General features: G+C 71.8%; 42 protein-coding genes (2 of these 42 cut by a window edge). 17 read left to right on the forward strand and 25 right to left on the reverse strand.

All coding sequences use genetic code 11. The features are described from left to right. A protein-coding gene (locus HOO61_RS11310; RefSeq protein WP_172258762.1) for a putative Ig domain-containing protein crosses the window boundary here: on the reverse strand, positions 1–9,063 show its 5' portion. It extends 2,211 nt beyond the left edge of the window; the window shows 9,063 of its 11,274 coding nt (coding positions 1–9,063); it begins with the start codon at positions 9,061–9,063; its stop codon lies off the left edge, out of view. A 236-nt stretch (positions 9,064–9,299) separates the two neighbouring features. Between HOO61_RS11310 and HOO61_RS11315 the strand changes: the two genes are divergently transcribed. From HOO61_RS11315 to HOO61_RS11335, 5 genes are read left to right on the forward strand one after another with little or no spacing between them, the layout of a single operon-like run. Then, the gene (locus HOO61_RS11315) at positions 9,300–11,345 is read left to right on the forward strand and encodes a protein meaA (protein WP_172258763.1); all 2,046 of its coding nucleotides are present in this window, start codon (positions 9,300–9,302) and stop codon (positions 11,343–11,345) included. 31 nt (positions 11,346–11,376) lie between these two features. Then, entirely contained in the window at positions 11,377–11,604 is a 228-nt protein-coding gene (locus HOO61_RS11320) for a hypothetical protein (RefSeq protein WP_253942369.1), read from the forward strand. 49 nt (positions 11,605–11,653) lie between these two features. Further along, a complete protein-coding gene (locus HOO61_RS11325) occupies positions 11,654–12,184 on the forward strand; it encodes a ferritin (RefSeq protein ID WP_367650128.1) in 531 nt (176 codons plus the stop codon). Positions 12,185–12,196: 12 nt separating this feature from the next. Continuing rightward, the gene (locus tag HOO61_RS11330) at positions 12,197–13,102 is read left to right on the forward strand and encodes an FAD-dependent oxidoreductase (protein WP_172258765.1); all 906 of its coding nucleotides are present in this window, start codon (positions 12,197–12,199) and stop codon (positions 13,100–13,102) included. Then, the gene (locus tag HOO61_RS11335; protein ID WP_172258766.1) at positions 13,095–13,709 is read left to right on the forward strand and encodes a histidine phosphatase family protein; all 615 of its coding nucleotides are present in this window, start codon (positions 13,095–13,097) and stop codon (positions 13,707–13,709) included. Before HOO61_RS11330 ends, HOO61_RS11335 begins: the two co-directional genes overlap by 8 nt. Here the strand turns inward: HOO61_RS11335 and HOO61_RS11340 are convergent. Both HOO61_RS11340 and nucS read right to left on the reverse strand, forming a co-directional pair. Further along, positions 13,699–14,151: a DUF952 domain-containing protein gene (locus tag HOO61_RS11340; protein WP_216658791.1), complete on the reverse strand. Its 453-nt coding sequence runs from the start codon at positions 14,149–14,151 to the stop codon at positions 13,699–13,701. The genes HOO61_RS11335 and HOO61_RS11340 overlap by 11 nt on opposite strands. A 636-nt stretch (positions 14,152–14,787) precedes the next feature. Further along, positions 14,788–15,474 carry an endonuclease NucS gene (gene nucS / locus HOO61_RS11345; protein WP_172258767.1) on the reverse strand — a complete coding sequence of 229 codons (687 nt, stop codon included), beginning with the start codon at positions 15,472–15,474 and terminating at the stop codon, positions 14,788–14,790. A 24-nt stretch (positions 15,475–15,498) separates the two neighbouring features. Between nucS and HOO61_RS23720 the strand changes: the two genes are divergently transcribed. Together HOO61_RS23720 and HOO61_RS11360 are read left to right on the forward strand one after the other, a co-directional pair. Then, complete coding sequence (locus tag HOO61_RS23720) at positions 15,499–16,593, forward strand: GNAT family N-acetyltransferase (RefSeq protein ID WP_216658792.1); 1,095 nt, start codon at positions 15,499–15,501, stop codon at positions 16,591–16,593. A gap of 46 nt (positions 16,594–16,639) precedes the next feature. Then, positions 16,640–18,433, forward strand: coding sequence for a 3-hydroxyacyl-CoA dehydrogenase family protein (locus HOO61_RS11360; protein ID WP_172258768.1), 1,794 nt, complete (start codon positions 16,640–16,642; stop codon positions 18,431–18,433). Between the two features lie 8 nt (positions 18,434–18,441). On the opposite strand, the gene HOO61_RS11365 is transcribed toward HOO61_RS11360, so the two are convergent. Then, entirely contained in the window at positions 18,442–18,903 is a 462-nt protein-coding gene (locus tag HOO61_RS11365) for a VOC family protein (RefSeq protein WP_172258769.1), read from the reverse strand. A 65-nt stretch (positions 18,904–18,968) separates the two neighbouring features. Further along, positions 18,969–21,386 carry a helix-turn-helix transcriptional regulator gene (locus tag HOO61_RS11370; RefSeq protein WP_172258770.1) on the reverse strand — a complete coding sequence of 806 codons (2,418 nt, stop codon included), beginning with the start codon at positions 21,384–21,386 and terminating at the stop codon, positions 18,969–18,971. A gap of 248 nt (positions 21,387–21,634) precedes the next feature. Between HOO61_RS11370 and HOO61_RS11375 the strand changes: the two genes are divergently transcribed. Both HOO61_RS11375 and HOO61_RS11380 read left to right on the forward strand, forming a co-directional pair. Further along, the gene (locus HOO61_RS11375) at positions 21,635–22,405 is read left to right on the forward strand and encodes a hypothetical protein (RefSeq protein WP_172258771.1); all 771 of its coding nucleotides are present in this window, start codon (positions 21,635–21,637) and stop codon (positions 22,403–22,405) included. Positions 22,406–22,469: 64 nt separating this feature from the next. Further along, positions 22,470–23,237 carry an alpha/beta fold hydrolase gene (locus tag HOO61_RS11380; RefSeq protein ID WP_172258772.1) on the forward strand — a complete coding sequence of 256 codons (768 nt, stop codon included), beginning with the start codon at positions 22,470–22,472 and terminating at the stop codon, positions 23,235–23,237. A gap of 15 nt (positions 23,238–23,252) precedes the next feature. Here HOO61_RS11380 and HOO61_RS11385 read toward each other — a convergent pair whose 3' ends face one another. Continuing rightward, positions 23,253–23,789 carry a CGNR zinc finger domain-containing protein gene (locus HOO61_RS11385; protein ID WP_172258773.1) on the reverse strand — a complete coding sequence of 179 codons (537 nt, stop codon included), beginning with the start codon at positions 23,787–23,789 and terminating at the stop codon, positions 23,253–23,255. Positions 23,790–23,827: 38 nt separating this feature from the next. On the opposite strand from HOO61_RS11385, the gene HOO61_RS11390 reads away from it, so the two are divergent. After that, the gene (locus HOO61_RS11390) at positions 23,828–24,832 is read left to right on the forward strand and encodes a DMT family transporter (RefSeq protein WP_367650129.1); all 1,005 of its coding nucleotides are present in this window, start codon (positions 23,828–23,830) and stop codon (positions 24,830–24,832) included. On the opposite strand, the gene HOO61_RS11395 is transcribed toward HOO61_RS11390, so the two are convergent. The 5 genes from HOO61_RS11395 to HOO61_RS11415 all read right to left on the reverse strand — a co-directional run bounded on the left by HOO61_RS11395 (position 24,810) and on the right by HOO61_RS11415 (position 30,413). Further along, positions 24,810–26,156: an AI-2E family transporter gene (locus HOO61_RS11395; protein WP_172258876.1), complete on the reverse strand. Its 1,347-nt coding sequence runs from the start codon at positions 26,154–26,156 to the stop codon at positions 24,810–24,812. The two genes, HOO61_RS11390 and HOO61_RS11395, sit on opposite strands and share 23 nt — an antisense overlap. Next, a complete protein-coding gene (locus HOO61_RS11400; protein WP_172258775.1) occupies positions 26,153–27,511 on the reverse strand; it encodes a hypothetical protein in 1,359 nt (452 codons plus the stop codon). Before HOO61_RS11400 ends, HOO61_RS11395 begins: the two co-directional genes overlap by 4 nt. 150 nt (positions 27,512–27,661) lie before the next feature. Then, on the reverse strand, positions 27,662–29,002 hold the full coding sequence (ccrA, locus tag HOO61_RS11405; protein ID WP_367650130.1) for a crotonyl-CoA carboxylase/reductase: 1,341 nt from the start codon (positions 29,000–29,002) through the stop codon (positions 27,662–27,664). Positions 29,003–29,117: 115 nt separating this feature from the next. After that, positions 29,118–29,567: a methylmalonyl-CoA epimerase gene (gene mce, locus HOO61_RS11410; protein ID WP_172258777.1), complete on the reverse strand. Its 450-nt coding sequence runs from the start codon at positions 29,565–29,567 to the stop codon at positions 29,118–29,120. Positions 29,568–29,654: 87 nt separating this feature from the next. Beyond that, positions 29,655–30,413, reverse strand: coding sequence for a LamG domain-containing protein (locus tag HOO61_RS11415; protein WP_172258778.1), 759 nt, complete (start codon positions 30,411–30,413; stop codon positions 29,655–29,657). A 261-nt stretch (positions 30,414–30,674) separates the two neighbouring features. Here HOO61_RS11415 and HOO61_RS11420 point away from each other — a divergent pair, with 261 nt between their 5' ends. Together HOO61_RS11420 and meaB are read left to right on the forward strand one after the other, a co-directional pair. Beyond that, positions 30,675–31,880 carry an acetyl-CoA C-acetyltransferase gene (locus tag HOO61_RS11420; protein WP_172258779.1) on the forward strand — a complete coding sequence of 402 codons (1,206 nt, stop codon included), beginning with the start codon at positions 30,675–30,677 and terminating at the stop codon, positions 31,878–31,880. Between the two features lie 19 nt (positions 31,881–31,899). After that, positions 31,900–32,868: a methylmalonyl Co-A mutase-associated GTPase MeaB gene (meaB, locus tag HOO61_RS11425; RefSeq protein ID WP_172258877.1), complete on the forward strand. Its 969-nt coding sequence runs from the start codon at positions 31,900–31,902 to the stop codon at positions 32,866–32,868. On the opposite strand, the gene HOO61_RS11430 is transcribed toward meaB, so the two are convergent. The 3 genes from HOO61_RS11430 to HOO61_RS11440 all read right to left on the reverse strand — a co-directional run bounded on the left by HOO61_RS11430 (position 32,865) and on the right by HOO61_RS11440 (position 34,903). After that, the gene (locus HOO61_RS11430) at positions 32,865–33,362 is read right to left on the reverse strand and encodes a hypothetical protein (RefSeq protein WP_172258780.1); all 498 of its coding nucleotides are present in this window, start codon (positions 33,360–33,362) and stop codon (positions 32,865–32,867) included. The two genes, meaB and HOO61_RS11430, sit on opposite strands and share 4 nt — an antisense overlap. Before the next feature lie 160 nt (positions 33,363–33,522). Next, positions 33,523–34,251: an SDR family oxidoreductase gene (locus HOO61_RS11435; RefSeq protein ID WP_172258781.1), complete on the reverse strand. Its 729-nt coding sequence runs from the start codon at positions 34,249–34,251 to the stop codon at positions 33,523–33,525. 76 nt (positions 34,252–34,327) lie between these two features. Further along, the gene (locus HOO61_RS11440; RefSeq protein ID WP_172258782.1) at positions 34,328–34,903 is read right to left on the reverse strand and encodes a GtrA family protein; all 576 of its coding nucleotides are present in this window, start codon (positions 34,901–34,903) and stop codon (positions 34,328–34,330) included. A 57-nt stretch (positions 34,904–34,960) separates the two neighbouring features. On the opposite strand from HOO61_RS11440, the gene HOO61_RS11445 reads away from it, so the two are divergent. Then, positions 34,961–35,914: a co-chaperone YbbN gene (locus tag HOO61_RS11445; protein ID WP_172258783.1), complete on the forward strand. Its 954-nt coding sequence runs from the start codon at positions 34,961–34,963 to the stop codon at positions 35,912–35,914. Here HOO61_RS11445 and ppdK read toward each other — a convergent pair whose 3' ends face one another. The 3 genes from ppdK to HOO61_RS11460 are packed head-to-tail and all read right to left on the reverse strand — an operon-like array spanning position 35,915 to position 41,527. Continuing rightward, positions 35,915–38,590, reverse strand: coding sequence for a pyruvate, phosphate dikinase (gene ppdK, locus HOO61_RS11450; RefSeq protein WP_172258784.1), 2,676 nt, complete (start codon positions 38,588–38,590; stop codon positions 35,915–35,917). A 14-nt stretch (positions 38,591–38,604) separates the two neighbouring features. Beyond that, positions 38,605–39,627: an NUDIX hydrolase gene (locus tag HOO61_RS11455; RefSeq protein ID WP_172258785.1), complete on the reverse strand. Its 1,023-nt coding sequence runs from the start codon at positions 39,625–39,627 to the stop codon at positions 38,605–38,607. Positions 39,628–39,679: 52 nt separating this feature from the next. Further along, a complete protein-coding gene (locus tag HOO61_RS11460; protein ID WP_172258786.1) occupies positions 39,680–41,527 on the reverse strand; it encodes a multicopper oxidase domain-containing protein in 1,848 nt (615 codons plus the stop codon). 165 nt (positions 41,528–41,692) lie between these two features. On the opposite strand from HOO61_RS11460, the gene HOO61_RS11465 reads away from it, so the two are divergent. Next, positions 41,693–42,565, forward strand: coding sequence for a hypothetical protein (locus tag HOO61_RS11465; RefSeq protein WP_172258787.1), 873 nt, complete (start codon positions 41,693–41,695; stop codon positions 42,563–42,565). Position 42,566: 1 nt separating this feature from the next. Here the strand turns inward: HOO61_RS11465 and glgB are convergent, their stop codons facing one another. The 5 genes from glgB to HOO61_RS11490 all read right to left on the reverse strand — a co-directional run bounded on the left by glgB (position 42,567) and on the right by HOO61_RS11490 (position 53,602). Then, positions 42,567–44,477: a 1,4-alpha-glucan branching protein GlgB gene (gene glgB / locus HOO61_RS11470; RefSeq protein WP_253942249.1), complete on the reverse strand. Its 1,911-nt coding sequence runs from the start codon at positions 44,475–44,477 to the stop codon at positions 42,567–42,569. After that, a complete protein-coding gene (locus HOO61_RS11475; RefSeq protein WP_172258789.1) occupies positions 44,474–45,877 on the reverse strand; it encodes a hypothetical protein in 1,404 nt (467 codons plus the stop codon). The genes glgB and HOO61_RS11475 overlap by 4 nt, the downstream gene beginning before the upstream one ends. After that, entirely contained in the window at positions 45,874–47,601 is a 1,728-nt protein-coding gene (gene treS, locus HOO61_RS11480; RefSeq protein WP_172258878.1) for a maltose alpha-D-glucosyltransferase, read from the reverse strand. The genes HOO61_RS11475 and treS overlap by 4 nt, the downstream gene beginning before the upstream one ends. 23 nt (positions 47,602–47,624) lie before the next feature. Beyond that, a complete protein-coding gene (locus HOO61_RS11485) occupies positions 47,625–49,604 on the reverse strand; it encodes an alpha-1,4-glucan--maltose-1-phosphate maltosyltransferase (RefSeq protein ID WP_172258790.1) in 1,980 nt (659 codons plus the stop codon). A 104-nt stretch (positions 49,605–49,708) separates the two neighbouring features. Continuing rightward, a complete protein-coding gene (locus HOO61_RS11490; RefSeq protein WP_216658793.1) occupies positions 49,709–53,602 on the reverse strand; it encodes a M36 family metallopeptidase in 3,894 nt (1,297 codons plus the stop codon). Between the two features lie 105 nt (positions 53,603–53,707). Here HOO61_RS11490 and glgP point away from each other — a divergent pair, with 105 nt between their 5' ends. Next, on the forward strand, positions 53,708–56,290 hold the full coding sequence (gene glgP / locus HOO61_RS11495) for an alpha-glucan family phosphorylase (RefSeq protein ID WP_172258791.1): 2,583 nt from the start codon (positions 53,708–53,710) through the stop codon (positions 56,288–56,290). A 19-nt stretch (positions 56,291–56,309) separates the two neighbouring features. On the opposite strand, the gene HOO61_RS11500 is transcribed toward glgP, so the two are convergent. Beyond that, positions 56,310–56,459, reverse strand: a complete 150-nt coding sequence (locus HOO61_RS11500; RefSeq protein WP_172258792.1) for a hypothetical protein — start codon at positions 56,457–56,459, stop codon at positions 56,310–56,312. Between the two features lie 131 nt (positions 56,460–56,590). On the opposite strand from HOO61_RS11500, the gene HOO61_RS11505 reads away from it, so the two are divergent. Further along, entirely contained in the window at positions 56,591–56,923 is a 333-nt protein-coding gene (locus tag HOO61_RS11505) for a hypothetical protein (protein ID WP_172258793.1), read from the forward strand. Between the two features lie 21 nt (positions 56,924–56,944). On the opposite strand, the gene HOO61_RS11510 is transcribed toward HOO61_RS11505, so the two are convergent. Then, the gene (locus tag HOO61_RS11510; protein ID WP_172258794.1) at positions 56,945–57,115 is read right to left on the reverse strand and encodes a hypothetical protein; all 171 of its coding nucleotides are present in this window, start codon (positions 57,113–57,115) and stop codon (positions 56,945–56,947) included. A gap of 95 nt (positions 57,116–57,210) precedes the next feature. Between HOO61_RS11510 and HOO61_RS11515 the strand changes: the two genes are divergently transcribed. Beyond that, a complete protein-coding gene (locus HOO61_RS11515) occupies positions 57,211–57,585 on the forward strand; it encodes a VOC family protein (RefSeq protein WP_172258795.1) in 375 nt (124 codons plus the stop codon). A 7-nt stretch (positions 57,586–57,592) separates the two neighbouring features. Here the strand turns inward: HOO61_RS11515 and HOO61_RS11520 are convergent, their stop codons facing one another. Next, positions 57,593–57,671, reverse strand: the final stretch of a protein-coding gene (locus tag HOO61_RS11520; RefSeq protein WP_172258796.1) for a hypothetical protein. The gene runs 290 nt beyond the window's last position; the window shows 79 of its 369 coding nt (coding positions 291–369); its start codon lies beyond the right edge, outside the window — the gene reads right to left on this strand; it ends in the stop codon at positions 57,593–57,595.

The following is a 57,671-nucleotide window of genomic DNA, read 5'->3' on the forward strand; positions in this document are numbered from 1 at the left end:
CTCGGCCGCGAGGCCGTGCGAGGAGTCGGCGTAGCCGGGGTCACCCACCGAGGCGGTGACGGTGTAGGTGCCGTCGGCGAGTGCGAGCTCCCACTCCCCGTCGACGACCCCGGCGACCTCGGTGTCGTCCACGATCATGAGCGTGCTCGTCAGTGGGTCCGGGTCTTGCGTGCGGACACGGGTGTCGGCGGTCTTGGCCGCCCCGCCCTCGGTGCGCACCCAGCCGTAGCCGCGCGCTTCGGTGAACAGCTCACCGGTGTCGGCCGACCATCCGGCCGGAGTCGGCGCGGAGGCGGGCTGGAAGCTCACCTGGGCGACCGTCTCCCCACCACCGCCGCTCGTGACGGGGGTGATCTCCAGGTAGTCGAGCTTGGTGTTGGTGCCGCCGACGGCGTCGACGGTGAGCTCGCCGTCGGCGACCTCGACGACCTGCGTGCCGGTCGCGTGGTGGCCCGCGCTCCCCGCCGGCCCGCTGGGAACGTGCGGGGCGGCGAGCAGCGGCACGCCCTCGATGCGCACCTGGTGGGCCTCGGGGTCGGCATTGGTGGCGGGGTCGCCCAGCGCGCCGGTCACCTGGTAGGTGCCGTCCGCCAGCGCGAGCTCCCACGTGCCGGTGTTGCAGTTGTTGGCCGTGCAGTTGGGTGCGCTCTGCTGCTGGTACTGCATGTGCATGAACGTGTCGAGGCGCTGGTCCGCGGCGAGGTTGCGGTCGCGGCCCGACGTCGTGCGCCCCTCGGGAGCCGATGTCGTGGCGTTGATCCAGCCGTAGGTCAGGCCGCCCTGGTCGGTGAGGGTCCTCGCCCCGTACGCCTGTCCGAAGTCACGCAGGTAGCCGGTCGGCACCGGCGCGGCCTCGCTCTGGAAGTTGACCCGGATGCCCTGGCCCGGGGGCTGGGTGCCACCGGCGGGCTCGACGTTGCGCACGATGAAGACCACGTCGTTGTAGTCGAAGCCGGAGGTGTGCTCCTCGGTCGCGACGACGTAGGCGTGCGGGACGCGCTGTGCACCCTCGACGAGCGGGTAGACGCGGACGTGGTTGCCGATCGCGCCGCTGAACGTGTTGAGCGAGTCCTGGCTGTGCACCAGGCGGTTGGCGAAGAAGGGCCAGCGCGAGACGAAACCGAACGTCGCCTGGCCGGGGTCGAACTGCAGCGCCCCGGTCGTGGTCGGCGTCAGAGTCTGCCCGTTGGAGGCGGGCGAGTTCGACACCGAGAACAGCGGTTGCCGGTCGGCGGGCGCGGCGTCGTCGTACCACGAGACCTCGGTCACCGGGTTGGTGTCGGTGGGTCCGAAGACCGAGATCGGCTCGACCGTGACGGGGCCGTCGGCGAAGCGGGTGAAGGTCTCCACGTCGATGCTGTCGCCGAGGGTGGGGGAGACGCGCTCGCTCGAGCTGGAGTGGATCTCGTTGGAGGTGTCGTTGTCGTCCCCGGTGTCGATGCCGAGCTCCCACGCGTCGAAGACGTACTGCAGGGAGGGCTCCGCCGAGCCGCCGAGGCCGTCGGTGCCGAGGCCGCGCAGCGAGACGGACGGCGCGCTGCCGGCGCTGAGGGACAAGCCCAGGGAGGCGGGTGCGACGCCCTCGCTGCTCGGGTCGAAGCCGATCTGGACGGTCATGGAGGCTCCCGGCGCGAGCGTGGCCGGCAGCGGAGTGCTGGTGGTCCGGGAGTACGCCGCCGCGCCGGCGCCGCTGACGTCGGCCGCGGTCACCGTGGTGGCCTCGCTCCCGTCGTTGGTCACCCTCACGGTCCCGAGGGTCCGCGAGCCGGCCGAGGTCACCTGGTTGCCCACCAGACGACGGGTGCTCAGCGAGACGTCCGCCCCGCCCTGGCCGTCGGGCACCCGCAGCAGGTAGAGCCGCGGCTGACCGCTGCTCTGGTCGTAGGAGTTGACGTAGAGGTTGCCGGTGTCGAGGTCCTCGACGATGTCCAGCGGGTCGTCGAAGCCGGAGAAGCCGCCGATCGTGGATCCGGCCTGGCCCCCCTCGACCTGGCCGTTGTCAGCGGCCTCGAGCGTGAAGACGTCGTCGAAGTTGGAGAACCGCACGACCATCAGACGACCCTTGAGTTTGCCCCCGAACGTGTTGGAGCGGTACTCGATGATGCCGTTGGGTGACTTGTTGAACTCGAAGTCGTAGGCCCACCCGCGGTAGTTGCGGTCGGGCGCCACCGAGGCGGCGTACTTCGAGCCGCCCGAGCCGGCGCCCTCGGGGTTTCCGCCGTTGTTGAGGACCCACTCGCAGCGCGAGGGGTTGGGGTGGCCGTAGTAGCCGCCGGCGTCGACGTCGAAGAGGAAGTCACGCTGGGTGTTGTGGTTGGTCACCGCCGGGACGCTCGGTGAGGTGTAGGGCGTTCCGTCGATGCGTCGCGTCGCGCACTCGGACGTGACGTCGCCTCCGGGGACCTGGCCGGTTCGGGTGAGGGTGCCGCCGCTGGCGGTGACGCCCGGGCTGTTGCCGCCGCTTGCGGTGCCGTTGGTCGGCACGTAGAGGCTGCCGTTGGAGGCGTGCACGAGGTCATAGGCGTTGCGGATGCCCGTGGCGTAGATCTTCAGCGGCGCACCATTGGCGAAGGGGTCGTAGGAGCCGCCCTTGTCGACGGTCTGGACGTCGACCGGTCCGGAGGCCTGCACCCGTTGCCAGGTGGCTGCCGGGTCGAAGGTGAGCATGGCTGCGGTCAGCAGCGTCTCGCCCCGGTTGCCCCATGCGCCGTCGGGATCTCCCGCGGCTTGGTTGGAGCCCTGGAGGAAGTAGAGCTGCCCGCCGGGGCCGTAGGAGATCGAGTTGGACAGGTGGTCCTTCTGCGAGCGGGGGAGGTTGACGAAGACGTCGGACACCACGGGGTTGGACACCCCGCCCGAGAAGTCGACGCGGCTGAGCTTGGATCCGAACGCCTGCGATTCGTTCCCGATGTTGGCCGTCGCGTGGGTCACCCACGCCACGCTGGGGTCGGTGCGGTCGAAGACGAGCCCGACCGCAGCGCGGCCCAGGAAGGCGTTGATCGGCTGCTCGGCACCGAGCGTCCCGTCCGCGTTGATCGGGTAGCGGAACATGCCCTGCCCGATGGTGGTGGCCCACAGGTGACCCTGGTGGACGACCAGCGAGGCGAAGTACTTGCCGTTCTTGCCGAGGTCGACCTTCTGGAAGTCCACGCCGGTGACCGGGTCGAAGGTGCCGTCGGGCGGCTCCACCTCACCGGTGCCCGTGGTGAAGAGGGACCGGAACGGGACGAACGTGCGACCGCGGGTGTCCTTCACCCCGTCGACGACGAAGCGGTAGGTCGTGCTGGGCTTGAGGTCGCCGGTCTGTTGGAAGTTGATCGAGTCCCCGCCACCGGTGGTGTTGCGGTTGCCCCCGACCTCGACGTCGGGCGCGCTGCCCGGGACGACCTCGAAGAGCCGCACGCTGTCCGCGGTGACCGTCGCCGGGTCGACCGGACCAGGCTCGGCGCTCGTGCCGACCAGGTGCACGTCGCTCGCGACACCCTCGCCCAGCGGCGCGCCGAGCGACCGGTTGGCCGGGCGTGCCTGCACGACGAACGGCAGGGGGTCGGCCGTGGTCGTGCTGGCCGAGCGGATCTCGACGTAGGCGAGCTTCGTGTTGGTGCCACCGGTGGCGTTGATCGTCAGCTCGCCGTCGACCACCCCGACGCGCGTGGTGGCGGTCTCGAACTCGGCGGAGGCAGTGCCGGTGAACCCCTCGACCAGCGCGGAGTTCTCGACGTTGACCGCGTGGAGACTGTCATAGCTCGTGGCCCCCGGCTGGTCGCCGACCGCGACCGTCACGTCGTACGTCCCGTTGTCGACCGCGAACTGCCAGTCACCGTCCTGGCACACGTTGGGCGGGCAAGCGGCGTTGGGCACGTCGGCGAACTGCATGTGGATGATGGAGTCGAGCCGCGGGTCCACGCCGGTCCGTCCGCGCACCCGGCCGTTCCCGACGAGCGAGAGCGCCTCCTCGCTGTTCTCCTTGACCCAGCCGAAGACGTGCTCGCCGCCACCCTGCTGGGCGCCGGTGCGCTGGCCGTAGGCCTGGCCGTAGTCCTTCAGGTAGCCGGCGACCGGCGTGCCGGCCTCGGAGGTGAAGTCGACCTTGACGTCGAGCGGGGTGAACGGCTCCACCACCCCACCGATGAGCTCGGCGGAGAAGTCGGCGAAGGACACCACGACCTGGTCGGTGGCTGCGGCTGCGCGCTTGGTGGCGTACAGGCCACCGAAGCTGACCGGTCCACCCGTCCCGGAGGGCAGGTCGGCACCGGCCAGGAACGCCTCTGGCACGGGCAGCTGGGTCGAGCCGTCGGTGTTGGCCGCGTCCGTCAGGACCGTCGGCTGGCCGTCACCCACGGCGTAGGAGCCGCGCACCACCGGCTGCGCGCCGGAGCCGTCGACCTGCAGGACCAGGCGCACGCGCTGACCGCTCGGGAAGGGGGTCGAGTTGAGCTCGTAGGTGGTGGCCGGCTGCGCGATCCCGCCGACCTCCTTGAGCAGCTGCACCTTGTTGGTCGTCGCTGTGATCCGCACCACGGCCAGCTTGACGTAGTTGTCCTCGTCGAGGCCGAACCACAGTCCGCCCTGCTGGCTCTGCGTGCTGGTCGTCGCTCCGGTGCTCGGGAAGGTCGGGTCGACCACGGTCGTCGCGAGCTCGTAGCCGGCGGTGCCGCCCGCGAGGCCGACACCCAGGGTGTTGAGCTGCGAGTTGGTGCCGGCGCTGTCGGCCGGACGCCGGTAGGCGATGCCCTTGGTCGCGGTGATCCGCAGGTTGCCGGCCGACTGCGCGAGCAGGCCGGGCTCGAAGCCGGGTACGTCGGGCGTGCTGGGCGTCGTCGGGGCGGGAGCCTGGTCCACGTTGCCGCGGGTCGACGGGTCGTCCACGATCGTGAAACCGGTGCCGGCCAGGCCGCTCTGCGAGCTGTCGAAGTCGAGCACGTATGGGGTGTCGACCCGCACCGTGGAGCAGGGCTCCGTGGTGATCGGGAGGCAGGGTGCGCCGGGCTCCGCGACGGTGATCCGGATGGTCCGGGTGCCGGTCGATCGACCGTCCGAGGCGGTCACGACAACGTCGTACGGGCTTGCGCTCGACGTGCCGACGGCCGGCGTGCCCGCCAGGGTGGCCGTGCCGTCACCGTTGTCGGTGAGGGCGAGGCCCTCGACGTCGAGGTCCGAGGTGATGGTCACCTCGTCACCCTCGGCGTCGGTCGCGGTGACGGTGACCGGGTCGAGAGCCACACCCTCGACGGCCGCGACGTCGCCGACCGGTGCGATCACCGGTGCCGTGTTGGGGACCTCGTGCGCCTGGGCCGAGAAGTCGCCGAACGTCACGGGCGTCACGTCGCCGACGGCGGCGTTGCGCTTGGTGGCGAACAACCCGGCGAAGGACTGGGCCGCATCGCCGCCGACCGCCGTGCCGTCCAGGAAGGACTGCGGCGCGGCGACCGCATCGGTGTCGACGGTGTTGGTCGGGTCGACGAGCAGCGTGCGCGTGCCGGCACCGACGGTGTAGAAGAGCTGGGCCTGCCCGCCGGAGCCCGCCGTGTCCACGACCTGCAGCTCGAGACGGACGTCCTGCCCGCTCGGGAACGCCGCGCTGTTCAGCTCGAACTCGGTGCCCGGGGTGGCGACACCGCCCACCTCGCGCAGCAGCTGGACCTTGTTGGTGGTCGCGGAGACCCGGGACACCACGGCTTTGACGTAGTCGTCCTCGCCGAGGCCGAACCACAGCCCGCCCTGCTGGGCGCCGTTCGTGCTCCCCGGGAAGGTCGGCGCCACGATCGTGGTGGTGAGGTCGTAGCCGGTCGCGGAGCCACGCACGCCGACGCCGAGGGCGTTCAGCTGCGCGTTGGGCGCGGTCGCCGCCGGGCTCTGCCCGGGCGCGCGGTACATGATGCCCTTGGTGGAGGTGATCGTGAGCTGCTCGTCGCCGGCCGTGAGCAGACCGGGCTCGAAGCCGGGGGCGTCGGCGTACGTCGGGGTGGCGGGGGCCGGCGCCTGGTCGACGCCCAAGCGCAGCGACGGCGGGTCGACCATCGTGAAACCGGTGTCGTCGAGACCGCCCTCGTCGCCGGTGAAGGCGAGCGAGAAGGGCAGGTCGACGGCGAGGTCGGCACACTCGAGTGTGGACCGCTTAGGGCACGGGGTGGCCGGTGCGGCCGCCACCACGACCTCGAAGGTGGCAGTGTCCTCGCCACCGTTGCCGTCGGTGACGCTCACGGTGACCGTGGACGTGCCCTCCTCGGTCGGCGTGCCGGTGAGTGCGACGCCGGTGGTGGTGCCGGTGCCGGTCATCCCGGCCGGCAGGCCTGTGACGGTGCGGGTGAGCTCGTCCCCCTCTTCGTCCGTGGCGGGCACGAGCACGATGGTGTCCACGGCTTCGCCCACGGTCGCCTCGACCCTGGCCGGGGTCGGGTCGCCGGCCACGGGAGCGTCGTTGACCTCCTCGACGGTGATGGCGAAGGTGTCGCTCGCCTCGGCGCCGTCGGAGTCCTCCGCGGTGACGGTCACCGAGAAGGTGCCGCCGACGGTGGGGGTGCCGCCGACGACACCGGCCTCGGCGTCGAAGGACAAGCCGGCGGGCAGGCCCTCGACGGTGACGACGGGCTCGCCGTCCTCCTCGTCGGTCGCGGTCACCGCGACCGGGTCGACCGCCTCGCCCTCGACCGCGGTCACGTCGTCGAGCGGCGCGAGCACCGGTGCGTCGTTGACGGGGGTGACGGTGATGGTGAGGGTCTCGGCCGAGGAGAGGCTGCCGTCGCTCGCGGTCACGGTGACCGGGAAGCTGCCGGACCGCTCCGGGGTGCCGACGACCCGGCTGCCGTCGAGGCGGACCCCGGCCGGCAGGCCGGAGGCGGTCAGCGTGACGGGGTCACCCTCAGGGTCGGTGGCCTCTACGGTGATCGGCTTGATCGCCTGGTCCTCGTCGGTGCTCACGTCGGGCAGCGCCGTGATGACCGGCGCCTCGTCGACGTCGGTCACCGTCACGGCCACGGTGGCCTCGTTGCTGAGCAGGCCCGCGCTGGCGCGCACCGTGAGGTCATAGGCCTTGACGTCCTCGAAGTCGACCGGGGCGGCCAGGGTGAGCTCCCCGGTGGCCGCGTCGAGCGTGAACCGGCCGGCGCCGTTGCCCGCCGTGATGGAGTAGGAGACGGTGTCGTCGTCGGGGTCAGTGGCCTCGACCGTGCCGACGATGGCGCCGGCGGCGGCCGACTCGGAGACCTCGAGCTGCTGGTCGTCGATCACGGGAGCGCGGTCGTCGCGCGGCGTCACGTTGACCGTGATGGTCGCGTCGACGCCGGTCCGGCCGGGGGCGTCCTTGACGGTGGCGGTGAAGGTCCTCACGCCCGCGGAGGCGGTCGCCGCGTCGCTCTTCACGGTCACGGTGCCGTCAGCAGCAACAGCGAAGTCAGCGTCTGCGCTGGAGAAGGCGAGCGTCGCCGTCTCCTCGTCGGAGGCCGTCAGCGTGCCGACGCGTCCTCCGACAGCCGTGCCCTGACCGACGGTGAGAGTCTGGTCCGGCATCACCGGCGCGTCGTCGACCTCGGTGGCGGTGACGGTGAACGTCGTCGCCGCCGGCGTCGAGGTGCCGTCGGTGGCCGACACCGTCACCGTGGCCTTGCCGGCGCGGGTCGGGGTTCCGGCGACCCGGCCGGCGTCGTACGTCAGGCCGCTGGGCAAACCGGTCACGGTGATCGTGACGTCCTCGCTTTCGGGGTCGGTGGCAGCGAGAGCGATCGGGCTGATCGGCTGGTCCTCGGGGGTCGTGACGTCCTCGACGCCGTCGATGACCGGGGACTCGTCGACGTCGGTGACGGCGATGGAGACGGTGGCTGTGTCGCTGAGCCGCCCGTCGCTCGCGCGGACGACCACGGTGCGGGTGGAGCCGGCCTCGTGGTCCAGCGGTGCCGTCGTGGTGACGACACCGGTCGCGGGGTCGATGGCGAAGCCGTCGCCTGCCACGCTCCACGTCAGTCGGTCCCCGTCCGGGTCGTCGCCGACGACCGTGCCGACGCGGGCGCCGGCCGGGCCCTCGGCGACCTGCATGGACGCGTCGTCCACGACGGGGGCCCGGTTGTCCGGCGCCGGCTCGCGAACGACGCCCAGGGCGAGCACCTCCCAAGCCGAGGTGTCGAGGCCGTCGTCGGTCCGGAAGCGGGGGGCGTAGGCGCCGACCGAGCCCGCGGGCGGCGTCCCGGAGACGACGCCGGTGGCGCGGTCGAGCTCGAGCCACGCAGGCAGGGTCGACGCGTCCGCGCGGTAGGAGACCGGCTCGGGCGCGCCGTCGGGGTCCGCGCCGACGAGCTGGACGCTCAGGGCGCTCCCAATGGTTGCGGCGCGCGCACCGGGGGCGGTGAGGGTGGGTGCCTGGTTGCGCACGGTGAGCCGGTAGGAGACCGAGGCGACGGCCAGGCCGTCGGAGACCTGGCTGGTGACCTGCCACCCCATCCCCACCGCGGAGGAGGGCACCGTCCCGGTGACGGCGCCGGTGGCGGGCGACGCTGCCAACCAGGCGGGGCTGCCCGCCGGCGTGCGCCCGGTGAGGGGGGCGAACGTGGTGACCCACGTGAGCTCGCGCGGGCCGCCGTCACGGTCGGTGGCCGACGGGGTGACGCGCACCGGGGCGCCGGCGGTCGCGACGACGTCGGCGACCGGAGCCACCACGGGAGCGCCGTTGCGCCGGACCCGGACGGTGAATCGCTCGCGGTCGGACCGGCGTCCGTCGGTGACGGTCAGCACGACGCGGTAGCGGCGCCCCTCGGCGGACTCGGGTGCGCGTCCCTTGAGGACGCCGGTGCGCTTGCTGAACCTGGCCCAACGCGGCTTGCCCGCGACCCTGAACCGCAGGCGCCGCTCCGGACCGTCGGGGTCGGTGGCGCGCGGCCGGACCACCAGGCGCTCCCCGATGACGAGGTTCGCGTTGCCGATGGAGGCCAGGCGCGGGGCCTTCGGACCCGACGGCGCTGCGGCGACCGGGCCGAGGCCGGTCAGGACCAGGACGGCCAAGAGCAGCGCCGTCAGCGCGGTGCGCTGGGTCCGGGTCGAGCAGGCACGGTTGGAACGGTTGTTCTGCGACACGACGAAATCCCCACGAGATCCCCCACGGAGGAGCCCCCTGCTCCTCACCGAGCCGTCATGTGACCACGATCGTCACGTCAGGCGACCCCTGACAACGTCGGAGACTTCCCGAAGATTTGACCGACCCGCACCCCTTCAGGCGGCGCACGGCAGCAGCCGGCCGGACCGCGGCCATGAGGCATCAGTCACACGCAGGGCCGGTGACTGGTGGGTAACCGTCGCCCTACTGTGTCGCCATGACGGAATCTCCGGCCACGCCCGCGGTCCACCAGAAGGACCGCCCCTGGGTGATGCGCACCTACGCCGGCCACTCCACGGCCGAGGCGTCCAACGCGCTCTACCGCACCAACCTGGCCAAGGGGCAGACCGGGCTCAGCGTGGCCTTCGACCTCCCGACGCAGACCGGCTACGACCCGGACAGCCCGCTCAGCCGCGGCGAGGTCGGCAAGGTCGGCGTACCCGTCCCGCACCTGGGCGAGATGCGCAAGCTCTTCGACGACATCCCGCTCACCGCGATGAACACATCGATGACCATCAACGCGACGGCCATGTGGCTGCTCGCGATGTACCAGGTCGTCGCGGAGGAGCAGAACCCCGACCTCTCGCCCGACGAGGTCGCCCACCTGCTGGCCGGCACGACGCAGAACGACATCATCAAGGAGTACCTGTCCCGGGGCACCTACGTCTTCGGGCCGGAGGCCTCTCTGCGCCTGATCGCCGACATGATCGCGTACACGGTCCACGAGATCCCGAAGTGGAACCCGATCAACATCTGCAGCTACCACCTGCAGGAGGCCGGCGCGACGCCCGTGCAGGAGCTGGCGTACGCCATGTGCACCGCGATCGCCGTCCTCGACCAGGTGCGGAGCTCGGGCCAGGTCTCCGAGGACGACTTCGAGAAGGTCGTCGGTCGCATCTCCTTCTTCGTCAACGCCGGCGTCCGGTTCGTCGAGGAGACCTGCAAGATGCGGGCCTTCGTGCAGCTGTGGGACGAGATCACGCGCGAGCGCTACGGCGTGCAGGACCCGAAGATGCGCCGCTTCCGCTACGGCGTGCAGGTCAACTCGCTCGGCCTCACCGAGGCCCAGCCGGAGAACAACGTCCAGCGCATCGTGCTCGAGATGCTCGGCGTGACGCTGTCCAAGGACGCCCGCGCCCGGGCGGTCCAGCTGCCGGCGTGGAACGAGGCGCTCGGGCTGCCGCGGCCGTGGGACCAGCAGTGGTCGCTGCGCTTCCAGCAGGTGCTCGCCTTCGAGTCCGACCTGCTCGAGTACGACGACATCTTCGCCGGCAGCCACGTCATCGAGGCCAAGGTCGCTGAGCTGGTCGAGGGCGCCCGGGCCGAGATCGACCGGGTCCAGGCGATGGGCGGGGCGATCGCGGCCGTGGAGTCGGGCTACATGAAGCAGAACCTCGTGTCCGCCCACGCCGCCCGCCGGGCCCGCATCGAGTCCGGCGAGGAGGTCATCGTCGGGGTCAACCGGTTCGAGACGACCGAGCCGTCCCCGCTGACCGCCGACCTCGACGCCGCGATCCAGGCCGCCGACCCCGAGGCCGAGCGCGCCGCGCTGGCCAGCCTCGAGGCGTGGAAGGCGCAGCGTGACGAGACCGAGGTCGCCGAGGCGCTGGCGGCGCTGGCCGAGGCGGCCAAGACCGACGCGAACCTGATGAAGCCCACGCTGGCCGCGGCCCGGGCGGGCGCCACGACGGGGGAGTGGGCCGGAACCTTGCGCGAGGTCTTCGGCGAGTTCCGCGCGCCCACGGGTGTCAGCGGCGCCGTCGGTGCGGTGTCGGACGCGGGGGCCGCCGGAGCCGAGCTCGCCGCCGTGCGGGAGCGGGTCCGGGCGACCGGCGAGGAGCTGGGCGGTCGACTGCGGGTGCTGGTGGGCAAGCCGGGGCTCGACGGTCACTCCAACGGCGCCGAGCAGGTCGCCGTACGAGCGCGCGACGCCGGCTTCGAGGTGATCTACCAGGGCATCCGGCTCACGCCCGAGCAGATCGTCGCCGCGGCCGTGGCCGAGGACGTCCACCTCGTCGGCCTCTCGATCCTCTCCGGCTCGCACATGGAGCTGGTCCCCGACGTGCTCGACGGGCTCGAGGCCGCGGGGCTCGGGGACGTCCCGGTCATCGTGGGCGGGATCATCCCGAGCTCGGACGCCCGGGCGCTGATCGAGCGCGGCGTCGCCGCGGTCTACACGCCCAAGGACTTCGGTCTGACCGAGATCATGGGCGGCTTCGTGGACGTGATCCGAGCTGCCCACGGCTTGGACGAGGACAGGTAAGGCTGGCCTAACCCTCTGCTACCCTCCCGGCGTGGGCAAGAAGGACAAGAAGCTGGGGGCCAAGGCGGGCGACCCCGTCCGGCTGACGCGCAAGCTCCCCAAGACCGAGTGCTGCGTGGCGAAGAAGCGCTGCCAGCGCTGCCCCCTGCGCATGCTGAAGGAAGGCACCCTTCCCGCCGGCTACACCGTGCACAAGCGCAAGCTGGTGCGGCTCGATGGCAAGAAGGTCACCAAGAAGAAGCTCGCCAAGGCCGCCTGACGTCCCGGCCGACGCGGCGACCGCCCCGTACCCCCACCGAGGAGCCCACGTGCCCGCCTCCCGCTTCGTCGAGCAGCTCAACGCCCAGATCGGCAACGAGCTCGCCGCCCACAACCAGTACCTCGCCTGCGCGATCTACTACGACGCCCTCACGATGCCCCGCATGGCGGCCTTCTTCTACGAGCAGGCGCTCGAGGAGCGCGGGCACGCGATGATGATGGTCCAGTACCTCGTCGACACCGACGCCGAGGTCGTCATCCCGGGCGTCGACGCGCCGACGTCGACGTTCGCGGACGTGGTGGCGCCGGTCGAGCTCGCCCTGGCCCAGGAGCGCCGGGTCACCGACCAGATCAACGGCCTGCTGCGCACCGCGCGCGAGGAGGGCGACTTCGCGTCCGAGCAGTTCATGCAGTGGTTCATCAAGGAGCAGGTCGAGGAGGTCGCCACGATGAGCGACCTGCTGGCCGTGGCCACCCGCAACCGTGACGACATCGAGGACATCGAGGAGTACGTCGCCCGCGAGCACGGCGACGAGGGGGAGGACCCCACGGCTCCGCGCCAGGCCGGCGCCGGGGGCTGACAGACTGCACCCATGGGGCGCGTCATCGTCGTGGGGGCCGGGGTCGTCGGACTGACCTGCGCCGTGCGGTTGCTCGAGGCGGGGCACCGCGTGGACGTCGTCGCGCGTGACCTGCCGCTCGAGACGACCTCCGCGGTGGCCGCGGCCCTCTGGTACCCCTACCGCGCCCTCCCGCAGGACCGCGTGACGGCGTGGGGGAGGACGTCGTACGACGTCTTCGCGATGCTCGCCGCCGACGAGCGGACGGGGGTGCGGATGCTCACCGGCACCGAGGTGCTGCGCGAGCACCAGCCCGACCCCTGGTGGCGCGGCGCGGTGCCGTCGCTCGACCGCGAGACGGCGCTGCCGCCGGGCTACGCCGACGGTTGGACGTTCGTCAGCCCGGTCGTCGACATGCCGGTCTTCCTGCGCTGGCTGGTCGCGCGCGTGGAGGAGCTCGGGGGCACCCTCACCCGGATGAACCTGTCCGCGCTGCCCGCGGACGGGAGGCTCGTGGTCAACGCCACCGGTCTCGGCTCCCGGCACTTCGGCGCGGACCCCGCCGTGTACCCCGTGCGCGGCCAGGTCGTGGTCGTCGAGCAGGTCGGCCTCGACCGCTGGACGCTCGACAGGTCCGGGCTCACCTACGTCGTCCCGCGCACCCACGAGGTCGTGCTCGGCGGCACGGAGGTCGAGGGGGAGTGGAGCCGCACCCCCGACCCGGCCGTCGCCGAGCAGGTGCTGCACCGCGCGACGGCGCTCGTCCCGGCCCTCGAGGGCGCCCGGGTGCTGCGGCACAAGGTCGGGCTGCGCCCGGCCCGCCCCGGGGTGCGTCTCGAGCGGGTGGGTGACGTCATCCACTGCTACGGCCACGGCGGCGCCGGCATGACGCTGTCGTGGGGCAGCGCCGACGAGGTGGCGGGCCTGGTCGATGGGTGACCTCCAGTGCGCCGCCCGGGTGATCGTGGCCCGGCACGGTGCGGCCGACTACGAGAGCGAGCTGCTGAGCGATGCCGGCGGCTGGCTGAGCCCGCTCGGACGCGTCCAGTCGCGCGAGCTGGGCGACCGCCTCGAGGGCGAGCGGATCGCCCGGGTCTGGACCAGCGACCTGTCGCGCGCGGTGCAGACCGGGGAGATCGTCGCCGCGCGGCTCGGCGTCGACGTCGCCGTACGCTCCGGTCTGCGCGAGTTCGGCGTCGGTGACGCGGCCGGGACCACCGGTGACCCAGATCCCTTCGCGGCCACGTTCGCCGCCTGGCTGGACGGCGACCTCTCCGCCCGCATCCCCGGGGGCGAGAGCGGGTTCGAGGTGGTGGAGCGCTATCGCGCCGTGCTCGACGAGGTCGCCGACGCGCACCGGGGCGAGTCGGTGCTGGTGGTCAGCCACGGCGGCGTGATGTGCATGGCCCTGCCCCTGCTGGCGCGCAACCTCGCGCCCGACCACACCCGCGACCTGCCGCTGCCCAACTGCGGCGTGGTCGCGCTCGAGGCCGACGCCGACGGCTGGGTGGCGCGGTCGTGGGCGGGGGAGCCGGTCAGCGGGTGACGCCGAGCGCCCACAGCAGGATCGCGACGCCGAGCATCACGACCAGCGCCAGCCCCATGCGTACGGCCATCCCCTTCACCCACAGCGACGTGAGCGTCTCGGGCCGGCCGCGCCGGTCGAGCGGCGTCACGTCGACGACGGCCCCGCGGTCGATGGGCCCGTAGACGTGGGGATAGGTGTCGTCGCCGACCGCCTCGACCCGAACCTCCGCCGCGGTCAGGCGCTCGGGGGCGATCGTGAGCAGCACGAGGTGCTCGCCCGCGCCGCGGTAGTAGCGGTCGAAGACGCCTGGCACCTGCTCACGCCGGCTGGCGTGGATGAAACCCTCTTCCTCGAGGGTGCGCCCGATCGTCGAGGTGGTGTAGGTCCCGGTCTCGAGCGTCCGTCGCCAGTCCGCGGCCGTGGCGATGTGGAAGATGCGCTCCGGCGGGCTGGCTGTCACCGTGCGAGGGTAGCGACAGGACTGGTCGGACAGCGCCGGTTGGGGCCGCACGATCCGGCTTATGTGCGACCAGTTCCCGCGTGTCGCGATCTGGACACCGGCGAGTCGTGGACGGGTGCTGGCCGAGTGGCCCCGCTCACCTGCGTCGACGGTCTCGCGGGCCGAACGACGGCGGTTCCTTGCTGTGGGCCACGGCCACTGCCTCGAAGACCTGCTGAACGACACTCATGAAGCGGTCGCAGTCGCGCTGACCCCGTGTTCGAGTGTCCTCTGGATCGTCCTGCTCGGAGCGGAGCATCGCTCTTCGAGAGCATGGCCCTCCTCGGTGGTCATGGTGGCGGACACCGGGACCGTCCCACCTCGCGCTCTTCCGAATTGGAGGCGCAGCAAGGCGCTGAAGAGCAAGGTCAATGGCTCGTCAAGGACCTCGATGCTCTCGAGCCGGGAAAGGTCACCATGTTCTCGCCGTGGCGTCAGGTTGCTGGATCGGGACATGCGTACCTCCTGGGGTGGGTTCCACAGGACGGTCCCACCCATGTCCGACAGCGGGGCCGTGGCTGCCCCGGGGGCTGTGGACAACCTCTAGGTGGTGACTCGCGCCGTCCGCGTGCCCTGGACCGGAGGCTCAGAGAGCCATCAGAAGAGCCGGTGCTCGGCGTCGTCCATCCCGCGGAGGGCGTCGTAGTCGACGAGCGCGCAGGCGATGCCCCGGTCGGTGGCGAGCACGCGGGCCTGGGGCTTGATCTCCTGGGCGGCGTAGATGCCGCGGACCGGCCCCTTGCTGGTGAGCAGCGGGTCGCGGTTGAGCAGCTCGAGGTAGCGGGTGAGCTGCTCGACGCCGTCGATCTCACCACGCCGCTTGATCTCCACGGCGACGGAGAGGCCGTCGGCGTCGCGGCACATCAGGTCGACCGGTCCGATGGCGGTCATGTACTCCCGACGGACCAGGGTGAGGCCCTCGGCGAGGCTCGCCGGGTGCTCCGCGAGGAGCTCCTGCAGGTGCTTCTCGACGCCGTCCTTCTGCAGGCCCGGATCCACACCCAGGTCATGGGAGGTGTCGTGCAGCACCTCGTCGATGAGGATCCGCAGGGTGTCGTCGGACTTCGTCGCCGTCACGAGCCACTCCGCCTGGCCGTCCTCCGAGACCCCCTCGCGCACGGTGCACGGCGGCGACATCCAGTTGAGCGGCTTGTAGGAGCCGCCGTCGGAGTGGATCAGCACTGATCCGTCCGACTTGAGCATCAGGACGCGGGTGGCGAGCGGCAGGTGGGCCGAGAGCCGTCCGGCGTAGTCCACCTGGCAGCGTGCGACGACGATCCTCACGACGGGCGAATCTACAGTGACCTCGTGACCGACCACGCATTACGCCCCGCGCGAGCGAGTGACCTCCCCCTGCTCGCGGCGATCGAGGACTCCGGTCTCGCGATGTTCGAGGACGCACTCGGTGACCTCACCGGCGACGCGCTCGCCTCCCCGGCCGTGAGCGGGCACGACCGGGCGGCCGAGCCGGGCTTCATCCTGGTGGCGGGGGACCCCGCGATCGGCTTCGCCCACGTCGTCGACCTCGAGTCGCACGCCCACCTCGACCAGATCTCGGTGCACCCCGACCATGCGCGACGCGGCGTCGGGACCGCGCTGCTGGAGGGCGTGGCGGAGCGGGCGACGCTCAAGGGGCACGGTGCGCTCACCCTGACGACGTACGCCGACATCGCGTGGAACGCACCCTTCTACGCCCGGCACGGCTTCACCGAGTTCGCCGACGACGACCCGCGCACGGCCTCCCAGCTCGCGATCTCGGCGAACGAGGAGCGGCTCGGGCTGTCGCGACACGGTAGGCGGATCTGGATGCGGCGGGTGCTCCGTCCGCACCGCACGACCGACGAGATCGCCGGTTTCCTGCCCACGGTCGATGCGAGCCCGCGAGACGTCGGCGTGCTGCGCGCGGTCGTACGCCGTCCCGGCCCGGGCGCGCGGGAGGTGCTCGGCGTCGGCCACCTCGACGTCACCGCGGGCCTCGTGGGGGACACGTGGGTCGAGCGGGGGAGCCGCCGGACCGCGGACGGCTCGCCGCACCCCGACATGCAGCTCAACCTGATGAACCACCGCCTCATCGAGTTCCTCGCCCAGGAGCCCGGGCGCGAGCAGCTGGCCGGTGACCAGATGTTCGTCGACCTCGACCTGTCGCACGACAACCTCCCGGCCTGGAGCGAGCTGCACATCGGCGGTCCCGACGGCGCGGTCATCGTCGTCACGGATCAGCCCCACAACGGGTGCGGCAAGTTCATCGCCCGGTTCGGCAAGGACGCCCTGGCCTTCGTCAACGGTCCGGAGGGCAGGCCACGCCGGCTGCGCGGGCTGTGCGCCAAGGTGGTGCGTCCCGGCCCGGTCCGACCGGGGGACGAGGTCCGGGTCGTCCGCCCTCAGGCGACCCCGGCGGAGTGACGCTTCCCACATCCGTGATGCCGGGACGGCATGGGAGCATGCGTCCATGACTGAGACGGCTACCCGCGAGTTCACCACCGTCGGCGTGATCGGCCTCGGCACCATGGGTGCCGGCATCGCCGAGGTCTTCGCCCGCAACGGCTACGCGGTCGTCGGCGTCGAGGTCAACGAGGCAGCCGTGCAGCGCGGGCGCGAGCACCTCGAGCACTCCACCGGGCGCGCGGTGAAGCGCGAGAAGATGACGCAGGAGCAGGCCGACGAGCTGCTCGGCCGGATCACGCTCACGACCGAGATGAAGGACCTCGCCGACGCCGACCTGGTGGTCGAGGCCGTCATCGAGTCGCTCGAGGTCAAGAAGTCGATCTTCCGCACGCTGGACGACATCGTCCGCCCCGACGCGATCCTGGCGACCAACACCTCCTCGCTGAGCGTCACCGAGATCTCGACCGCCAACGCCCGGCCCGGACGGGTCGTGGGCGTCCACTTCTTCAACCCCGCCCCCGTGCAGAACCTCGTCGAGATCATCCGCACCGTCGTCACCGAGCCCGACGTGCTCGCCGCCGTGCAGTCGCTGCTCGTCGACCTCGGCAAGAACCCCGTCGTGTGCGGCGACAAGGCCGGCTTCATCGCCAACACGCTGCTCTTCGGTTACCTCAACCACGCGGTCGCGATGTACGAGGGCAAGTACGCCTCCCGCGAGGACATCGACGCCGCCATGCGCTTCGGCTGCGGCTACCCGATGGGCCCGCTCGCCCTGCTCGACCTGATCGGTCTCGACACGGCGTACGAGATCCTCGACACGATGTACAAGCAGGGCCGCGACCGCCTGCACGCGCCGGCGCCGATCCTCAAGCAGTACGTCACCGCGGGCCTGCTCGGTCGCAAGTCGGGCCGCGGGTTCTACACCTACGAGGCGCCCGACAGCCCGGTCGTCGTCGCCGACGCCCACACCCCGAGTGCGGACGACAAGCCGCAGCTGCGCCACGACATCTCGCTCGTCGGCGTCGTCGGCACCGGCACGATGGCCTCGGGCATCGTCGAGGTGTTCGCCAAGGCGGGCTACGACGTGCTGTTCACCGGCCGGGGCCAGGACAAGGTCGACGGCGTGGTCGCCACGATCACGAAGAACTTCGACAAGCAGATCCAGCGCGGGCGCGCGACCGAGGAGCAGAAGCTCGAGGTGCTCGGCCGGGTCCGTGGCACCACGTCGCTCGACGACCTCAAGGACGTCGACCTCGTCGTCGAGGCCATCGCCGAGGACCTCGCCATCAAGACCACGCTGTTCGAGAACCTCGACGAGATCTGCAAGCCCGGCGCCATCCTCGCGACCACCACGTCGTCGCTGCCGATCATCTCCATGGCCAAGGTGACCAAGCGTCCGCAGGACGTGATCGGCATGCACTTCTTCAACCCGGCGGCCATCATGAAGCTGGTCGAGGTGGTGTCCACCGTCGCCACCGACGAGGCCGTCACCGAGACCGTGCTCGCGCTGTGCGAGAAGGTCGGCAAGGTCGCGGTACGGTGCGGCGACCGCTCCGGCTTCATCGTCAACGCGCTGCTCTTCCCCTACCTCAACGATGCGGTGAAGATGCTCGAGGCGCACTACGCCACCGCCGACGACATTGACACCGCCATGAAGCAGGGCTGTGCGCTGCCGATGGGGCCGTTCGAGCTGCTCGACGTGGTCGGCAACGACGTCTCGCTGGCCATCCAGCGCGAGCTCTACCTCGAGTTCCGTGAGCCGGGCTTCGCCCCGGCCCCGTTGCTGGAGCACCTGGTGACGGCCGGCTACCTCGGACGCAAGACCGGTCGCGGCTTCCGCGACTACAGCGCGCGCTGACGAGCTGGTCAATCGAGGCAGAACTCGTTGCCCTCGGGGTCCCGCATCACGAGGTGACCGGCCGTCATGGGCGGGGCGGGCTCGTGACGCTCCACCCGCGAGGCACCGAGGGCGACGAGGCGCTCGCACTCGGCCTCGAGGGCGGCCATCCGCTCCTCACCCCCGAGACCGGGGGCGGCGCGGAGGTCGAGGTGGACGCGGTTCTTGGCGGTCTTGCCCTCGGGCACCCGCTGGAAGAACAACCTCGGTCCGGCCCCGTCGGGATCCTCGGCCGCGGACCGGGAGTTCCACTCCGACTCGGGCACGCCGATCTCGCCGAGGAAGTCGTGCCACGCGTCGAAAGGGTCCTGCCCCGGCGCGAGCTCGCGCCCGGGCGGGCCCGGGTTGACGTAGCCCATCGCGTCGGCCCAGAAGCGGGACAGCGCCTCGGGGTCGTGGGCGTCGAAGGTCACCTGGATGGTCCGGCTCATACCGGCATCCTGCCGCGGACCACCGACAGCGGCACCCCCACGGAGGACGGGCAGGAAGTGCCCGGTCAGCGGTTGTCGACCACGAGCGCGGCGAGCCGGGCGCGCGTGTTGATGTCGAGCTTGCGGTAGATGTGGGTGAGGTGCGCGTCGACCGTGCGGGGCGAGACGTAGAGCTCCTCCGCGATCTGCCGGCTCGTCAGACCGTGCGCGACCCGTTCGGCGACCTGCCGCTCGGCGGCGGTGAGGGCGTCGAGCACCGACGGCCTCGCCGACGTGGTGCGGCTGAAGACGGTGGTGATCAGGGCGACGCCGTCGGTGGAGAGGTCGTCGCCGTCGAGCCATTCGTCGGGTGCCCGGTGGGCCGGCACCACGTCGTAGTCGGCGGAGTAGCCCCAGCGCACCGCCTTGCGCGGCGTCCGCAGGGCGAAGGCCGCCGCGGCGAGGTCGCGCGCCTCGGGGAGGTCGCGCGCCCGGGCGACCCCGGCGAGCCCGTCGAGCACGTCGGCGGCGCGCAGCGGCAGGCCCATGGTGCGGCAGTGGTCGAGGGCCGTGAGGTACGTCGTCGTGGCCTGGTCGAGGTCGCCGAGGTCCACCAGCGCGCGACCGAGCAGCAACCGCGCGTCGACGCCGTCGCGACCCAGGCGGGCGGAGTCGGCGAGCGCCACGACGTCGGCCGCCAGGCCCGCGGCCCGCTTGGCGTCGCCCCGGACCAGCAGGTCGCGACCGTCCTGGGCGAGCACCGGCAGGCGGACGGCCCACGGCAGCGTCTCGCGGACGACGTCGGTGGGCACCCAGGACGGGTCGAGGTTGCGCAGCAGCGTCTCGGCGAGCAGCCCCACCCGGTCCTCGGCGAGCTCGCGGGCCTCGACGACGACGGCGCGCGTGGCGGCGATCGCCTCGGCGATGCGTCCCTGCTCGAGCGCGATCCGGGCCAGCACGGTGCGCAGCGACAGGTCGATCCATCGCTCGTCGCCGGTGGTGCGGGCGGGCATCGCGGCGACGGCGGCCTCCGTGGCCTCGGCGAAACGGCCCTGCGAGGCATAGACGTCGGCCAGCGTGCGGGTGGCCTGGCGGGTGATCGAGCCGTCGGGGTCGAGGTCGATCGCGCGCCTGGCCTCGACCTCGGCACTGGCCAGGTCGCCGGCGTCGAGATGCATCTCGGCCCGGATGGAGGCGGTCTTGGACAGCTGCTCCTCGGGGATGGGCGCGGCCGAGGCGTGCTCGTCGGATCGCGCGAGCAGCCACAGCCCCTCGTAGGTGCCGCGCATCTCCGAGGCCGCGATCCCGGCCCGTCGGGCGATCTGGGCGCCCATGGCGGGCGGTCCGTCCCCGCTCGAGAGGGCGCCCTCGAGGATCTCGACGGCCTCCCGGGCCCGCATCGAGGTGTAGAGCGAGGAGAAGATGCGGTTCGCGACGGAGTAGCCGTCCGCGCGGGTGGCCGGGTCCGCGCACGCGGTGAGCACGGCGTGCCGCATCGCCGGCAGGTCGCCCAGCCACTCGGCGTCGGCCGCGCCGTAGTTGTCGTGCTCCGGGGCGTGGGCCTGTGCCCACGCGAGCAGCCCGGCGCGGACCGCCGCCTGGTCCTCGGGCGTGGCCAGCGCCCGGGCGCGACCGCGGATGGGCGAGAGCATGTCGAAGTGGCCCTGCGGGTCGAGCTCGAGCAGGCTGCGCCGCACGAGGTTGCCGGCGATCTCGGCGGCCTCCGGCACGGAGACGTCCAGCACGCGGGCGAGCACGCCGAGCCCGACCTGGAAGTCGAGCAGTCCGATGCGGCGCAGGGCCGTGGCGCTGGCCTCGTCGAGGAGGTCGTGGGCGGAGTCGACGGCCTGGTCGAGGCTGACCGCGGACATGGCGTTGCTCAGCCCGACGAGTGCGGACTGCACGGCCACCTGCTCGATGAGCAGCGGCAGCCCGCCGGTGGCGCGCAGCAGGCGGCGTACTTCGTGTGCCTGCTCCGCCAGGTCGACCTGCTGGCCGCCCGCGGTGCGGATGCGGCGCAGGAAGAGCTCGACCGCGGGTCCCTCGAGCGGGGAGCGCTGGGAGGGCACCGGCAGCGGTCCGACGCGTACGACGGACTCCGCCGGCTGGCTGGCCGTGGTCAGTGCCGTCACCACCACGCGGGCCTCGTGGGTGGCATCGAGCACCGACTGGAGCACCGGGCCGGCAGCGGTCGTGTCGAGGTCGAGCCCGTCGAGCACGAGGAGGCACTCGCGTCCGTCGACCGCCCGACCCAGGGCGCCCACCAGGGAGTCGCCGGGCGCGGTCTCGGCATCGAGGCTCTCCAGGGCCGCGACGAGCACGTCGTCGATGGTGTGCAGGTTGCGCGCGTCGACCCACGAGGCGGCCGCGGTCGCCGCGACGTGGCGCACCAGCAGCGTCTTGCCGCTGCCGGGCGGGCCGACGACTGTGACCCATCGCGACTCCTCCAGTGCTTCGTGCAGCGCGCGCTGGACGTCGTCACGACCGAGACAGGGGGACAGCACGAAAGGAATCTATCGCTCCTTGGCGCAGGAGTTACGTAGGACTACGGATGCCGGGACCGGGCGCTTCGCGGGAGTCTTCTCGTACGCCGAGGGCATCGAGGCCGCGCGAGGGGATGGCCCCGCTGCCCACCGGCCGCTTGTCGGAGCAGGTCGCACATCGTCGGGGGTCGATGGGCGGCCTGCTCTTGCAGGTCCGAGCCACCCGAGCCAGCCCGCGTGACCTTGCCGCCGCTGCGTACTCTGGGGCCATGGAACTCGTGCTCCTGCTGGTCGTCATCGGCGGCCTCGTCGCGGTCGCCGTCGGCGCGGGCAAGACGAGCAAGAAGCGAGAGCTGGCGCGTGTCGAGTCCGAGGTCGCACCGGTGAAGAAGCTCGCCGAGGAGGACGTCACCGCACTCGGCGTGGAGCTCCAGGACCTCGACATCGAGATGGCAGGGCAGCCGCTCGACGCGGGCGCCAACGCCGACTACCAGCGCGCCCTCGACTCCTACGAGTCGGCCAAGACGGCCGCTGCCGCGCTGACGCGCCCCGAGGACGTCAAGCACGTCACCGAGATCCTCGAGGACGGTCGCTATGCGATGGCGTGCGTGCGTGCGCGGGTGGCGGGGGAGCCGCTGCCGCAGCGCCGGCCGCCGTGCTTCTTCGACCCCCGCCACGGGCTGTCGGTCGCGGACGTGCCGTGGACCCCGCCGGGCGGCGCGCAGCGCGAGGTCCCCGCGTGCGCGCTCGACGTCGAGCGGGTGCGTGCCGGCGCCGAGCCCGACATCCGCAAGGTGATGGTCGGTTCGCGGCGCGTCCCCTATTGGCAGGGAGGGCGGGCCTACCAGCCCTACGCGCAGGGCTACTTCGGCGCCTTCTCGCCGATGGACTGGATGTTCATGGGCATGCTCTTCGGCGGCGGCTTCGACGGCCTCGGCGAGGGCATCGGAGCGATCGGCGAGGGCCTCGGCGACATGTTCGGCGGCATCGGCGACGGCATCGGCGGCATGTTCGACGGCTTCGACGGGTTCGACTTCTGAGTCCCCACCCTCACCGTCGAGGGTCGGTGGCCGTGGCCAGACGCCCCTGCGGGAGGATGGGCCGGTGAGCCTGCACCGCACCGAGCTCGGCGAGTCCGGGCCCCGCGTCGTCTTCTGCCACGGCCTCTTCGGGCAGGGCAAGAACTGGACGCAGGCGGCGAAGGCCCTCAGTGCCGACCACCGGGTCGTGCTCCTCGACATGCCCAACCACGGGCGCTCGCCCTGGACCGAGACCTTCGACTTCCTCGAGCTGGCCGACCTCGTCGCCGCCGACCTGGGCGACGAGCCGGTGGCCCTCGTCGGACACTCGATGGGCGGCAAGATCGCGATGTGCCTCGCCCTGCGGCACCCGGAGCTGGTCGAGCGGCTCGTCGTGGTCGACATCGCCCCGGCGGCGTACGAGAGCGGGCGGGAGTTCGTCGGCTACATCGAGACGATGCGTGAGCTCGACCTCGGCTCCCTGGGCAGCCGCGGCCAGGCGGAGGCGGCGCTCGAGGAGGCGGTGCCCAACCGGGTCGTGCGCAGCTTCCTGCTGCAGAACCTCCGACGCACCGACGACGGCTGGCACTGGCAGGTCAACCTCGACCTGCTCGGCGAGGAGATGGCATCGCTCGTCGGCTGGCCCGCGGAGGAGCTCGGTGACGCGTCGTACGACGGCCCGGTGCTGTGGGTGGGCGGCGCCAACTCCGACTACATCTCCGACGACTACGCGCCGGAGATGGACCGCCGCTTCCCGCGCAACCGGCGGGTGCTGGTCAAGGACGCCGGCCACTGGGTCCACTCCGAGCAGCCCGAGGTCTTCCTCGAGGTGCTGCGGCGCTTCCTGCCCTGAGCCAGGAGCCGCCCTTCAGGTGCGCTGGCGCGCCCGGTAGGCCGCGACGGCCTCGCGGTTGCCGCACGTGGTCGAGCAGTAGCGGCGCGACCGGTTGCGGGACAGGTCGAGCACGACGTCGTCGCAGTCGTCGGCCGCGCAGGTGTCGAGCCGGGACATCTCGTCGGCCCGGATGACGTCGACCATGGCCATCGCGGTCTCCACCACCACGCGCTCGTCGAGCGGCCGGTCGGGGTCGACGGCGTGGAGGTGCCAGTCCCAGTGGTGGTGGCGCTGCAGCTGGGGGAGCGCCTTGGCCCGCGCGAGCATGTCGTTGACGATGGCCGCCGCCTCGTCGCGGTCGGCGAGCAGCAGCGACCGCAGCGCGGGGCGGAGCCGGCGTACGGACTCGAGCTCGTCGGCGGTCGCGTCGTGCCGTCCCGTGTAGGGCCAGGAGGCGAGGAACGCCGACAGGTCGTCCACCGAGCCCAGCGGCTGGCCGGGCTCGTCGGTGGAGTTGACCAGCGCGACGGCTGCCTGCAGCGACGCGTCCGTGTCATCCGTGAAAAGCATGTTGACACATTACAGGAGTCGCGCCTACGGTCATGACCGTGACGGCTTTGACCCATGACACCCGATCGTCCCGGACCGCGGCCGGGCTGCTGCTCGCCGTGGCGTCCGCCGTGACCTTCGGCATGTCCGGGGCACTCGCGCGCGGACTGCTGGACACCGGCTGGAGCGCCGGCGCAGCGGTGACCCTGCGCACCTCGCTCGCGGCCCTCGTCCTCCTGGTGCCGGGCCTGCTGGCGCTGCGCGGACGGATGCACCTGCTGCGCGCCAACGCCGGGCTCGTCACCGTCTACGGCATCACCGCGGTCGCCGGGGCGCAGCTCTGCTACTTCTACGCGGTCACCTACATGCAGGTCAGCGTCGCGCTGCTGCTGGAGTACACCGCGCCTGTCGCGGTCGTCGTCTGGCTGTGGGTGCGCCACGGCCACCGCCCGTCCGGTCTGACGGTGCTGGGTGCCGTGCTGGCCGCGGGCGGGCTGGTGCTCGTGCTCGACGTGATCTCGGGTGCCGAGCTCAGCACCGTGGGAGTGCTGTGGGCGCTGGGAGCGATGGTCGGCGCAGCGAGCTACTTCATCATCTCCGCCGACGAGGGCAACGGCCTGCCGGGCATCAGCCTGGCCGCCGGCGGCCTCCTCGTCGGGAGCGTCGTGCTCGGGACGGCCGGTGCGATCGGCGTCCTGCCGTTCGACACCTCGTCCGCGGACGCGGCGTACGACGGCTTCACGCTCCCGTGGTGGGTCACGGTCGTGCTGCTCGGGCTGGTCACCGCTGCCTTCGCCTACGTCACCGGCATCCTGGCCGGACGTCGCCTCGGCAGCCGGCTGGCGTCCTTCGTCGCCCTCGGCGAGGTGCTCGCGGCCGTCATCTGGGCGTGGCTGCTCCTCGGCGAGCTGCCCCGCCCGATCCAGCTGGCCGGGGGCCTGCTGGTGCTGGCCGGCGTGGTCGTGGTCAAGCTGGGTGAGGGGCGGGCGCCGCTCCTGGTCGAGCCCCTGCCGGAGCCCGAGCCGGAGCCGGAGCACGACCTCAGCGGGCGTCCTGCCGCTTGAGGAACACCTCGCGGTGCAGGAGCAGGAGCGCCGCGGCGACCGGCACGGCCAGCAGGGCGCCGACGATGCCCAGCAGCGATCCGCCGACGAGGGCGGCCACCACGGTCACCGACCCCGGGATGTCGACGGACTTCTTCATGATCCGCGGGTAGATGAAGTAGGACTCCACCTGCTGGTAGGCGATGTAGTAGACCAGCGCCACCAGTGCGACGGTCGGGGAGACCGTCAGCGCCAGGAGCGTCATGAGCGCTCCTGACACGAACGCACCCACGACCGGGATGAGCGAGAAGAGTCCGACGACGAAGGCGAGCGCGAAGGCATAGTCGCCCAGCCCGACGACGAACGAGAAGATCAGCGTGCTCAGGCCCGCGCAGACCGCGACGAGGAAGGCGCCGGCGACGTAGGCGCCGGTGGAGCGGATGATCTTGTCGCCCAGCTCGCTGACCCGCGGACGCTTCGAGGCGGGCGCGAGGGAGTAGGCGGCGTGCTTGATGCTCGGCAGCGAGACGAGGAAGTAGATCATCAGCACGAGGACGATGAAGCTGTTGGCCACGGCGGAGAGCACGCGAAGGCCCACGCCGAGGGCGCCGCCGAAGACACGCTCTCCGAAGTCGCCGTTCTGGACGTACTCGCGCACCTTGGCGACGACGTCGAACCTGTCGTCGAGCCTCTGCACCTGGGCGTTGCTCTGCAGGTCGTCGAGCCAGCCCGGAGCGTTGCGGGTGATCGCCGCGATCTGCTCGCTGATCACCGGCGCGATGGCCACGACGAAGAGCGACAGGACGCTGATCACCACGACGAGCACCAGAAGCACCGACAGGCTGCGCCGCAGACCGCGACGCATGAAGAGCTCGACGGTCGGGTTGAGCCCGATCGCGAGGAACATCGACATCACCAGCAGCACCAGGACCGAGGAGATGCTGAGCAGCTGCTCGCTCAGGAAGACCGCGAGAAGCGCGCCGAGGGCGCCGAAGAACCCGATGTTGAAGGGGGAGTGCCGCAGCAGCAGCGGAGCCGGGGCCGGCTCGGCCGGGACGTACGGCGCCGGCGTGTCCTCGTCGACGACCAGGTCGGTGGCGTCGTCGATCTTCTCGGCGATGACGGAGGCGGAGCGGGCCGACTCCTCGGCCGCGTCTGCTGCTGCCTCGGCGCGGTCGGCGTCGTCGTTGACCTGGTCGACGACCTCCTCGAGCGCCTGGGGGAGCTCGGCGGGGTCGTCAGATGCCCGGCGCAGCGCGACCGTCGCGTCCGAGGCAGGGCGTGGGTCGTCCGAGCTGCCGGGGTCGGAGGTGATGCGCTCCCGGAGTCGCTCGCGCCAGCTCAGGACTCGTCCTCGCCGAAGCCCGCGACCACGTCGCGCAGGGCACCGAGCTGGGCGGTGATGGCGTCGCGACGCTTCGCGGCGCGGTCGACCTCGGCCTGGATGTTGGCCAGCTCCCGCTCGGCCTCGGCCACCCTGGTCGCCCCGATCGAGTCGGCCTGGGTGCGGGCCGAGGCGACGATCTGCTCGGCCTCGCGCCGGGCCCGGGTGAGCAGGCCCTCGGACTCCGTCTGGGCCTGCTGGCGGTGGGCGTTGGCCTGGGCCGTGGCCTCGCGCGCCCGCTGCTCGGCGGCGTTGGCGCGGGCTTCCGCCTCGGCGACGAGGCGCTGCGTCTCCGCGGTGGCGTTGCTGTGGTGCTCGGCGGCCTCACGGGTGAGCCGCTCCTTCTCCACGGCGAGGGTGCGACGCGCCTCCTGGACCTCGCGGTCGGCGGCGGCCCGCGCCTGCTCGGCCTCGCGGGTCGCGGTCACGCGCATCTCGTTGGTCTCCTGCTGGGCGGCGAGGCGGACCTGGTCGGACTCGCGGCGGGCGGAGGCGAGCAGGTCCTCGGCCTCGGCCTTGGCGAGACCGCGCTCGGTCTCCGCGTCGGCGGTGAGCCGCGAACGCATCTCGTCGAGCTCCTTGAGCTGGACCATGCGCATGTCGTCGGCCTCGCGGGCGGCGTCGGCGCGGATGCTGTGGGCGTCGCGCTCGGCCTGGGCGCGGATCTCGTCGGCCTCACGACGCGCGGCGGTGCGCACGTCGGCCGCCTCGTCCTCGGCCATCTTGAGCATGGAGGTGGCGCGGCCACCGAGCCCGGCGTAGGTCGGGTTCGTGTTCTCCGCGACCTCCCGGCGCAGCCCCTCGAGCTCGGCCTCGAGCTCGATGACGCGCTCCTCGCTGCTGGCGAGGCTGGTGGCCAGTCCGGACTTCTCGCTCAGCAGCTGGTGGACGCGCTGGTCCACCGCCGACTTGTCGTAGCCACCGCGGCGTACGACGGGGAGGGGAGCGGCGGTCGTGGTGGGCACCGCGGGGCGCGGCGCGGCCGGGGGGACCACCGGTGAGCGCCGGGTCGCCTCGGTCTCGGACGGTGCTGCCGAGGTCGGGGCGCTCGCGGCTGCCGGGGCATCCGGGGTCGGAGCCGGCGCAGGGGCGGCGGGGGCGGACGGGGACGTCGGCCGCGCGGGTGCCGCGGTCGGCTGGGGAGCCGGCTTGGCGGGGGTGGTCCTCGGCTCGGCCCGAGGTTCGTCCCTGGGCGTGACGGGCAGCACCTGGGTCTCCTCGCCGGCGGTCGCACCCGCGGCGGGACTACTCGAGGTGGCCTTGCCGTCGGCGGACTCCGGCTCGTCGAAGATGGACAGGCCCTGGTCGGAAGCCATGGTGAGGCACCCTCTCTCACGTCGTACGGACTGCGTCGGTGCCAGTCTCTCCGATGCCCCTCAAAAGACACACCCCGGCTCGCGGGCGACTTCGATCGAGTCGCGCGAACCGGGGTGTGAAAGGTCTCAGGCCCGAGACCCCACGCGGGATCAGACCCCGCGGAACCTGTTGATGGCGCTCTCGTGCTGGGCCCGCATCTCGTGGTCGAGCACTCCCAGACCCTCCTCAGGGGCGAGGCAGAGGACGCCGACCTTGCCCTGGTGGGCGTTCTGGTGGACGTCGAGCGAGGCCTGGCCGACCTCGTCGAGCGTGTAGGTCTTCGACAGGGTGGGGTGGATCTTGCCCTTGGCGATGAGGCGGTTGGCCTCCCACGACTCGCGGTAGTTGGCGAAGTGGCTGGAGATGATCCGCTTGAGGTTCATCCAGAGGTAGCGGTTGTCGTACTCGTGCATGTAGCCGGAGGTCGACGCGCAGGTGGTGATGGTGCCGCCCTTGCGGGTGACGAACACGCTCGCACCGAAGGTCTCGCGCCCCGGGTGCTCGAAGACGATGTCGATGTCCTCACCGCCGGTGAGCTCACGGATGCGGGCGCCGAAGCGCTTCCACTCCTTCGGGTCCTGCTGCGTGCCCTCGTCGTTCCAGAACTTGTAGCCCTCCTCCGAGCGGTTGATGATCAGCTCGGCACCCATGCTGCGGGCGATCTTCGCCTTCTCCTCGTTGGAGACCACGCACACCGGCGTCGCGCCGCCGTTGAGGGCGTACTGCGTGGCGAAGCCGCCGAGGCCGCCGGAGGCGCCCCAGATGAGGACGTTGTCGCCCTGCTTCATGTCGCCGCCGTTCTTGCTGACGAGCTGGCGGTAGGCCGTGCAGTTGACGAGGCCGGGGGAGGCGGCCTCCTCCCAGGTGAGGTGCTCGGGCTTGGGCATCAGCTGGTTGGCCTTGACCATCGCGACGTCGGCGAGGCCGCCGAAGTTGGTCTCGAAGCCCCAGATCCGCTGCTCGGTGTCGAGCATCGTGTCGTTGTGGCCGTCGGGGCCCTCGAGCTCCACCGAGAGGCAGTGGGCCACGACGCGGTCGCCGGGCTTCCACTTCGTGACGCCCGGCCCGGTCTTGAGCACGACGCCGGCCAGGTCGGAGCCGACCACGTGGTAGGGCAGGTCGTGGCGCTTGGTCAGCTCGCTGTTGCGGCCGTAGCGCTCGAGGAAGCCGAAGGTGGAGACGGGCTCGAAGATCGAGGTCCACACGGTGTTGTAGTTGATGGCGCTCGCCATCACGGCCACGAAGGCCTCACCGGGTCCGAGCTCCGGCAGCGGCACCTCCTCGACGTGGAGGGACTTGCGGGGGTCCTTCTCCTTGGCGGTGAGGCCCTCGAACATGTCCACCTCCTCCTTCTTCACGAAGGCGGCGCGGTAGGAGTCCGGGAGCTGGAGGCTCGCGAAGTCCTCCGAGGTGGCGTTGCCGGACTGGATGGCGTCGAGGATGTTCTGCACGGGTGTCTCCTGGTGAGGCATCGGGTGAGGCATCGGTGGCACGGGTGGCGGTCAAGATACCGGCGAGTAACCTCGAGCGGTCGGAGGTGTGACGTACGTCGCTGCGGTGACGGCGTCAGTGCGGGTGGGCGGCGGGCTCGACGAGCTCGACCAGCACGCCGCCGGCGTCCTTGGGGTGGATGAAGTTGACGCGGCTGTCGGACGTGCCGCGCCTCGGGGCGTCGTAGAGCAGGCGCAGGCCGCGCGAGCGCAGCACGTCGGCGACGTGCTCGACGTCGTCGACGCGGAAGGCGAGCTGCTGCATGCCCTGGCCGTTGCGCTCGAGGAACTTGGCGATCGTCGACTCGGGCGTCAGGGGCGCCAGCAGCTGGATGCACGAGCCGGAGTCGCCGACGCCGACCATGGCCTCACGGACGCCCTGCTCCTCGTTGACCTCCTCGTGGATGACCTCCATGCCGTAGGCCTCGCGGTAGAAGGCCGTCGCAGCGTCGAGGTCGGGCACGGCGATGCCCACGTGGTCGATGGCGGTGAACAGGTGCCGGACGTCGCTCAGCTCGGGGGTCATGGGCACATGCTGTACGACGCCGGGCGCGGGGGCGAGGGTGTGTGACGGTCGCCACTCCCGCGCCCCCGGCCGGCTCCCCGTCCGCGTCTACTGGGCCAGGCCGGCGTCAGGGTCGTAGTGGCCGATCACCGCCGCGGCGTCGATGTCACCGATGAACCCGAGCGGGCTGGCGCACGGGCCGACGTAGTCGCCGAGGTAGAAGTCGTCGGCAGTGGGCATGCCGTAGTAGACGCTGACCGGCGCGGCGACCGGGGCGCCCACCCGGGCGCCGTCGACGTAGAGACGCAGCTCCCCGCCGTTGAACGTGCCCCGCACCGTGTGCCAGGCGCCGTCCCAGAGGTCGGGCCCGGCGTCCGCGGACAGGTGGACGCTGCTGCCGTCGGAGACGTAGAAGGCCAGGCCGCCGGACGCGCCGGTGTAGAGGCCGTAGGACGCGTTCTCGCACTGGAAGGCACCCTTGGACAACAGGTAGCGGAACTGGCCGGGGCCGGTGCTGCGCACCCGGGCCAGCACGGTCACGCCGTCGGGCTCGAGCGACGGCGCGTCGGCCATCCGCACGCTCTGCGACCCGGCGAACCGCAGGGCCGCTCGCTTCAGGAACAGGAAACGGGGGAGCGAGACCCACGTCGGGTCGTGCTCGTCTGCCTCGGGGGTCGATCCGAGCTGGCCGCGGTTGCCGTTGAAGGAGAGGTCGTGGGCGACCTGGCCGGATCCCTCGTTGAGCAGCCAGAGGCCGGCCAGGTCGTCGGTGCGGGCGCCGGCGGGCGGGGCGGCCAGCGCCACGGCGAGCGCTGCGGCCGTGGCCACGGCCGCGAGGGAGGTGGAGGTACGGCGGAACCGGTTCATCGAAGCACTCCTCGGGTGGTGGGGGTGAAGGCGATTTCCCGAGGACCGCGACTGGGGAAAATCCCACCACGTCGCCTCACCTGTAGGGGTGGGCGGAGGGGGGGCTCCCACATTTTGGTGATCCCTCGTCGAGGTGGCCGGTCATGTGACGAGCGCCTCACCCTGCCCGGCGGGGACACCCTCCCGGCGGGGCCGCCGTGGTGGGTAGTGTCCGAAGGAGCACGACCCCCCAATCTCGAACCGATCGCTGGAGGCACCGTCATGTCCGACTCGGCCCACTCAATCTCGGTCATCGTCGCGGGGGCTCGCACCCCGATCGGCCGGCTGCTCGGCGGGCTGAAGGACCAGTCGGCCGCCGACCTCGGCGGGGTCGCGATCAAGGGCGCCCTCGACAAGGCGGGCGTCACCGGCGACCAGGTCGACTACGTGATCATGGGCCAGGTCATCCAGGCCGGCGCCGGCCAGAACCCCGCCCGCGTCGCCGCGGTGAAGGGCGGCATCCCGATGTCCGTGCCCTCCATGACGATCAACAAGGTGTGCCTCTCCGGCCTCAACGCGATCGCGCTGGCCGACCAGCTCGTGCGTGCGGGTGAGTGCGAGATCGTCGTCGCCGGCGGCATGGAGTCGATGACCCAGGCCCCGCACTTCCTGCCGAAGTCGCGCGAGGGCGTGAAGTTCGGCGACGTGAAGCTGGTCGACTCCATGGCCTACGACGCCCTCTTCGACCAGTTCACCTCGCAGGCGATGGGCCTGCTCACCGAGGAGTGCAACGCCGCCGGGGCCAACCTGACCCGCGAGGAGCAGGACACCTTCGCGGCGTACTCGCACCAGAAGGCCGCCGTCGCCTGGAAGAACGGCGTCTTCGCCGACGAGGTCGTCCCCGTGGAGATCCCGCAGCGCAAGGGCGACCCGGTCGTGGTGAGCGAGGACGAGGGCGTCCGGGGCGACACCACCGTGGAGTCCCTCGGCAAGCTCCGCCCGGCCTTCAGCAAGGACGGCACCGTCACCGCAGGATCCGCGTCGCAGATCTCCGACGGCGCCGCGGCCGTGGTCGTGATGAGCAAGGCCAAGGCCGAGGAGCTGGGCCTGACGTGGCTCGCGGAGATCGGTGCGCACGGTCAGGTGGCCGGCCCCGACTCCACCCTCCAGCTGCAGCCGGCCGCCGCGACGGCCAAGGCGTGCGAGAAGGAAGGGATCTCGCCCGCCGACCTCGACCTCGTGGAGTTCAACGAGGCGTTCGCCGCCGTCGGCATCGCGTCGGCGCGCGAGCTCGGCATCGAGGACGCCAAGGTCAACGTCAACGGCGGCGCGATCGCGCTCGGTCACCCGGTCGGCATGTCCGGCACGCGGGTGGTGCTCACGCTCGCCCTCGAGCTGCAGCGCCGCGGTGGCGGTGTCGGCGCGGCCGCATTGTGCGGCGGTGGCGGCCAGGGCGACGCCCTGATCGTCCGCGTCCCGTCTGCGTGAGGAACCGGTGACGTCCGGCGTGGCGAGGCGGGGAGCCCCAGCGGTCCCCGACCTCGTCGCGCGGGCACGTGAGGGCGACCCGGCCGCCGTCGCCCGGCTGATCAGCCTCGTCGAGGACGCCTCGCCGCTCCTGCGCGAGGTGATGGCGGCCCTCGGGCCGGACGCCGGCCGCGCACACGTGCTGGGCATCACCGGCGCCCCGGGGGTGGGCAAGTCCACCTCCACCAACGCCCTCATCGCTGCGATGAGACGAGCGGGCAAGCGCGTCGGCGTCCTGGCGATCGACCCCTCCTCGCCCTTCTCCGGTGGCGCCCTCCTCGGTGACCGGGTGCGCATGGGCGACCACGCGCTCGACCGCGACGTCTACATCCGCTCGATGGGTGCGCGCGGCCACCTCGGCGGCCTCGCGTGGTCGACGCCCCAGGCGGTGCGGGTCCTCGACGCCGCCGGCTGCGACGTGGTCGTCGTGGAGACCGTCGGCGTCGGGCAGAGCGAGGTCGAGGTCGCGGGGCTGGCCGACACCACGCTCGTGCTCCTGGCCCCGGGGATGGGCGACGGGATCCAGGCCGCCAAGGCGGGGATCCTCGAGATCGGAGACGTGTACGCCGTCAACAAGGCCGACCGCGAGGGGGCCGACCGCACGCGACGCGAGCTCCGGACGATGCTCGCCATGGCGGAGCGACGCGACGGGGCGTGGCGACCACCCGTGGTCCAGACAGTGGCCACCACGGGCGTGGGCATCGACGACCTGCTCGCCGAGGTCGACCGGCACGCGGCCTGGCTGCGCGAGTCGGGCGAGCTCGCCCGCCGGCGTACGCTCCGGGCCCGTCGCGAGGTGGAGGCGATCGCCCTGGCCGCGCTGCGCGAGCGCTGGGGTCGGGCCGGGTCCGGCGCCGACCTCGACGCCCTCGCCGAGCGCGTCGTCGCCGGCGAGGTGGACCCCTACGCCGCCGCCGACGAGCTGCTCGACGACGACGCGGCGACCTAGGCGGAGGCCGCCAGGGCCTCGTGCATGTCGTCGGCGAGCCGGCGCGTCCAGGCCTCGAGCACCTGCACGCTCACCCCCTGGGCGGTCACGGTGAGCAGGTGGCGCTCGTCGGTCGGCGTCGGCGCCGGCACCGACGCGATCACGGTGTGGCGCAGGCCCACCGTGAGCTCGACCGTGTCGACCGCCTCGTCCGGGTCCGGCCCGCCGGGCGTGCGCGCCGCGAACGCCGCCCTGCTCTGGCGCGCGATCCGGGCGACGTCGTCCTTCGCGAGGCCGTGGACGGCCACCGCGTCGCCGTCCACCGTCGCCAGCAGTGCCGAGGACGGCCCGTCGAGGGCGGCGAGCACGTCGACCAGCGACGTCCAGAGGTGACACACGGGCGTGCCGGCGCCGGGTGACTGCTCGAGGAGCTCGGCGCGCCCCCGGCGCGAGGCGCGGCCGGCCCAGGAGCCACCCCGCGCGAGCGGGTGGGGGGAGACGGGGTCTGCGGTCAAGGGGCACGTCCTTCCGAGCGACGAGGGAGCGGCCGACCCGAGGCGGCGAGGGACCCCTGTGGACCCCCTGTTGCTTCCGTGTGGGTGAACCGTAACCTCGCCCGCTCGTTGCGCGCGGCGATTCGCCGATGTTGCCCGGACGACCGTCGCCGGGAGCCGGTCAGCTGATGCGCAGGGTCTGTCCGGTGATCCGTGCAGCGGCGCTGCTGGCGAGGAACAAGGTGGCGTCCGTGACGGCATCGCTGGCCCGGGGTTGCGCACGGACCATGGTGTCGCCGGCGACCCGGCTGCCGCCGACCGGCGCGCTCGGGGCGTACTGGCGGGGGAGCACCGAGCGGCCCTCGCGGAGCACGGAGTTGACCCGCACGCCGAGGCCGGCCCAGTTGCGACCGGCACGCGCCGTCGTCTCGGCCAGCTCGCGCTGCGCGGCCTCCGGCGTGCTGGAGAGCTGGAGCCAGCTGGTCACGGCGCCGGTGTTGACGACGCACCCGCCGCCGAGGGCGGGGCTCTGGCCGAGCTTGAGGCGGAGCCGGGTCGTCAGGAACATCGGGCCGAGCAGCCCCGAGCGGGCCGCACCCGCGATGAACGCCTGCTCGCCGGGCGGCAGGCCGTAGGGGAGGTGGCAGGACGCTGCGAGCACGAGGATGTCGATGTGGCTGATCGTGCCGACGAGGTGGTCGATCGACTCCTGCCGGGCGAGGTTGACCGACTCGTAGTCGAAGGCCGAGAGGTCGGTGTCGTAGAGCGAGCGCAGCATCATCGTGCCGGTGACGGTGACCGAGGCCCCCGACGAAGCGAAGGCCGAGGCGATGGTGTGCCCCTCGCCCCGCGTGCCGCCGATGACCAGCACCTGGTAGCCGTTGAAGTCGTACGACCCCGCTGTCGTCATGGCGTGGCGCCCTCCCGTCGAAACCCCGGGAAGTTCTACCACGCGGTAGCGGCCCGGCGACAGGTGAGGAGACGCCTCAGGGCACGCGTACGTCGTCGCTCCGGCGCTCCTCGAGGAGACCGAGCCGGGCGCTGCGCACGGCGGCGAACGTCCACAGCTTGTTGAGCACGAACGACAGCGGCGTCACCAGGACGATCACGATGAGCTGGGACCAGTAGAGCCGGTTGCGGAGCCCGGAGGAGTCGTCGAAGACCTCGCGCGGCAGGCTGATGGGGGAGCCGGGGTGCATGAGGAGCGTGAGCAGGGCCAGGCCGATCACCTGCCCGGCCAGGCCCACCGCGAGGAACGGCCAGTACTCCCGCCACCACGGGGCGGCGAGGTTGCTCTTGAACGTCCAGGTGCGGTTGAGCTGGAAGTTCGACAGGTTGGCGACCAGGAAGGCGATCGTCGAGTACACGTGGTACCAGCGCAGGTTGAACCCGGACGAGCCGAGCGCGACGACGGCCTCGTCGAAGTGCGGGCCGAAGCGGCGCAGGAGGACCAGGGTGAGCAGGTTGACCAGCACGCCGGAGGCGCCCACGACGCCGAAGCGGACGAGGAGGCCGACGTTGCGCCGGTGCCGCGTCATCAGGGCGGCTCCCCGGGATCCCATGGAGCGAGGCTACCGACCCGCGCCCGCGGACGTGGCGCGTCTCCCTAGGATTGGGTCATGACGCAGCAGCCCTTCAGCCGCCCCGGTGCCATCGACCTCTCCGGTCTCGGCCGGCCCGCCGCCCCGGCCGGCGCGCCCGCGCCCCGCCCGGCCGCCGCGGCCGCGCCCGGCGCGCCGGCCGACACCCGTTCCTACAGCGTGGTCGTGGACGAGCAGGGGTTCCAGGGCCTGCTCGAGCAGTCGATGACCGCGCCCGTGCTCCTCGCGTTCTACTCCCGGACCCGGATGCCCGAGAGCGGCCAGCTCGCCGACGACCTCGCGACCGTGGTCGAGGAGCACGAGGGCCGCTACCTGCTCGGGCTCGTCGACATCGACGCGGTCCCGCAGATCGCCCAGGCGATGCAGATCCCCTCGATCCCGTTGGTCGTCGCCGTGGTCGACGGACGCCCCATGCCGCTGCTGCAGGACCCGCTCCCCATCGACGAGCTGCGCACCGCCCTCACCCAGGTCGGCCAGCAGCTCACCGCCCAGGGCATCACCGGTCGCCACCAGCCGCGGGCCGGCGGTGCACCCGCGGCCGAGGGTGACGAGGAGGTCGTCGACCCGCGCTACGCCCCCGCCCAGGACGCGCTCGCTGCGGGAGACGTCGACGCCGCCGTCGCGGAGTACCAGAAGCTGGTGGACGCCAACCCGGCCGACGTGGAGGCAGCCGGCGGCCTCGCCATCGCCAAGGTCATGCAGCGGACGCAGGGGGTCGACCTCAATGCCGCGCGCGCCGCCGCAGCGGACGCCCCCGACGACGTCGACGCCCAGACCCTGGTCGCCGACCTCGACATGCTCGGCGGGCACGTCGAGGACGCGTTCACCCGACTGGTCAACCTGGTCGCGCGCACCTCCGACAAGGACCGGGAGAAGGCCCGCGACCACCTCCTCGGCCTCTTCGCCGCGGTGGGCAACGACGACCCGCGCGTCCTGGCGGGCCGCCGCAACCTGGCGTCGGCGCTCTTCTGATCAGCTCGTCGAGGCGCGCTTCGCCAGCACCGACCGACCGGCCTCGAGCCGCGCGACCGGCACCCGGAACGGCGAGCAGGACACGTAGTCGAGCCCGACGCGATCGAAGAAGTGCACCGACAGCGGGTCGCCGCCGTGCTCGCCGCACACGCCGACCTTGAGGTCGGAGCGGGTCTTGCGACCCTTCTTCGTGCCCATCTCGACCATGCCGCCCACGCCGAGCTGGTCGAGCGACTCGAACGGCGACACGTCGAAGATGCCGTGCTCGAAGTAGCGGGAGAAGAACGCGGACTCGACGTCGTCGCGCGAGAAGCCCCAGGCCATCTGCGTGAGGTCGTTGGTGCCGAAGGAGAAGAAGTCGGCCGACTTGGCGATGCGGTCGGCAAGGAACGCCGCCCGGGGGAGCTCGATCATGGTGCCGATGGCGATGTCGAGCTTGACCCCTCGTGACTCCTGCACCTCCCTGATCTCCCGCTCGAGCTGGGAGCGGACGATCTGGAGCTCACGCACGCTGGCGACCAGCGGAACCATGATCTCCGCGCGCGGAGTGCCGTGGACCTCCATCCGGTCGGCAGCGGCCTCGGCGATCGCTCGCGCCTGCATCCGGAACAAGCCCGGGATCTGGATGCCCAGACGCACGCCGCGCAGCCCGAGCATCGGGTTCTGCTCGTGCATGCGGCGTACGTGGGTGAGCAGAGTGGCGGCCCGCTCGTCGACCTGGCCGCGCTCCTCGGCGAGGGCGACCTCGACGCTGAGGTCGGTGAGGTCGGGGAGGAACTCGTGCAGCGGCGGGTCGAGCAGCCGGATGGTGACCGGCAGGCCGTCCATGGCCTCGAGGATCTCGGTGAAGTCCTGGCGCTGCAGCGGCAGCAGCTCGGCCAGCGCGGCCTCGACGCCGTCCTCGTCCTCGGCGACGATGAGCTTCTCGACGAGCTCGCGCCGCTCGCCGAGGAACATGTGCTCGGTGCGGCACAACCCGATGCCCTGGGCGCCGAAGCGACGGGCGCGGGCGGCGTCGTCGGGGGTGTCGGCGTTGGTGCGGACCCGCAACCGGCGCGCGCCGTCGGCGTGCGCCATGATCCGCGAGACCGCCAGGGCCAGGTCGTCGTCGAGCTTCTCGCCCTCGAAGTGGCGCACCACGACGGAGTCCGCGACCGGCACGGCGCCGGCGAACACCTCCCCGGTGGTGCCGTCGATGGAGATCACGTCGCCCTCGCGCACGACCTCGCCGTCGCGGACGCGGAACTCCTTGGCCTTCGTGTCGACGTCGAGCGACTCGGCGCCACACACGCACGTACGACCCATGCCGCGCGCGACGACGGCGGCGTGCGACGTCTTGCCCCCCCGGCTGGTGAGGATGCCGCGCGCCGCGACCATGCCCCGCAGGTCGTCCGGGTTGGTCTCCTTGCGCACCAGGATCACGTCCTCGCCGCGCTCGGTCCACTCCACGGCCGTGTCCGAGTCGAAGACCGCCTTGCCGACCGCGGCGCCCGGGGAGGCGTTCATGCCGGTGGCGAGCAGGGTGCGCTCCGACGACTCGTCGAAGCGGGGGAACATCAGCTGGGCGAGCTGGTCGCCGGTGACGCGCAGGACCGCCTCGTCCATCTGGATCAGGCCCTCGTCGACCATGTGGACCGCGATCCGGAAAGCAGCCTCGGGGGTGCGTTTGCCCACGCGCGTCTGCAGCATCCACAGCTTGCCGCGCTCGACGGTGAACTCGATGTCGCACATGTCGCGGTAGTGGCGCTCGAGGCGCCTCATGATCTGCATGAGGTGGTCGTGCGACGTCCGGTCGATCTCGGCCATGTCGGCCAGCGACACCGTGTTGCGGATGCCGGCGACGACGTCCTCGCCCTGCGCGTTCTGCAGGTAGTCGCCGTACTCGCCCTGCGTGCCGCTGGCCGGGTCGCGGGTGAAGGCGACGCCGGAACCGGAGTCCATGCCGAAGTTGCCGAAGACCATCGCCTGCACGTTGACGGCCGTGCCCAGGTCCTCGGGGATGCGCTCCTGGCGGCGGTAGAGCCGCGCGCGGTCGGTGTTCCAGGAGTCGAAGACCGCACGGATCGCGAGGTCGAGCTGCTCGCGGGGGTCCTGCGGGAAGTCCCGGCCCGTCTGCTCCTTGATGACGGCCTTGAAGGTCTCCACGACGCCGCGCAGGTCGTCGGCGTCGAGGTCGAGGTCGGAGTCGGTGCCCTTGGCCCGCTTGGCCTCGTCGAGCGCCTCGGAGAACAGCTCGGAGTCGACGTGCAGCACGGTTCCGCCGAACATCTGGAGGAGCCGGCGGTAGGAGTCCTGGGCGAAGCGCTCGTCCTCGCTGCGAGCGGCCAGGCCGCCGACCGAGGTGTCGTTGAGGCCGACGTTGAGGACCGTCTCCATCATGCCCGGCATCGAGAACTTGGCTCCCGAGCGCACCGAGACCAGCAGAGGGTCGTCGGCGTCGCCGAGCTTCTTGCCCATCGCCTCCTCGAGCGCCGCGAGGTGCTCGGTGACCTCCTCGGCGAGCCCATCGGGCTCACCTCCCTCGGCCAGGTAGGCGCGGCACGTCTCGGTGGAGATCGTGAAGCCCGGTGGGACGGGCAGGCCGAGGTTGGTCATCTCGGCCAGGTTGGCACCCTTGCCGCCCAGGAGGTCCTTCTGGTCCTTGCTGCCCTCTGCGAAGTCGTACACCCAGGTCATGCAGGCATCCTGCCTCAGCGACCGGACTCCGTATACGGCTGGTCGCCCTCGACCGCGGCGCGCACCCTCCGAGAGGTGAAGTCGGCGGCCAGCTCGTCGACCTCCGCGAGCGTGCAGAAGCGCACGTCGCGGATCTCGCGCTCCTGCATCACCACTCGGGCCAAGACCTCGGGCCCGTGCGTCCCGCCGTCGAAGACCAGGCAGACGGCGTCGTCCCAGCCGCCCCACGCGGGCAGCCAGTCGGTGAGCACGAGGTCACCGGGCTCGATCGCGAGGCCGAGCTCCTCCTCGACCTCGCGCTGGACGGCCACGCGCGGCGACTCGCCGACCTCGACCACGCCGCCGGGCAGGTCCCAGTCGCGCTTGTAGGTCAGCTGGCACAGCAGCACCCGGCCCTCGCGGTCGCGCACGAGCATCTGCGAGATCGCCCGCTTGCGCGGGAGGAAGGAGTTGAGGAGGGAACGGAAGCTCTCGGGGTCGGACAGCGGCGGGTCGGTCGCGAGCCGCGCGAACACGGCGTACGACGTGGCGTCGGCGCGGTCGCCCATGCCCGGCGCCACTCGTTGCACGCCCTCGAGGCGCAGCCCGGCCCGGGTCGCCACCCGGCGGCTCCGGTCGTTGCGCGGGTCGATGCGGGCCTCCACCCGCTGCAGGCCCAGTCCGCCCTGGTCCGGATCTGCGAAGGCCCAGTCCACGAGGATGCGCACGGCACGAGCGGCGTACCCGCGGCCCCGGTGGCCGGCGTACAGGGCCCACCGCAGGCTGGCCCCGGCGCTGCCCTCGCGGGTCAGCTCGACGCTTCCCACCAGTCGACCGTCGTGCTCGACCACGAAGGACGCCTGCTCGCCTGCGAGGAAGCGTCGACGCCAGCGAGCGATCGCCGCCGAGTGGGTCTGCTCGGTGACCTCGCCGGCGTCCCACCCGAGCCAGAGGGCCATCTCGTCGTCGTGGCCGGCCACCGCCTCGGCGACGTCGTCGTCGCGCCACGCCCGCAGCGTGATGGTCCCATCAGTCAGCGTCGGCTGTTCGTCGGGCACCGTGCCACCCTAGCCACGGGAGCACAGCACCATGCAGGCAGTTGGTGCCACATCAGGGGACGACGTCGAACCGCGCCATCATCCCGTGGTCCTCGTGGTCGAGCATGTGGCAGTGGATCATGAAGGGTCCGGTGTAGTCGGTGAAGCGGGCCGCCACCTCGACCTCCTCGCCGGGCTCGAGCCGCCAGGTGTCCTCCAGTCCCCGCTCCCACGGGGGCGGCCGCCGGCCGTCACGCAGGAGGGTGCGCCACTGCTCGGCGTGGATGTGAACGTAGTGGGTGACGTCGCTGGTGTTGCGGAAACGCCACCGCTCCACCGTGTCGAGGCGGGAGCGGTGGTCGACCCGGCGAGGGTCGAAGGCGCGGCCGTTGATCGTCCAGGCGCTGCCGTGGTGGGAGGTCTCCTCGAGCCCGAAGGTCCAGGTCTGCGACACCTTCGCGGGGACGGGGGAGACCAGCTTCGGCGACGGCAACCGCGACGGCAGCCTCGATGCGTCCCTGGCCGGTGCACCCACGCGGAACTCCATCACCGGCGTCTCGCGCGCGTCGTCGCCGGAGATCCCGCTCGCGGCCGGCACGGACGCGAGCACGAGGCGCTGACCGGTGGCGCCGCTGAAGTCCACGACCACGTCGGCGCGCTGAGCCGGCCCGAGCAGCACGCTGGACCGGACGACCGCCTTTGGCAGCAGACCGCTGCCGGTGCCTACCTGCAGGAACGGCCTGCCGTCGGACAGCGTGAAGTTGTAGCTCGAGAACGGGGAGGAGTTCAGCAGCCGCAGGCGGTAGCGCGTGGCGGACACCTCGAGGTACGGCGCGTAGCGGCCGTTGACCAGGACCTTGTCCCCGACGGTGGCGTCGTCCGGCGGGGCGTCGGGCCCGGTCCACGTCATGTCGCCGTGGTGGCCGGCCATCTCGGGACCGGCGGCGAACGGGTCGGTCAGCTGGTTGCCCGGGGTGAACGAGCGCTCGGAGACCATCAGCGGCACGTCTCGGCGCCCCGACGGGAGCCGCAGCCCGCGGGTGGGCGGGTCGGTGACGATGAACATGCCCTGCAGGCCGCGCCAGTTGTTGCGGGCGGTGCGGTCCATGCGGTGGTCGTGGTACCAGAAGAACGAGCCGGGCGTGGGGCGGCCGTCGACCACGAGGGGGTAGTCGTAGGTGCGCTCCTCGCCGCGCGGGACCAGCTGGGTGGTGGGCTGACCGTCGTCAGCGGACGCGTGGTGGTCGCCGTGCAAGTGCGTCGTCGTCGAGCCGGCGCCGCGGGGGAGCCGGTTGACGACCGTGACCTCGGTGCCGCGCCCGCCGCGACGCCGGATGGTGGGGCCGGGGTAGCTGCCGTCGAAGGTCCACATCGAGGTGCGCGGTCCGTGGGGGAGGGCCCGCACCTTCGCGCGGCGCATGACCAGCCGGACGTCGGCACCGCGGCGCGTCGACGGGACGACCAGGGGCTGCTCGAAGCGGGTGTCGACCGGCTCGGCGCCGCCGGCGACGCCCTCGACGTTGATCACGCCCCGCATGTTGGGGTGGAACTTGCAGAAGAACGCCCACGCGCCGGCTGACAGGCCTTCGATCCCCGGGACGGTCGCGGACGTGCCGGCGGCGACGCGTACGTCGAACAGCGGGGTCCCGTCGGCGGTGCGCGCGACGGACGTGACGGTGTGGTCCATCGAGTCGAGGTTGACGACGGTGATGGTCCCGCCGCCACCGACGGTCACCTCCGGGGTGGCGAACCCTGACCGGGTGCCGCCCTCCTCGACGACGATCGTGGCGTTGCGTACCGGCTCCGCGGACGCCGTACGCCCCTCGGGTCCGGGACCGGCGTCGACGGCCACGAGCGCGATCGCGCACGTCACGATGCCAGCCAGCCAGGCCGCCGGTCGGCGGCGCCACATCCCCCTCATCGTCCCGAGTGTGCAGGAGCGACCGGGTGCCGGCATCCCCGGAACTCGGGTGGTCTGGACATCGCTCCGATGTCACTGAAATCGATGATGACGGGGCCCGTGGATCCGTGCCACTACTGGAAGGTGGTGCCGGGCGGCACCGCTCCTCGAGAAGGGTTGACCACCATGCACGTGCCCACCGGACTGCGCAGGGCAGTGGCGATCGTGTGCGCGACCGCGCTCGCGAGCACGCCCGTCCTCCTTGCACCCACCACAGCCGGAGCCTCCGGCGCTGCCACGGCCAGTGCGCCGGCCGCCATGCCCCACCTCACCGCGAAGGCCACGAAACGCGGCATCAACGTCAAGGGCACGGACGGCCTCCGGGCCGGACGCGTCCACCTGACCGTCAAGGGCTCCGCCACTGTCGAGTTCGTGGGGTTCGACGAGGGCTACGGTCCGGACGAGTTCGTCGCGGACGTCAACAAGTGCGGCGAGAAGTGCAACGTGAAGGCGCTGCGACGCGCGATCGACAACACCACCATCATCGGCGGGACGACAGCCGGCGACGCGACCATCGTCTTCCCGAAGGCAGGCACCTACGCGCCGTTCTCCGTCGGTGAGCGCGGGGTCGTCGTCGGGAGGTCGTTCAGCGTCAGTGGTCCCCCGCGGCAGTCCAAGACGCCGCGGGTGGACGGCAGCATCATCGCCAAGAAGGGCCTCGCGTGGGGTGGTGCGTCGTCGCTGCCCGCCGACGGTCGCTTCCTCTTCAAGAACAGGCGCAGCTCCGGCGTCCCCCACTTCGTGGAGATGCAGCAGGTCGTGGAGGGGACCACCGCCGACCAGGTGCTCGAGTCGTTCCAGGCCGGGCCGGCCGGACCTCCGCCGCCGTTCCTGGAGGGTCGGCTGCTCACCGGCTCGCTCAGCGCCGGCCAGAGCATGACCGTCGACTACGACCTGCCCCCGGGTCACTACGCGGTGATGTGCTTCTTCCCCGACCCGGACATGAAGGGCATGCCGCACGCCTTCATGGGCATGATCAGGATCATCGAGCTGACCTGAGTCAGGAGTCCTTCCGGAACCACACCGTGGCCAGCGGGGGCACGACGATGTCGGCGTGCGCCGGCTGGCCGTGGTGGTCGCCCTCGACCGCCGTGATCGAGCCGAGGTTGCCCACCCCAGAGCCGTGGTAGGACTCCGCATCGGTGTTGAGGACCTCGGTCCAGGTGCCGGCCGACGGCAGGCCGATGCGATAGCCCTCGTGCGGGTTGCCGGCGAAGTTGGCGACGCAGACCAGGTCGGGCTCGCCGGGGGACCGGCGTACGAACGAGAAGGTGTTGGCGCCCGCGTCGTTGGCGTCGATCCACTGGAAGCCGGACGGGTCGTTGTCGCGGCCCCACAGCGCGGCGGTCTCGGTGTAGGCGCGGTTCATGTCGCGCACCATCGCGTGCACGCCCGCGTGCTCGGGGTGCTCGAGGAGCCACCAGTCGAGCTCGCGGCTCTCGGCCCACTCGGACTCCTGGCCGAACTCGCACCCCATGAAGAGCAGTTGCTTGCCGGGGTGCGCCCACATGTAGGCGAGGTAGGCGCGCAGGTTGGCCAGCTGCTGCCAGCGGTCGCCGGGCATCTTGCGGAGCAGGGAGCCCTTGCCGTGGACGACCTCGTCGTGGCTGATGGGCAGGACGTAGTTCTCCGCGAACGCGTAGACCAGTGAGAAGGTCATCTGGCCGTGGTGGTGGCTGCGGTAGAGCGGGTCCTTGGAGACGTAGTTGAGCGAGTCGTGCATCCAGCCCATGTTCCACTTGAAGCCGAAGCCGAGCCCGCCGTCGCTGGTGGGACCGGTGACACCGGGCCAGGCGGTGGACTCCTCAGCGATCGTGACGATGCCGGGCACCCGCTTGTAGACGGTGGCGTTCATCTCCTGCAGGAACTGCACGGCCTCGAGGTTCTCCCGGCCGCCGTGCTTGTTGGGCGACCACTCGCCGTCCTCGCGGGCGTAGTCGAGGTAGAGCATCGAGGCGACGCCGTCCACGCGCAGGCCGTCGGCGTGGTACTCCTCGAGCCAGTAGACCGCGTTGGCGTAGAGGAAGTTGCGGACCTCGTTGCGCCCGAAGTTGAAGATGTGGGAGCCCCACTCCTTGTGCCAGCCGCGCTGCGGGTTGGGGTCCTCGTAGAGCGGGGTGCCGTCGAAGCGGGCCAGGGCCCACTCGTCTGTGGCGAAGTGCCCGGGGACCCAGTCGAGGATCACGCCCACACCGGCCTGGTGCAGGCGGTCGATGAGCCGCTTGAGCCCGTCGGGGTCACCGAAGCGGGAGTCCGGCGCGAAGTAGGAGGTGACGTGGTAGCCCCACGAGCCGCCGAACGGGTGCTGCATCACCGGCATGAGCTCGACGTGGGTGAAGCCGAGGTCGGAGACGTAGGGGACCAGGGCGTCGGCGATCTCGTCCCAGGAGTAGAGCTCGCCGGAGTAGTGCTTGCGCCACGACGCGAGGTGCACCTCGTAGGTCGACATGGCCTCGTCGACCGGCTGGCTCGTACGACGCTTCTCCAACCACGCGTCGTCGTTCCACTCGTGCTGCGACTTCCACACGCGCGAGGCGGAGCTCGGCGGCTTCTCGGCGTACTGGGCGAGGGGATCGGCGCGGTCGACCCACTGGCCGTCGGCGCCGCGGATGCGGAACTTGTACTGCGAGCCCACGCCGGCGTCCGCGACGTGGGCGTGCCAGACGCCGGAGCCGTCGAGGCGCGTCATCGGGTGCGCCGCGCCGTCCCAGCCGGCCCACTCGCCGGCCACCTGGACCTCCAGGGCGTTGGGTGCCCAGACGCGGAACGACGTGCCGTCGGGACCGGCTTGCGCGCCGAGCACGGTCCACAGCTGCTCGTGGCGGCCCTCGCCGATCAGGTGGAGGTCGAGCTCGCCGGGGGCGTGGGTGTCCACCTGCTTGGTGACGGGGGTGGTGGGGGGCTTGGTCATGAGGTCTCCTCCAGCGCGGCGAGGGGGATGGAGAGCCATCCCGGACGGTTGCGTGCTTCGTAGACCGCCTCGTAGACGACCTTGTCGGCGAGGTAGGCGTCGAGCAGTGCCTCGTTGACGCCGTCGACCACCTCGCCGCGCTTGTCGGTGTAGGCGTCGAGGAAGGCTGCGCGGTTGCGGGCGGCCCACTCGGAGGCCCGGTAGGCGCGCTGCTCGGCCTCACCGCCGGCGTCGGTGCCACCGGTCATGGCCACCACGCGCGGTGCGTAGTCGAAGGAGCGGATCATTCCCGCCACGTCGCGCCAGACCGAGTCGGGCTTCAGCCGCTCGGCGAGCGGCTTGGCCGGCTCGCCCTCGAAGTCGACGATCTTCCAGCCCTTGACGGTGCGGAGGGTCTGGCCGAGGTGCAGGTCGCCGTGGACCTGCTGCACCGCGACGCCGTCGAGCTCGCGGAGCCGGGCGAACGTCTCGCGCAGCCGGGCCTCGTGCGGCGCCAGGTCGGGTACGACGTCGAGCGCGGCGACCAGCCGGCCCTCCATCGCCCCGGCCAGCTCGCCCAGGGCGTCGGCCTCGCGCCGCTCGACCGGGAAGTGCGCGGCGAGGTCGGCGTGGACCTCGGCGAGCGCGACCCCGAGCCGCGCGGCCTCGCCGGCGAAGTCGCCGCCGACCTCGTCGGCGTGCAGGTCGGCCTCGGCGAACAGGTTGCGGACGCTGGCCAGGGCCAGGTCCCAGCCGTCGCTCGCGGTGCGGAGGAACTGCTGCAGCATCGCGAGCTGGATCGTCGTGTTGGTGTCCTCGTCGACCAGGTCGAGCCAGCCGTAGAGCGCAGCGACGTGGGTGGAGCCCGCCTCGGTGAGCACCTGGTGGATCGCGATGTCGGGGTTGACCCCCGGGGTCACCTTGCGGAAGACCTTCATCAGCGCGTCCTCGCCGAAGGCCACCGACGAGTTGGACTGCTCGCCGGAGAACAGGGTCGAGTGGGCCTCGATGTCGAGGTCGTGCCCGGGCAGCCGGTGGAACATCAGGTCGCCCCGCACGTCGGACGGTGGGGCCGGGTCGACGCCGTGACGGGCGAACGCGGCCAGCCAGAGGGCCATCGCCTGCCGGTCGTGCAGCGCGTCGTAGACGAACGCGTGGCCGAGCTCGTCGTCCTCCCACTCACCGATGAGCGCGTGGGCGATGCGCTCCTGCGGCTCGGTGTAGAAGGCGAGCGGCAGCTGGTAGAGCTCGTTCGTGCCGTCGGCGTAGGCGACCTCTGCGAGCTCGATCGTGACGTGCAGCCAGTCCGGCGCGTCGGGAAGCCGGCCGACGCGTCGTACGTCGCCGAGCTCCCAGTCGCGTCCCTTGCCACCGAACCAGCGCGCCTCGTCGATCCAGGCCTTGATCTCGATCGTGCTCACGGTTCCCCTCCCGTGTTGCTCGGATCCGTCAACCGCAGCCACAGGAAGCCGTAGCCGCCCAGGGTCAGCAGGTAGGGCAGCTCGCCGACGGCCGGGAACGGCACGCCGCCCAGCAGCTCGATCGGGACCATGCCCTCCCACTGCCGCAGGTCGAGCTCGACGGGCTGCGGGAAGCGGGACAGGTTGTTGACGCAGAGGATCACGTCGCGCTCGTCGTCCCCGCGGTGCTCGCGGATGTAGGACAGGACGCTCGGGTTGGATCCGCCGAGGTCGACGAAGTCGCCGAGCCCGAAGGCCGGGTGGCGGCGCCGGGCGTGGACCAGCCGTCGCGTCCAGTGCAGCAGCGAGGACGTGTTCTCCAGCTGGGCCTCGACGTTCACCGACTGGTAGCCGTAGACCGGGTCCTGGATCGCCGGCAGGTGGAGCTTGCCGGGCGTGGCGTTGGAGAAGCCCGCGTTGCGGTCCGGCGTCCACTGCATCGGCGTACGCACGCCGTCGCGGTCACCGAGCCAGATGTTGTCGCCCATCCCGATCTCGTCGCCGTAGTAGAGGACCGGCGATCCGGGCAGCGAGAGCAGGAGCGCCGTGAACAGCTCCATCCGGTTGACGTCGTTGTCGAGCAGGGGCGCGAGGCGGCGGCGGATGCCGATGTTGGCCTTCATGCGCGGGTCGTGGGCGTACTCCGACCACATGTAGTCGCGGTCCTCGTCGGTCACCATCTCGAGGGTGAGCTCGTCATGGTTGCGCAGGAAGATGCCCCACTGGCAGCCGTCGGGGATCGCCGGCGTCTGCTCGAGGATCTCCGAGATCGGGAAGCGCGACTCGCGGCGCACCGCCATGAAGATGCGGGGCATCACGGGGAAGTGGAAGGCCATGTGGCACTCGGTGCCCACCCAGCGGCCGTCCTCGGTCTCCTCCGGCCCGAAGTACTCGACCACGTCGGCCGGCCACTGGTTGGCCTCGCACAGCAGCACGCGGCCCGGGTAGTGCTCGTCGACGAAGCGGCGGCACTTCTTGAGGAAGTCGTGCGTCTCGGGGAGGTTCTCGCCGTTGGTGCCGGGGCGCTCGTAGAGGTACGGCACCGCGTCGAGCCGGAAGCCGTCGAGGCCCATGTCGAGCCAGAACGCCATCGCCTCCAGCATCGCGTCGTGGACCTTGGGGTTGTCGAAGTTGAGGTCGGGCTGGTGGTGGAAGAACCGGTGCCAGAAGTACTGCTGGCGCACCGGGTCCCACGTCCAGTTCGACGGCTCGGTGTCGACGAAGATGACCCGGGCGTCCTGGTAGAGCTCGTCGCTGTCGGACCAGACGTAGAAGTCGCCGTAGGGGCCCTCGGGGTCGCTGCGGCTCGCCTGGAACCACGGGTGGGCGTCACTCGTGTGGTTCATGACGAAGTCGATGATCACCCGGATGCCGCGCTGGTGGCAGGCGTCGATGAACTCGTGGAAGTCCTCGACCGTGCCGCACTCGGGAAGGATGTTGTTGTAGTCGGCCACGTCGTAGCCGCCGTCGCGCAGGGGCGAGGTGAAGAACGGCGGGACCCAGAGGCAGTCCACGCCCAGCCACTCGAGGTAGTCGAGCTTCTCGATCAGGCCCTTGAAGTCGCCGGTCCCGTCCCCGTTGGAGTCCCGGAACGACCGCACCAGCACCTCGTAGAAGACCGCCGTGCGGAACCACTCGGGTTCCGCGTTGAGGACGGCGGTCGCACGGGTCGCGTCCATCGGCATCTGGGACGACGTGGGGTGGTCGGTCAACGGGTCCTCCTGACGGCGATCACGTGGGCAGGTTCGTAGCCGGGGTCCAGCCGGACGTAGTTGTGCGCGGTCCAGCTCCAGTCCTCGCCGGTGATCTCGTCGTGGGCGACGAAGGAGTCGTGCCACTCCATGCCGAGCGCCGGCATGTCGAGGTGGATCATCGTCTCGCGCGTGCCGTGGGGGTCGAGGTTGATCACGGAGATGACGATGTCGTCCTCGTGCCTCTTCGAGAACACCAGCACGTGGTCGTCGTCGCTGGAGTGGATCGTCACGTTGCGCAGCAGCTGCAGGGCCGGGTGGTGGCGTCGGATCTCGTTGAGCCGGGTCAGGTACGGCGCCAGCGTGGTGCCCTCGGCGTCGCGCTTGTCCCAGTCGCGGACGCGGATCTGGTACTTCTCGGAGTCGAGGTACTCCTCGGACCCCGGCTTGACCGCGACGTGCTCGAACAGCTCGTAGCCGGCGTACACGCCCCAGCTGGGCGAGCCCGTGGCGGCCAGCGCGGCGCGCACCTTGAACGCAGCCGGGCCGCCGTACTGCAGGTAGGCGTGGAGGATGTCGGGGGTGTTGACGAAGAAGTTGGGCCGCATCAGGTGGTCGGACTCGTGCGCGACCTCGACGAGGTAGTCCTCGATCTCGCGCTTGCCGGTGCGCCACGTGAAGTAGGTGTAGCTCTGGTGGTAGCCGACCGCGCCGAGGCCGTGCATCATCGCCGGCTTGGTGAAGGCCTCGGACAGGAAGAGCACGTCGGGGTCCGTACGCCGCACCTCCGCGAGCAGCCACTCCCAGAACGCCAGCGGCTTGGTGTGCGGGTTGTCGACGCGGAAGATCCGCACCCCGTGCGACATCCACAGCTTCACGACCCGCAGCACCTCGCGGCAGATGCCGGCCGGGTCGTTGTCGAAGTTCATCGGGTAGATGTCCTGGTACTTCTTCGGCGGGTTCTCGGCGTACGCGATGGTGCCGTCCGCACGCGTCGTGAAGAACTGCGGGTGGGTGGTCACCCACGGGTGGTCGGGCGCCGCCTGGAGCGCGAGGTCGAGGGCCACCTCGATGTCGAGCTCGCGAGCCCGCGCCACGAAGGCGTCGAAGTCCTCGAAGGTCCCGAGGTCGGGGTGGATCGCGTCGTGGCCGCCGTCCTTGCTGCCGATCGCCCACGGCGAGCCGGTGTCGTCGGGGCCCGGGGTCAGGGTGTTGTTCGGGCCCTTGCGGTTGACCTCGCCGATCGGGTGGATCGGCGGCAGGTAGAGGACGTCGAAGCCCATCTCCGCCACCCGGTCGAGGCGCTTGGCCGCGGTCCGGAACGTGCCGCTCGTGACCTTGCCGGTCTTCTCGTCGCGCGTCGCGCCCTCCGAGCGGGGGAAGAACTCGTACCAGCTCCCGAAGAGCGCGCGGGTGCGGTCGGCACGGAACCGGAACGGCCCCGTGACGGTGAGCAGCTCGCGCAGCGGGTGGGCGAGGAGCACCGCCTCGAGCTCGGGGTCCTGGAGGGCTGCGAGGCGCGCGCCGACGGGACGGTTGGTGTCGGTCGCGGCTGCGACCGCGCCCGAGACGACGGCGGCCGACGGCTCGTCGAGCGCGTCCTTGCCCGTCCCCGCGGCCACGCGCTCCAGCAGGAGCCGCGCCTCGGTGAACATGAGCTCGACGTCGACCCCGGCCGGGATCTTGATGCCCGCGTCGTGCTCCCAGGTGGCGAGGGGGTCGGACCACGAGTGGATCTCGAAGGTCCACTCGCCCTCGACGTCCGGCGTGACGTGGGCGACGTAGCGGTTGGGGGCGTCGCCGTCGGGGCGCATGCGCACCGGGTCGCGCGTGCGGCCCGAGGGGTCGGTGGCCACCACCTCCGCGGCGAGCTGGTCGTGGCCCTCGCGGAACACCGAGGCGCGTACGGGCATCGGCTCGCCGACAGTGGCCTTGGCCGACTGTCGACCGAGGTCGACCACGGGCGAGACATCCATCACGGGTATCCGTCCAACCATGGGGCCACACTTGCGAACCCGGACCCTGCACGCAAGCCGACCGCGGTCGGGGCCACCCCTTGGGACGGCTCGACCGCGGTCGTCCTCGCTCCGGCGTCTCCGGGTCAGCGGACCGACGCCACCGTGATGCTGCGCAGCCGCGTCCTCGACGACGTGAACGCCTTCGTGTCGGCTGGCAGGAAGCGCACCCGGACAGTCGTACGTCCCGGGCGCAGCGCCTTCCGGGGGACGCGCACGCGGGCGGTGCCGTCGGCGGTGGGGACGACCTTCCACTTCTTCGCGGCCAGACGCACCACGAACCGACCGGGCTCCTTCTCCGCTGCCGAGCGCACGGTCAGGAACAGCACCGGGGCGGGCTTGCGGCGGGTCTGGTAGGCGCGCTTGACGATCATCCGCGTGCGGGTCGGCAGCGCGGTCGCGGTGGGGGTGCCGGTGGTGCTGCTGCTGGTGGGGTCGTCGGTCGGACCGGTGGTCGGGTCGGCAGTCCCTGGCGCCGTGTCCGGGTCACTGCCCGTCCCGTCGCTGCCGGTCCCGTCGTCGGTGCCGGTCCCGTCGTCGGTGCCGGTCCCGGGGGCGCCCGGCTGCTGGGGCAGCGTCGCGTCCTCGCCGAAGACCTGCAGCTCCGCGGCGTGCACGATCGTGCCGCGGTCCGAGCCCGTCTTGCAGTCGGTGGGCACGGTGGTGCTGGCGGTCTGCTGCCCGGCGTAGGCCTCCTGGCCGGTGCACTGGTTCTCCAGCGTCACCAGGCGTACGGCGGCGGCCTCGGTGTCGGGAACGTCGAACCCCCGCATGGTGAGGGTCGGCGCGACCGGGCGCGGCAGGGTGCTCGGGAAGGCGTCGGTGGGCGAGGTGTAGAACCGCGTCCACACGGCGTCCGCCGACTCGCAGGCCGTGGTGCACGCCTCCAGGGCGAACTGGCGCAGGGCGGTGAATCGCGAGCCCGAGTCCGGGTCCTCCTGGGCGAGCGGCACCCCGGTGCCCGACTCCGGTGCCGGGGTGAGGTGGGCGCTGACCTGGACGCGGCGCACGGTGCTGACGTCGCCGGCGAGGTCGACGGCGACCGACGGGTTCGACTCGTCGACCTGGGCCTCGGTGACGCCGCCCCAGTTGGTGGCCTCGGTCCCGTCGATGAGCGCCTCCGGGTTGAGCGAGCCGTCCGTCGCCCCGATGACCGCGGCGCCCGCCGCGGAGCTGGCGAGGTTGACCACGTCGCCGACGGTCTCGATGCGTGATGCGCCGTCGGCGGGGACCGTCATGGTCCACCTCGTGAAGCCGCGGTCGGGCGAGACGGCGAGCATCTCGTAGGTGCCCGGGGTGAAGGTCGCGCTGGCTCCGAGGGCGGTGCCCGGGTCGGTGTCGGCCACGGGCGTGACGCGAGCCTCGTAGTCGCCGACGTAGATCCGGGCCGAGCCCGTCGTCGCGAACGTGATGGACGCGTTGGGCCCGGTCGGGCTCGCGAAGCTCGGCGTGGGCTCGTGGTCGTCGGCATCGGCCACCGACGCGTCGACTCCCATGCCACGCCGGGCGAAGGCCGCCCACAGGACGTCCTCGTTCGCACCACCGAAGCGCATCCGGTCGGCCGCGATCATCGCGTCGCGGGCGTCGAGCATCGAGGTCGCACCCTGCTGGAGGAGGAAGGAGTCGAACATCAGCTGCACCCAGCGGCGGTTGCCGGGGCAGGTGTCGACGGGGCGAGGCGTGGCCGTCGGCGTGGCCTGCGCGCAGGCGAGCTGCAGCGCCGCGTCGTCGTACGGGAAGCGGGCGTCGTACGCCTCCACGAGCGCCTGGCGGACCTCCCACATCGTGCCGTTCCAGATCTCGCCGTCGGCGTGGACCTCGGGGCCGGTGGAGTCGAAGCCGTAGTCCGAGAAGTTGAGCGGGTTGTCGTCGATCGAGTAGTCGCGGATCGCGGTGTCGGTGTTGCCGGTGGCGTAGGCGCCCACGGCCCACACGTTGCCGCCATTGCTGTATCCGTGCGAGAACTGGTACTCGCCGGCGACCAGGTCGCCCCACGACTCACCCATCGCACCGCCCTGCTCGGAGGTCAGCCCCTCATCGGGACCGCCGACCATGCGGTTGGTGATGGCGTGGGTGTACTCGTGCCCCACGATCCCCATGTCGAGACCGCCGTCGGTGCACGGTGCGTAGAACGCCCCGGCGATCGGCTCGAAGAGGTACTGGTTGGTGATGCCGGGCGTGCCGTCCTGCAACGTGATCTGGTTGGCGTTGTCGCGACCGAGGAAGCTCGGGCTGCCGCCGGTGATGGCGCCGGCCTGGGCGTTGCCCACCTCCTGGTCGCCGCCGACGCCTCCGCGGCCGCCGTTGTCGAGCTGGAGGTTGTAGTTCTCCTCGGTGAAGCCGAGGTAGTAGGAGTAGTCGTGCATCCGGTTGTGCGCGGCGAACAGGTTGCCGACCGAGGCGTCGATGTCGTTGCCTCCCGGCACCAGCTCGGCGACGTCGCAGCGGCTGTTGTTCCAGCGGTCCTCGAACTCTGCGGTGTAGCTGCGCTCCGGCGACACGGGCGCCTGGGACAGGCCTCCCGGCGTCAGCGGGCTGGCCCACGCCTCGTGGGTGTTGGCGTTGTTGCCCACGGTCGTGAAGGTCGGCAACGCGCCGATCGCGTCCCACGGCCCGAAGGCCGCGACGTTGCGCAGCGGGGTCGGCGGTGAGCTGCAGCCGGCCTCGGCGTGCCAGCAACCGATGATCGAGTTGCCCGGGGTCTCGGTGGGGGAGTCGAGCGTGGGGTTGGCGGTGAACCAGCGCCACCGTGGGTTGCCGACGAGGTCCCCCGTCGAGGGCGCGGCGCTGTCGCTGGTGCTGACCGCGAGCGTGTACTGCCCGGCGACGACGGACGCGGCGTCGAACGGACACACCTGGGCCGCATAGGTGCCGGCCGGGATCGCGGCGGAGGAGTACGTCGCCACCTCGGGATTGGTGGCCAGGTCGCCCGACACGAGGACGTCGTCGCCGCGGAGGATCTTCACGACGAAGTCGTCCACCGGGAGGCCGGTGGCGACCGCGGTGATCGACCTGGTGAGATCGTCGTCGAGCTCGAAGGGGTGCTTGGGGCCGCACTCGGTCGGCGTGATCGCGCCGGTGAACACGTCGTTGTAGACGTGGTTCTCGGTCTTGTTGTGGCGGACGAGGACCTCACCGGTCACGCCGTCGACGAGCGAGGTGAAGGCGAGGGAGGCGCCACCGGCGACGTTGACGACATTGGCCTCGAGGACCGGTCGTACCGAGCCGTCGGCCATCGGCAGGGCCCGCCGGCGGACCTGCTGCTCCTGGGCGAAGCCGGGGACGGTCAGCCGGGACCAGCCGCGGGCGACGGTGGTCGTGATGTCGTCGAGCTGCGCCGCGGGGACGCCGACGGACAGGTCGGTCGCGGCCCGCAGCCATCCCTGCAGCGGTGACAGGGTCGCCTCGGGCATCGCTCCGGTCGGGCGGGCCAGGGACGAGGAGACGTAGGCGATCTCCCCGTTCGCGACGCCGACGGTCACCAGGCCGCCGACGGCGGGTGCGAGGCCGCCGAAGTCCTGGCGGAACAGCACGGCACGCGCGTCGGAGTCGGCGAACCGCTGCGAGCTGACGAGCACGAGGTCGTCGACGGCGTCTGCCGACATCCCGAACGCGGCGGAGTTGCCCCGCAGCCAGGCGCGGGCCGCATCGACCGGCGCACCGGGAGCGACGCCGAGGCTCCCGTCGGTCGGCAGGATCGAGGCGGGCGTGCCGAGCGAGCCCCAGCGGGCGGTGACGCCACCCATCGCCGAGACGGCCCGGCGTTGGTCGGCGGTGGGCGCGGCCGTGCCGCGGGTGTCGACGTCGCGTGGACCGCCGACCGGGTCACCCAGGGTGCGGACGTCGGGCGGCGTGGGTCCTGGGGTGATCGTGTCGGGCTCGGCGGTGGCCGGGGAGGCGACCGTGCCGAGGGTGGAGATCGCGAGGAGGATCGCGGCGGCCAGCGAGGTGCGGCCGAGGTGAGGACGGGGTCGGGTCATGCCCGCAACAACTGCGGCGCGGGGCAGGGGTTATGCGGGTGGGCCGCGCCTCGCCGGAGGGGGTGCTCTTGGATCGTTCCAAGAAATGGCCTAGCGTGCTGGTCCGTGCGAGCGTTCCGACGATTCACCGTCCGTCCTGTCCTGCCCGAGCCCCTGGGCGCGCTGTCCACCTTGGCCGGCAACCTGCGCTGGTCCTGGCACCCGCCCACCCAGGACGTGTTCTCCTCGATCGACCCCGAGCTGTGGCGCCAGGTCAAGTGCGACCCGGTGCGCTTCCTCGGCGCCGTGGGCCGCGAGCGGCTCGACGAGCTGGTCGAGGACGGCGACTTCCGCAGTCGTCTCGACGCGGCACACGCCGACCTGCAGCGATACCTCACCGAGGACCGCTGGTACGCCCGCAAGGCCGGCGACGACGCGCCGCGCGCCATCGCGTACTTCTCGTCCGAGTTCGGCATCACGTCGGTGCTGCCGCAGTACTCCGGCGGCCTCGGCATCCTGGCCGGTGACCACCTGAAGGCGTCCTCCGACCTCGGCATCCCGCTGGTGGGCGTCGGCCTGTTCTACCGCCACGGCTACTTCAAGCAGGCGCTCGACCGCGACGGCTGGCAGCAGGAGAGCTACCCCGTCCTCGATCCCGACGAGCTGCCGCTGACTCAGCTGCGGGAGGCGGACGGCACCCGCGCCACCGTCTCGATCGCGCTGCCCGACGGGCCCGACCTGGTGGCCCGGATCCTCGTCGCCCACGTCGGGCGCGTGCCGCTGCTGCTCCTCGACACCGACATCGAGGACAACAGCGCCCACTACCGCGACGTCACCGACCGGCTCTACGGCGGCAACTCCGAGCACCGGCTGCGCCAGGAGCTGCTCCTCGGCGTGGGCGGCGTACGCGCCCTGCGGGTGTGGTCGCGCATCACCGGCGCCCCGGCGCCGGAGGTCTTCCACGCCAACGAGGGCCACGCGGGCTTCCTCGGCATCGAGCGCATCCGTGAGCTCACCGTCGAAGAGGCCGGGCCACACCTGGACTTCGACACCGCGCTCGAGGTCTCCCGCGCCGGCACGGTGTTCACCACGCACACGCCGGTGCCTGCGGGCATCGACCGCTTCCCGCGTGAGCTCGTCTCCCAGTACTTTGGCGGCAACTCGCCGACGCCGGGCGTCCCGGTCGACCGGATCCTCGCGCTCGGCGCGGAGGACTACGAGGGCGGCGACGCGGGCGTCTTCAACATGGCGGTGATGGGCTTCCGCCTCGCCCAGCGCGCCAACGGCGTGTCCGAGCTGCACGGCCACGTGTCGCGCGGCATGTTCAACGGCCTCTGGCCGGCCTTCGACGAGGCCGAGGTGCCGATCACCTCGATCACCAACGGCGTCCACGGCCCGACCTGGATCGCCCGCGAGGTCATCGAGCTGGCGGCGAGCCGGGGCGCCGACGTCGACGGTGACGACACCGATGCCCTCTGGCCGCTCGTCGACCAGATCAGCGACCGGGAGATCTGGGACCTCAAGCGCACGCTGCGCACCCGCTTCGTCGACGACGCCCGCGACCGGATGCGCCGCTCGGCGACCAAGCGCGGCTACGCCGCGGCCGAGACCACGTGGATCGACACCGCGCTCGACCCCGACGTGCTGACGATCGGCTTCGCGCGCCGGGTGCCGACGTACAAGCGGCTCACCCTGATGCTGCGTGACCCCGCCCGCCTCAAGAAGCTGCTGCTCGACCCCGATCGCCCCATCCAGCTGGTCATCGCGGGCAAGGCGCACCCGGCCGACGAGACCGGCAAGCGGCTCATCCAGGAGATGGTGCGCTTCGCGGACGACCCGGAGGTCCGGCACCGCATCGCGTTCCTGCCCAACTACGACATCGCGATGGCGCAGCCGCTCTACCCCGGCTGCGACGTGTGGCTCAACAACCCGCTGCGCCCGTACGAGGCGTGCGGCACCTCCGGCATGAAGGCGGCGCTCAACGGCGGCCTCAACCTGTCGATCCTCGACGGCTGGTGGGACGAGTGGTACGACGGCAACAACGGCTGGGCGATCCCCTCGGCCGACGGCATCGACGACGCCGACCGGCGTGACGACCTCGAGGCCAACGCGCTCTACGACCTGCTCGAGACCGACGTCGTGCCGCGCTTCTACGAGACCAACGACGAGGGCGTGCCCCCGCGCTGGCTGGAGATGGTGCGCCACACGCTGAAGTCGCTCGGCCCCAAGGTGCTCGCCACCCGCCAGGTGCGCGACTACGTCCGCGAGCTCTACGCCCCCGCGGCGCACACCTCGCGCACCCTCAACTCCGACTACGCCGGGGCCCGCACCCTGTCGGGCTGGAAGCACGAGGTCCGCGCGGCGTGGCACGGCGTCCGCGTCGAGCACGTCGACTCCGAGGGCGTCGGCGACCAGGCCGTCGTCGGTGCGACGCTCAACGTCCGCGCCTGGGTGGCGCTCGGCTCGCTCTCGACCGACGACGTCGAGGTGCAGGTCGTGCACGGGCGGATCGGCTCCGACGACGTCCTCACCGCGACGTCGGTGACGCCGATGCTGGTGGGGGAGTCCTACGACGGCAACCGCCACCGCTTCGACGCCGCCGTGCCGCTCGCGGTCTCCGGCCCGTTCGGCTACACCGTCCGGGTCGTCCCGCGCAACGAGTCGCTGGCCTCGGTCGCCGAGCTCGGGCTGGTCGCCGAGCCGGCCTGAGCACCGCTGGGCTCGGTCGTCAGGCGGCCGAGCTCGTCGCCAGCGGATTGCGCCGGCGGCAGTGACAGAGGTCGCTGCACGGCAGGAACGAGTGGGCGGCGTGGCCGCACCCCGGGCACGGCAGGTCGTGGCTGAGGTGCGTCCTGCTGGTCTGGACGGTGTCCCACATGGCACGTCTCCTTCCGACGCCGGTGGTGGCGTCCCAGCGTGCGCCTCCCCGTGCCCGTTCCGCATCCGGGTTATTACCTACGACGGCCGAGACGCGTTGCGGTGCCCCGTGGTCGCGAGGACGATCGTGGCATGCCCTCGACCGCTCGGCCCGGGATCCTCGAGCCCTTCCTCGCGGCTGCCGACGCCGCCGCGTCGTCTCGACCGGACGTGGACGCCGAGACCGCGCGCGAGGTGATGGCGGAGGCGGCGGGCCTGCTGCACGACAGCCTGGCACTCGACCATCTCGACGAGCACGACCTCGCGCTGGCGGTGACGGCGCTGGCCACCGACCTGACGACCGCGGACCCGGGCGCAGCGGTGCGCGCGCGGGCGGCCGCGGTGGCCGACGACGACCCGGACCTCCGCGACCCCGCGGGCGTGCGCGGCGCGTACCTCGTGGCGGCGCAGGTGCTCGGGCTCTGACGCGACCGTCGGGAGGCGCGGTCAGTCGTCGCGCGTCGCGGCGTGCTGGTCCACGTTGCGTACGTCGTCCGGGTCGACCGGCCGGTCGGCATCGACACCCCCGACCGTGTCCGAGAGGCGCACACCCTCGGGCAGCGTCGTGTAGTCGGGCTCGGGCCTCTCGGCCCCGGGGCGGTCGGCGTCGGAGTCCATGGTCCCGACTCTAGCCACGGCGCCGCGGCCGCGACCGTCTCTCGTTGACGTCGGGAGCGACCCGCGCGAGTGTGGGGGCGAGGGAGTGAGGTCTCATGGCTGACGAGTACGCGAGCGTCCGCTACGTCGTGGACGACGTCGACGCAGCAGTCGCCTTCTATACCGAGCTGCTGGGCTTCGAGGTGCTGAGCCATCCCGCGCCCGCCTTCGCCGACGTCGTACGCGGCCGGCTCAGGGTGCTGCTCTCGGGTCCGCAGAGCTCGGGGGCGCGCGCCACGCCGCCGGAGGAGTCCGCCCCCGGGCGCAACCGCATCCACCTGGTCGTCGACGACCTGGACGCACACCTCGACAGGCTCCGGGCCGCGGGCGCCACGCTCCGCAGCGAGGTCGTCGAGGGACCGGGAGGGCGGCAGTTCCTCGTCGCGGACCCGGCGGGCAACCTCGTCGAGGTCTTCGAACCCGCGGGTTGAGGGAGCCTCAGCCGAAGGTCAGCCAGAGCCCGACGGCGGTCGGGACCACCGCGAGCAGCAACCACGGCGAGACGATCCGCTTGCCG

Origin of the sequence: Nocardioides sp. zg-1230 (genome assembly GCF_013155335.1) — a bacterium.
In the GTDB taxonomy this organism is placed as follows: domain Bacteria; phylum Actinomycetota; class Actinomycetes; order Propionibacteriales; family Nocardioidaceae; genus Nocardioides.

What these genes read in the sequence shown, in the direction of transcription:
- HOO61_RS11420 (WP_172258779.1), top strand. Translation starts at nt 30,675, where the DNA reads ATGTCCGACTCGGCCCACTCAATCTCGGTCATCGTCGCGGGGGCTCGC.
- HOO61_RS11465 (WP_172258787.1), top strand. Translation starts at nt 41,693, where the DNA reads ATGCACGTGCCCACCGGACTGCGCAGGGCAGTGGCGATCGTGTGCGCG.
- HOO61_RS11385 (WP_172258773.1), bottom strand. Translation starts at nt 23,789, where the DNA reads ATGCTTTTCACGGATGACACGGACGCGTCGCTGCAGGCAGCCGTCGCG.
- glgB (WP_253942249.1), bottom strand. Translation starts at nt 44,477, where the DNA reads ATGACCAAGCCCCCCACCACCCCCGTCACCAAGCAGGTGGACACCCAC.
- HOO61_RS11485 (WP_172258790.1), bottom strand. Translation starts at nt 49,604, where the DNA reads ATGGTTGGACGGATACCCGTGATGGATGTCTCGCCCGTGGTCGACCTC.
- HOO61_RS11490 (WP_216658793.1), bottom strand. Translation starts at nt 53,602, where the DNA reads ATGACCCGACCCCGTCCTCACCTCGGCCGCACCTCGCTGGCCGCCGCG.
- HOO61_RS11365 (WP_172258769.1), bottom strand. Translation starts at nt 18,903, where the DNA reads ATGAGCCGGACCATCCAGGTGACCTTCGACGCCCACGACCCCGAGGCG.
- HOO61_RS11360 (WP_172258768.1), top strand. Translation starts at nt 16,640, where the DNA reads ATGACTGAGACGGCTACCCGCGAGTTCACCACCGTCGGCGTGATCGGC.
- HOO61_RS11435 (WP_172258781.1), bottom strand. Translation starts at nt 34,251, where the DNA reads ATGACGACAGCGGGGTCGTACGACTTCAACGGCTACCAGGTGCTGGTC.
- HOO61_RS11335 (WP_172258766.1), top strand. Translation starts at nt 13,095, where the DNA reads ATGGGTGACCTCCAGTGCGCCGCCCGGGTGATCGTGGCCCGGCACGGT.
- mce (WP_172258777.1), bottom strand. Translation starts at nt 29,567, where the DNA reads ATGACCCCCGAGCTGAGCGACGTCCGGCACCTGTTCACCGCCATCGAC.
- HOO61_RS11445 (WP_172258783.1), top strand. Translation starts at nt 34,961, where the DNA reads ATGACGCAGCAGCCCTTCAGCCGCCCCGGTGCCATCGACCTCTCCGGT.
- HOO61_RS11505 (WP_172258793.1), top strand. Translation starts at nt 56,591, where the DNA reads ATGCCCTCGACCGCTCGGCCCGGGATCCTCGAGCCCTTCCTCGCGGCT.
- HOO61_RS11400 (WP_172258775.1), bottom strand. Translation starts at nt 27,511, where the DNA reads ATGGCTTCCGACCAGGGCCTGTCCATCTTCGACGAGCCGGAGTCCGCC.
- HOO61_RS11440 (WP_172258782.1), bottom strand. Translation starts at nt 34,903, where the DNA reads ATGGGATCCCGGGGAGCCGCCCTGATGACGCGGCACCGGCGCAACGTC.
- HOO61_RS11375 (WP_172258771.1), top strand. Translation starts at nt 21,635, where the DNA reads ATGGAACTCGTGCTCCTGCTGGTCGTCATCGGCGGCCTCGTCGCGGTC.
- HOO61_RS11515 (WP_172258795.1), top strand. Translation starts at nt 57,211, where the DNA reads ATGGCTGACGAGTACGCGAGCGTCCGCTACGTCGTGGACGACGTCGAC.
- HOO61_RS11315 (WP_172258763.1), top strand. Translation starts at nt 9,300, where the DNA reads ATGACGGAATCTCCGGCCACGCCCGCGGTCCACCAGAAGGACCGCCCC.
- HOO61_RS11510 (WP_172258794.1), bottom strand. Translation starts at nt 57,115, where the DNA reads ATGGACTCCGACGCCGACCGCCCCGGGGCCGAGAGGCCCGAGCCCGAC.
- treS (WP_172258878.1), bottom strand. Translation starts at nt 47,601, where the DNA reads ATGCCGATGGACGCGACCCGTGCGACCGCCGTCCTCAACGCGGAACCC.
- ppdK (WP_172258784.1), bottom strand. Translation starts at nt 38,590, where the DNA reads ATGACCTGGGTGTACGACTTCGCAGAGGGCAGCAAGGACCAGAAGGAC.
- HOO61_RS11330 (WP_172258765.1), top strand. Translation starts at nt 12,197, where the DNA reads ATGGGGCGCGTCATCGTCGTGGGGGCCGGGGTCGTCGGACTGACCTGC.
- HOO61_RS11500 (WP_172258792.1), bottom strand. Translation starts at nt 56,459, where the DNA reads ATGTGGGACACCGTCCAGACCAGCAGGACGCACCTCAGCCACGACCTG.
- HOO61_RS11415 (WP_172258778.1), bottom strand. Translation starts at nt 30,413, where the DNA reads ATGAACCGGTTCCGCCGTACCTCCACCTCCCTCGCGGCCGTGGCCACG.
- HOO61_RS11460 (WP_172258786.1), bottom strand. Translation starts at nt 41,527, where the DNA reads ATGAGGGGGATGTGGCGCCGCCGACCGGCGGCCTGGCTGGCTGGCATC.